The organism is Aeromonas aquatilis (genome assembly GCF_054052405.1).
Genome location: NZ_JBSTYP010000034.1, coordinates 1 through 50743 on the forward strand (window position 1 = coordinate 1; position 50743 = coordinate 50743).

A 50743-nucleotide genomic window follows, 5' to 3' on the forward strand; every position below is an offset into this window, starting at 1 on the left:
AAATGTCTCGGATTCAGGCAGCCTGTCAAGGTATTCGAAGAGTACCGTCAGGCGGCATAGGCGAGTGTCGCACTTCGAAGTTGAATTCGCGTATCACTTCTACTAATAAGGGAGGGATTAACACAACAATGAGCGTAATATATAATTTAAAATAAGTATTATTATTAACTATAATAGAATGGAATTATGGGATTTACCACGTTAAAGGGATGCTGTAAAGCCTTAAGCCGTGCACTGTTTCGCCTGATAGCCGACCGAGCACTACCGCAGGAGGAAACGTCCACGAGACCACACATCGTCGTACCGCGTTGGGATGCCAAACTGGGCGATGCCATCGTCTCTTCCTTCTTTCTACGTGAAGCTGCCAGGATGAATATGCGGGTTACGGTAATTACCGTCGCAGAGTTGGTACCGCTTCATCAGCAAGTTTTTGGCGTTGATCGGGTGGTGGTCACTTCCGCTGATCCTAGCGTTGGAGAACTTATCCGCCTGGTGCGACAACTGGGACCGGTCGATACCGTAGTCCATCTGGTAGGTCGATTACAGCCCGCAGAAATTCTGTTTATTCGCCTGCTACGCCCTACCCGCCTCTATTCACTTGATGACGGCTTGCACTGCGTAAATCGTAAATTGGGGAAAGTAACAGCAGGCCTGAACGTTGTGGAACGCTACTGCAACGTGTTGCAAGACCTTGGAGCACAGACGGTAAATAGCGACTATGTTGTCCCCATTCCAGCTGGACTCCCCGCACCTGACGCGGCGGCGCAAATCCTGTTTAACCCCTGGGCCAGCCGCGAGGATAAATCACTTTCCATGAATTGCGCCACGGCGACACTGCTCGCGATAGCAGCCGCGTTCCCCGCTCACCGGATAGGCATTCTTTATGGACCGGCTAGCCGAGAACAGGCGGGGCGGCTAGAGGCCGCCGTTGCCTGCGCCAACGTCATGCGCGTGGCCAATATCACCACCCCGGCCGATGTAAGCGGCTATCTTTGCCGTGCACAGGTAGTAATTAGTGTCGATACGGCCATTGTGCATCTGGCCGTGGGCCTGAAAAAGCGACTGATTGCTATCTATCCCGATACTCCCGGCGTAGCGAATCCTTGGCTCCCCCCTACTTCTGCGCTAACGACAGTGATTTACAGCCTACAAGTTGCTTCAACTGCAGTTAGGGGTAAGAAAAATATGAACAATTTCTCGCTACCGCTGTTGCTGGACGCCTTGCGGGAACGAGTGGTGCCCACCTCACACCGTGCAGATCGCTTGTCTCTGCAGGCTCAAGTCGTACCCGGCCTTGGTGTTGCAACCGGAACGCTGGCCCGCCAACTGCCGCTGATTGCTCAGGATTTCCCCGAGGTCGCTGGCTGCTTTCCAGGCACACTGAACCTTAAGCTTGAGCTACCACTGGAGGTAACCCGCCCAGACCATCGCACCCCACCGCTGGCCTGGACTCCGAGCGGTAGAACCCGGGAAGTGTTTGATCTGCTGCGGATAGAGCTGGAATTTGCTCATCTGCCCGCCCCGGTTAAGGCTTGGCTTTATGTTGCCCATCGCTCACCTCACCGCGCCACACCAGCCCTGCACGAGGTGATCGCACCACTGCTGGCGATCGGTGACGTTCACCAGTGTCGCATCCATTTGCCCAGTGGCGCGGTGGGTGTAGTGGCAGACGTGCATCAGGCGAGCTCGTCCATCAGCCGTTCACTTTCAGCCAGCCAGTAGCTCACATCAGGCTCAATATGTAGAAACAGGCGCGCCAGTAGCGACCCATTTGCCAGAAACTCGTCTACCGACTCTATACGGTTTGTCGTGCGTCTGAAGTAGGTGTTGTACAGCTTCAGCAGCACAACTGGCCGCAGCAGAAAACTATCGACAGCCAGATCGGTGCGATGCATCACCTCGCAGCTAGTAAAGTTGTACAGCGGGCGGTAGCCCGGATCGATGCACTCCCCGCTGATGTTTATCACCTGCTCTGGTGCTTGCGGCACCAGATCCTTTATACAGCCTGGATTACCCCAAGCGTGCCTCTCTCTCGCAAGGCCAATCGCCAGCGCCCGCGCCAGCAATGGGTTACCCGGCTGAGAACCGAATATACACTCGCTGTGCCAGTGCAGCTTTGTAGTCAGTCCATCAGGAAACAAGCTGTCGGTGGGGTCGCCAAGCATTAGCGTATCTGCATCCAGCCAGACGCCTCCATGCTGCTGCACCCAGGCCATGCGAATAAAGTCACTTTTGGCGACAATCTCTTCAATACCTGTGGCAAGGGTAAAGGACAGCGGTTCGAAGGCCCAGCACTTGTCTACTATCGCTGGGTCAATCGAGTTCTCCAGCATTCGCGGCGTCAATAGCAGGAAGCGGTCGCCAAGCGCCCTTCGCATTGACACCAGCGCCAGCGCGACGTAAGGGGCCATCGTTTGGCCTGGAGCATTTTCCCAATAGCTGACGTAGCGAGGCATATGGGTGAAGGCGGAGCTCATTGCACACCTCCGCTGCCGACGGCCAGCAGGCCCTTCTGCGCCAGATAGCCCCTCAGCAATTGTAGCGAAGGACGGCACGCCGGTTGACGTAAAAACTCGTTCCCCAGCGCCGAACGATAGAGCTTAAGCCACACCAGGTCGGGGACGCAGGGCAGGAAATCTGCCAACGCTTGGCGATTCTCCTCCCCAAACAGCAGACGCAGCATACGCAAAATGGGCTGGTAACCGCTGGCCGAAAGCACATAGGCTACGTTGTCATCCAGTGCTCCGGTAATCGCCATCCCGTTCAGGCGGTCTTCAACCGCAGCGTCGCCCAGCGCTACCTGGGGATCGATGGCCACCGGGTAGATCGCGCGAAACGACTTCGCTCCACTTAGCAGCGAATGGTAAAGCACCTTATCCGCCGTAGCGCCGGTCACTAGCACGTCATCCCCAAAAATGACGTGAACTCCACTCCAGCGATAAAAATTTTCCGCCGGGATCACGTGATCCTGCACCAAATTAACCCGGTCCCGTTCCTGCTGGCTGAGACTGGCGTAGTTTTCGCATGGAGGGGCAATGCGCGGCAGCTTCACGTTGACGATGGTGGGTAACTCCATATGCGCCAGTTTCACGTTGATCTCCTCGACCACGATTTCATACAGCACGTTGGCGGTAGAGGGTACATTGCGCCAGCCGGTAGTCATCATCGCCACGTTATCGTCCTTCTCTTTCGCTTCAATAAATAAGCGCAGCCAAGGGGAGTCGGCTCTGTCCAGCTCAGCACTCAGATACTCGACAATCCGTTGGGCAAGCCAAGCAATATCCTCCACTCCGCCGAACTTGGCACGGCTGTAAATAGCGGCGAGTTGTGCGGCGTCCTCACCACTGGACATCTCGACAAAGCGGCCAGTTTCCTGCTGCGTCAGATGGTACAGCGCATGGCCGCCGAGAGTGGCGACGTAATCAGACATGGTGATTAGGCCGTCGGCCAGCAGCTCCGCGGCAAAAGGACGCAGACCAGATTTTACATCGGCAGGGTCTATCGCCTTTTGCGCCAAGCGAAATTTTTCCAAGCGCACCGTCGGCGCCAAAACCGTCCCGGTCCGGATAAGCGAGTCAGCGAAAATTAAGGCATTCAAGGGAAATTCCTATTTTTTTGTTTTGGTATTGATGTGATGGCCGCAAGTAAATCATCCAGCGCAATATCGGTTCGTTGCCGATGGCGGAAGTAGCTTAAGTGTTGCAGCCCCAACGGAGACAGCGTTTGCATTAGTTCGGGTATTCCTGCCCCAGCATCGCGCGGGTCATGTGAATCGGAACCAATGGTAAACGGTACGTTGAGAGCAATAAGCTGTGCCAGCAGGGTACGCGATGGATAGGACCACCGGCCGTCGACCTCCAGCCCAGACATCGGGTCCAACATGGTTTTTCGCAGGCCCGAGGCGTTAAGCTCCCATGCAATGCAGCTATGTGCCAGCGTTCCGAGCAGTGGCTCGAAATAGCGCAGGAATTGCGCCTCTGGGATACCGCGAAGAAGACTGTCCGCATGGCCCACCGCGTCGAACAACCCGCTTTCCAGCAGACCCTGCAGGCTGTCGAAATAACGCCGCAGAAACGTTTCCCCGGCCAGCCTCGGCAGCTCCCAGACCTTGACCATTGGCTCATGATCAAGGGTGACGTAATGAATCGAACCGATGGCAAAATCAAGCGGATAGCGCGCCAGCAGCGCGCGGGTGTAGTTCTCGGTTCCCGGCATATAATCCAGCTCCAGCCCGCTAAACAGGGTAATTTCCCCGCGATATGCCTGCCGTGCGTTATCGATATCGGTAAAGTACTGTTCGAGCTCAGCCTCCAGCAACCGGTTGCCACTATCAACCATAAAGGGTGCATGATCGGTAATGGTCAGAACGGTCACCCCTGCCGCGATGGAGGCGCAAACCAGCTCATCGACGCTGCCGACCGCATGCTTGGAATAGAAGGTATGGCTGTGGCTATCGATCATGCAGTCTCCCACTGTTCAAGCAGCCCGGGATGCTTAGCTAGCTCTTTGACCAGCCAATAAGGATTATTCGCTCTGGCAACGCTACTGGGCAGATGTTCGAATCCCTCCAGACGTGCCAACAGTGCAGTAAGTGGTTGGGTATAGAGCGTTCTGGCCAACGGGTCCTGTCGCAGCCAGGCGGCGATCTGTGACCAGCTCAACTTATCGAAATTAATATTACCCAACCGCCGAGTTTCAATACCGTAGAGGTAGACACTGCCATCAGGTTTCACAGTAACATCCATACCGTTTTCCTGCGGCTGTTGGTTTAGACTGCCGAAGGTAAAGCGCTTGTTGACCTTGGATTCAATGGCGGCAACGTACCCGGCAAGATCAAGATAACCCGGTGGCGTTCCCGGCGTGGGGTGGACAAGATTTTTATAATCGATGGGGAAGTGCTCTTCGCCGACCACCAACGTATCCTCCAGTACGCTGCACGCCTCAATACTGGCCTCAATGCCCCATGCAGCCAACTCATCCAGCAGGTAACGGCGGGTAAATTCACGATCAATATCAATTGAACGAAACGAAAAGCTGAGCCCCTCCGGGCGACTGCGACGCAGATAATCAAGACTCAAGCCGTGCGCGCGCCACTTAATTTTATCAATATGGTGGCTATCCGAACTGAGGCGGATATTGCAGCTATCACCATTTTGCAGCACGATCCGGTTAGTTTCTTCGTAAAAATCGATCATTTTTTCGTGGCGCAAAAAACCGCTTGTAATAAATTCAAAGTGCCTGCCACCGTTCGAAAGTGCGAGGATTTCGTGAAACGTTTTAATATTATTTAGCGGTTCCCCTTCTCCGCTGACCGAAATACGCTTTACCGCCTGGTCATTTATTAACCGCGCGAGATTTTCCCGCGCCTGCATGGAGAGAACCATGCTTTTTCCGCTTTGATGCTTGTCGGCGTACATGCAAAACGTGCAACCAATACCGCAGATCTGTGTAATATCTATATAAAGCAGATGACCCTGTAATTTCATTGTTATTTACTCATTAAAGGCGCCGCAAGGTGAAGGAAGGGCGAATACGTCACAATACACATAAAGAATACCTCTGTAGCGGGTTTAGCTGAAAGAACTAAAATTTTCAGTTTCATTGTAGGGACTGTCGACTGAAGTGAATCGCCCCCAGTTCCCTAAATAGCTGATCCGAATAGTGCTACATCCTGGCTGTGCCATAACCGTTTCCAGGGAAAGGGGTAACGTTGTCCATGAAGTGTTTCACGCGAGCCAGCAGATTGGCCATTCCTCGGCATTGGTGATTTGAATCGCCCCCACCCATTCTTTTCCAACCAGGCGAAACTGCGCTCTACTGCCTAAGGCTGCGGTTTCACTTTGAAACTGTGCAGCTCACTGCGTTTGGCTATTTACACACTAATCCGGCGTTGTTAATGGAATGGTCGCCCCCTCTCAAACCGGCATCACCTGTGCCAAAGTGGACGATGAATCGTCACTATGAGCGGAGCGGCCATCATGAACGTTAGGACAATTGGCATCGATTTGGCAAAAGAGGTTTTCCAGGTCCACGGGGTGGACGAGCACGGCAAGCGGTTGTTCAATAAGCAACTCAAGCGTTCACAAATGACCTCCTTTTTTGCCAATGTCCCACCCTGTTTGATCGGCATGGAGGCCTGTGCCTCTGCCCACTTTTGGGCCAACAAGCTGAGCGCATTGGGTCATAGCGTCAAACTGATGGCTCCCCAGTTCGTCAAACCCTATGTCAAAACCAACAAACATGATGCTGCTGATGCAGAAGCTATCTGCGAAGCCGTCACTCGACCCAACATGCGGTTCGTGCCTATCAAGACCCCTGAACAGCAAGCCGTGCTGGCACTTCATCGGAGCCGTCAGGGATTCATCAAGCAGCGGACTGCACAAGCCAATCAAATCCGGGGTCTATTGGCTGAATTTGGCATCATCGTGCCCCGAGGGATCCATCAACTACAGCAACGGTTACCTGAGATTCTGGAGGATGCCGATAACTCGTTACCCAGCCTGTTTCGCGTGCAATTGAGTTTGCTACAGAAACATATGGAGTACTTATTTGATGTTGTGGCTACGCTCGACAAGCAGATTGAGCAGTGCCATCAGCAAAATGCGCTATGCCAGCGTATCGGTAAGATCCCTGGCATCGGCCCTATCACCGCCAGTGCGCTGATTGCGACTATCGGCAACGCCAACAATTTCGAGAATGGCAGACAACTTGCGGCCTGGCTTGGCTTGGTGCCACGCCAGCATTCCAGTGGTGGTAAGCAAGTACTGCTCGGGATCAGCAAACGAGGCGATACCTATTTGCGGACTTTGCTTATCCATGGCGCCAGGGCGGTGTTGCAGTCAGTCAAACGTAAACAGGATACTGTATCGGGCTGGGCCAGTCGGCTATTGGCGCGCCGAAATAACAACATTGCCTCGGTAGCATTGGCCAACAAGAATGCGCGGATTGTGTGGGCGCTATTGGCCAAAGACCAGGAGTACTGTGCGCCAGTGATGAGCACTTAAGCTTCTGAGCCAGTAAGACAGGAAAAACACCACCGATTGCTCAGGCAAGCATGAAGTGATGGCAGGACAGGTCAGACCGTGATGGGGAAAACCCGATTTAGTCAAGGCTCTTGAAAGAGCGCGTTGTTGATAGAGGCCTCCATCAGCGTATTCCATCAGGGACAGAGGTGTTTCACATCACCTCAAAACAGTCCGGATCTATGGCTGCAATCGATGACCCGTAAAACCACCACAACATAGTTAGCTTGGCAAATGGGGCGACCATCTATGACCAATTCAGAGGTTAGGGAGCCTGTCCCCAAGTTGTTTTCATTGTTTAATTGGCCTGCTGCCGAACAGGCATACCAAGCCCTATCATCTTGTTCATGACCTTCACGCCAGCCAGCGCCTCACCCACTTGCGCGTTGTAGTTTCTCAGACTCAGTTTCGAGCCAATGAGCTGTTTGAAGCGGTACATCACCGTCTCGGCCTTCGAGCGCTGATGGTAATCACAGGCCTGTTTCCACTGCTCCAGTTCACCCGCCTTGAGCGCCTTCACCGCTTCGTTGCGCGGATGCCCTTCTTCCCACAGGGCGGCGTTTTTTCTGGGCGGGATGGTTGCCCTGGCCCCTTTCTTCTTCAGCAGAGCATGACACTCTTTGGTGTCATAGGCGCCATCGGCGCTGACCTGCTCTATCTTACGCCGCAACGGATTGAGCAAGGTCGGCAAGACTTCGTTATCGCCAACCGTTTCGAGGCTGACCTCGGCGGCGACGATGGCATGAGTTGCCGCATCCACCGCCAGGTGAAGCTTGCGCCAGACACGCCGCTTCTCCTTGCCGTGCTTGCGGATTTTCCACTCGCCCTCGCCGTAGACCTTGAGCCCCGTAGCATCAATCACCAGATGGCTCACCGGACCCTGACTGGGCAAGCGGTACTGGATGTTGACCTGCTTGGTCCTTTTGCTGATGCAGCTGTAGTCCGGTGACTGCAATGGAACTGCCATCAACGTGAACAACGAGTTGATGAACCCCTCCAGGGCGCGCAGCGGGAGGCTGAACAACCCCTTGAGCATCAGCGCCGTCTCGATAGCGCTATCGCTGTAGTGAAAACCTCGCCCCCGGCGGCCATGGTGGGTCTGGCAATGCCATTGCATGATGGCTTGTTCATCCATCCAGACGGTGAGCGAGCCACGCTGTACCAAGGCGTGGTTGTACTGTTTCCAGTTGCTGATCTTATGCTTGGACTTGCCCATCTGATGCTCTCGGTCGGCTGATTCGAGAGATCAGATCACCAAGAGGCTGGATAGTTCCCAGATTTGAGCAACAAGGCCCACTAATCCCACTTTTCCCAGTTTAAAGAGCATCAACCTTAGGCCTTGTTTTGTTGCAACTGATCAAACTTGGCATGTACCCGGTTAGGGTAAAGATCGGTGTAGATCTGCCAGAGGATGTTGATGTTTCTGTGGCCGGTGACCTGGGCAACCTCATCGATGACAAAGCCTGCCTCAAACAGGCGGCAGGCCCCTTCGCGGCGCAGATCGTGCCAGCGCAGATCATCGATACCAAGCTCTGTTCTGACCCGCTGGAAACCGGCGGTGACGCTCTTGCCGTTATAGGGGAAGATGCGCTCATCGGTTCTGGGCTGCCGCTTGAGGATCTCCCAGGCTTCCCCGAGCAGGGGAACCAGCATGTGGTTGCCAATCTTTTTTCTCGGGTCTTTGCGGTCTTCAACCAACACAGCCCGGTTCTTCTCATCCACGCCAGACCACTTGATCTTGCACACCTCGCTTATCCGCATGCAGCTCAGGATGGCAAAGTTGAGGAGAGCTGTGTAGGGGATCTTGGCCATGCCATGACTCTGCCGCTTTTCCAGCCCCCCGATGATCCGCTCGAGTTCATCGCTTACCGGACGGCGAGTGCGCTTCTGGGCTTTTCCCACCAGTTTCAGGTTATTGAGGGTCTTACGGGCTTCAAGGATGAGCTTGTTGTCGACCGGAATATTGAAGACGGGGTTGGCGGCGGCAAATACGGAACCGAGATAGCTGATGTCGTGAGCTATGGTGGCAGGAGAGGCCCCTGCATCCCGCCTAGCCTGACAGTGGTCGACCAGATCCTTGATAGTGAGCTGATCGGCATTGAGCGCCGCAATATCGCAATCGGCAACCAAGTCGAGGCAATAGGCCTTGGTTCTACCTATGGTAGGGCTAATAGCTGGATGTAAACGGTACAGAGCTATCAACTCCCGGATGCTGGGGACGGGTTGCACAAGGCCAGGCAAACCATCGCGTTCAATCATTGTCACCATCTGCATCCCCCAGCTCTTGGCGTCGCTCTGCCTGCCAAAGGTACGGGATTCCCGGTATACTACCTCTTCGCCTTTATGTTCCCTGACGGTGCAGCGATAGCGTAATTCGCCTTTGCTGGTCTTACGTTTTTCTATTGTGTAACCGGCCATAGATACCTCGTGGAGTACACCTGCCCCATGAAATGGTGGGGCAGATATGGGGCAAGTTCAATCAACAAATGTCTGGAAACACCCGTAAATGACTCAGAAACAAATCAGTGAAAACCCCATGAAATCAGGCGCTGAGGCCACATCTGGCAAGCCTGCCCACCACCAGACATTTTCGATTGCCCCCATGCTGGACTGGACTGATCGGCATTGCCGTTACTTTCATCGACTGATGAGTCGCCAGACCTTGCTCTATACCGAAATGGTGACCACTGGCGCCATCATCCACGGCAAGGGTGATTATCTGGGTTACAGCGAGCAGGAGCACCCCATCTCCCTGCAGCTGGGTGGTAGCAATCCGGCCGATCTGGCGCGCTGTGCCAAGCTGGCCGAGGAGCGCGGCTATGACGAGGTAAACATCAACGTCGGCTGCCCCTCCGATCGGGTGCAAAACGGCCGTTTTGGTGCCTGTCTGATGGGGGAGCCCGCGCTGGTGGCGGACTGTGTCAAGGCGATGCGCGATGTGGTCGATATTCCGGTGACGGTGAAGACCCGTATCGGTATCGACGATCAGGACTCCTACGAATTTCTGCAGGCCTTTATCGAACAGGTGCGCGATGCCGGTTGCGATACCTTTATCGTCCATGCCCGCAAGGCGTGGCTGAGTGGCCTGAGCCCCAAGGAGAACCGCGAGATCCCGCCCCTCGATTATCCCCGCGTCTATCGGGTCAAGCAGGATTACCCGGAGCTGACCATTGCCCTCAACGGCGGCGTCACCTCCATGGAGCAGACTCTGGAGCACCTGCAACACGTGGACGGCGTCATGATGGGGCGTGAAGCCTATCAGAACCCCTACATTCTGGCGCAGGTGGACAATCTGGTGTTCGGCCAGAACAACGCTGTGCCGAGCCGCCACGAGGTGGTGCGGATGATGCTGCCCTATATCGAGCAGGAGCTGGCCAAGGGCAACTACCTCTCCCACATGACCCGCCACATGCTGGGGTTGTTCCAGAATATGCAGGGGGCCCGCGCCTGGCGTCGTCACCTGAGTGAGAACGCCTGCAAACCGGGAGCGGATATTCAGGTGGTGCTGGATGCCATGGCCAAGGTGCCGGAGTTTGCCAGTAGCGAGGCGGCCGAATAAGCCAGTTGTGCCAAGGCAAGAGCAACAAAAAGCGCGTCAGTTGACGCGCTTTTTTGATCGCTGTCGCTTCAATATCTGAACTGGTTGATCAGCCGCGAGAGATCCTGCAGCCGCTCTACCAGCAGGGTGATGCCATCTAGCGCCTGCCTGCTGTTGTCGGCGGTGTGGCTGGCCAGCTGGTGGATCTGGTGTACCCCTTCATCGAGCGTCGCCGTGACGTCGGCCTGCTGACTCACCGCCTGGGCGATCTCGTCGCTGGTGCGGGTTACCTGCCCCAGCATCCGGTTGATCTGGGTTAGCACGTCGGCGGTGGTGCCCGCGTGCTGCTGGCAGCGTACCGAGGTCTGCGCCCCTTGTGTCATCCCGTCCGACAGCTGTCGTGTAGTCTGTTGCAGCGCCTGGATCATCTCGTGGATCTCGCTGGTCGAGGCACGGGTCTTCTGGGCCAGCGCCCTCACTTCATCCGCCACCACGGCAAAACCGCGCCCCTGTTCGCCCGCTCGGGCGGCCTCGATGGCCGCATTGAGGGCGAGCAGGTTGGTCTGGTCGGCGATTTGACTTATCACCTCCAGAATACCGCTGATCTTCTGGCTGTCGCTGGTGAGCTGGGCCAACACGGCGTGGTTGGCATCCAGCTCCTGATGGAGTTGGTTGACGGCGGAGCGGGTGGTTGCCAATGCTTGCAGCCCCTCGTCGGAGACCTGCTGTACCTCTATGACCAGATTGCTCGCTTCATGGGCACTGTGGGCCACATCGCGAATGGAGTGGCTCAGCTCGGTGATGGCGGTCGCCAGCTGCTCGCTGTGGGCGCGCTGCTGCTGCAGGTGGGTATCGATGGCCTGGATATTGCCCCGGTCATCTTCGGCTGCCTGCAGGATCTGCTGGTTGGTGTCGGCGCTGCGCCCGACCACGGCCTTGAGTTCGGCCTGCTTCATCCGCAGGGCCAGTTCGACGGCCGCCAGAGTGTCGCGCCGTCGGGTGTAGAGCACCTGACAGAGGCGGGTTCCCTTGTCTTGATCGGCAAGGGTGAGCAGATGAGCCAGCCGCTGTTGCAAACGCCAGCCGTGGGTTGCCTGTGCCAACAGCAACAAGGCGGTGGGCAGCAGCCAGAACAGGTTGCCGGTGGCAAAGGTTGCAAGAGTGGTGAGCAAGGCAGAAACGGAGAGCCAGAGGGTCACCTGACCAGGTTCAATGTGAAACCGGCTCAGCCAGGGAAGCGCCTTGCCGCTGCGCAGCAGGCCATAAAGCTGCTCAGCCCAGGCCACATCGCTGGCGGCGGGTTTGGTGCGCACCGACTGGAACTCGACGATCTCCTTCTGCGCATTGAGGATCGGGGTGACGTAAGCGTTTACCCAATAGAACTGACCGCTTTTAGCGCGGTTCTTGACCAGCCCCATCCAGCTTTTGCCCTGTCGCAGCCGCTGCCACATATCGGCGAAGGCCGCCTTGGGCATGTCGGGGTGACGCACCAGATTGTGAGGCTCCCCTTCCATCTCGGCAGCACTGTACCCTGCCACATCACAGAAGTGCTGGTTGGTATAGGTAATATGACTGGCGGGATCCGTGGTCGAGATGAGTGCAATGTTGTCGGGGAACTGTATCTCCCCCTCCTGATGGCGCTTGGTCATGTATCCTTCCTGAAAAACCCAACCAATTGATAAATATGTTTTTATTGTCGTTCTCAGTTAATTATTCTAAGGCTCTTCAGTGACCCGAACTTGGCTTGGGTCAATTAATCAGCACTACGAAGGTATGAAGTGAGGGGGCGCAGCTGGTGCGAAAGCGTGAATGTCTCTGGCTCCGGGTTTAAAACGCGCTGTACCCTCTTGATCTTGGCAGACTGGCGATCGTTGAAAAGTTGCTACTGGTACAACATCCTGCCGACACACATTCGTTGGCATGTTGATTCGTTATTGGCCTGTACCGCTGTCTCCATAACCTGGGAAGCAGTAACAGATAACTCCTGTTAAACCGATGGGCAGAGGGGGCGCCAACTGGCAGGGCAGTATTCTATGCCTGAAATGTGAACATTAAGTGGATAAACAGGAGGGCCGCCTGCAGGCGGCCCTCTTCGGTTTCAGCGTTGACTGCCAGTTCAGTGTTTGACGAGATAGAGCTGGCGGCTGTAGGCCACATCTTCCGGGTTGTTGATGGGGTAGCCCTTGAGCCATGGCTTGATGAGACGAGCATTGGTGTACTGGTAGATGGGGGCGATGGGGGCTTGATCCAGCAAGATCGCCTCCGCCTCGCCAAACAGCTTGCTGCGGCTGGCGGCATCCTGAGTGCTGGCCGCCTCTGCCAGTAGCTGGTCATAACGGGTATTGGCAAAGCCAGCCATATTGCCGCTGTGACGAGAGCCCCACAGGCCAAGGAACGCTGAAGGGTCGTTGTAATCGGCGACCCAGGAGGAGCGGATCACTTCAAACTGACCGCTCTGGCGGCTGTCGAGATAGGTTTTCCACTCCTGATTGGTCAGCTCGACCTCGGCGCCCAGCTTCTGCTTCCACATGCTGGCAATCGCCAATGCCATCTTCTTGTGAATTTCCGCGGTGTTGTAGAGCAGGGTCAGCTTGAGCGGCTTGTCCGGGCCGTAACCGGCCTCCTTGAGCAGGGCCTTGGCCTTGCTGTCCAGCGCTGGCTGGCTGCTGGTGGAGAGCAGGTTGGCGGCCGGGGTAAAGCTGGCGGTCACATCCGGAGTGAAGTGATAAGCCGGTTTCTCGCCGGTGCCGAGCACCTTGTCGGCGATCAGGGCGCGATCGATGGTGTAGGAGAGCGCCTTGCGCACCCGCACATCGTCGAGCGGTGCCTGTTTGGTATTGAAGGCGTAGTAGTAGGTGCCGAGCTGATCCGGGGTGTAGACCTCATTCGGGATCTGCTGCTTCAGCTTGTCGTACTGCTCCTTGGGGAAGGATTCGGTGATATGCAGATCTCCCGCCAGATAGCGGTTGGTGGCCGCGCTCTCCTGATTGATCGGCATGAAGATCACCTTGGTCAATACGGTATGGGCCCGATCCCAGTAATAAGGGTTGGGGGTCAGCTCCAGCTTCTCGTTGACCACCCGGTTGTTCAGCACAAAGGCACCGTTGCCGACCAGTTTGCCGGGTTGGGTCCACAGGTTGCCGTACTGCTCGATGCTGGCCTGATGGAGCGGTGACAGGCTGGGGTGGCTCAGCAGGTTCAGGAAGTAGGGCACCGGTTGGGAGAGGGTCACCTGCAGGGTGTGGTCATCGAGGGCCTTGACCCCCAGCTCGCTGGCAGGCAATTTGCCTGCGACTATCTCGTCCACCTTGTCGAAGCGGGCCAGCTGGGCAAACCAGGCGAAGGTGGCCGCCTCTTTCGGATTGACCAGCTTGCGCCAGCCGTAGACGAAGTCGCCGGCCTTGACCGGATCGCCGTTGGACCAGCGCGCATCCGGGCGCAGATGGAAGGTAAAGAACTGGTTGCCCTTGTTCTCCCAGCTGACCGCCACCCCGGCAACCGGTTTGCCATCCGGCCCCTGGGTCAGCAGCCCCTCGAACAGATCCCGCAGTACCTGCAACTCCGGCAGGCCGACCAGCTTGAGCGGGCTCAAGCTCGCAGGTTCATCCTTGAGGTGGCGAACGACAATCTGCTCAGCGGCGAGTTGTGTTCCGGCGGGAATATCGGCAGCCTGGACAGCAGCACAGCCCAGCAGGGCCAGCAAGGGGGTCCATCCTTTCATGGGTCGGATCCTTCAAATAGTGTGAAGCGGGGAGAAAACTCGGCGAGAAAATATCGCCGACAGATGGGAAATCATGATATCCCGTTTGCTGGTCTGACCGCCAGCATTCGACTCTCACTCCCAATCGGAGTAGAAGAGCGTTCCCGGCGTCTGTGCAGTTCAATGTGGTGAGGAGTGTCAAACGATGAAAGCATGGTTAGTGCTGGCCTGTGTGTTGAGCCAGGGTGCCTGGGCGTTGGCCCCGTGCCAGAGCGACACGGCGGTGGGCAACTGGTGCGAGATCGGCATCGATGCCTTGCACCCGACTCAGGGGGGCGTCGGCCAGGTCCAGGTTGATGAGACTCAGGCTACATTGGCGGGCATGAGCGCAAAGCAGCTCGACAAGTTAATGAAAAAGAAAGAGATCCCCGTGGTGATTGCGCCGGATGGTAGCTACTGGCTGGTGGACCGCCACCATCTCACCAAGGCGTTGTGGCAGCAGGGCGTCAAGGATGCCCGGGTCAAGGTGATTGGCCGCCTGCAGGATAAAGCCAACTTCTGGAGCCAGATGCAGAACAACCACTGGGCCTGGCTCAAGGATGAGAAGGGGCAGCCGCTGACCCCGGAGCAGTTACCGACCAGTATCGACAAGCTGCCTGATTACCCTTATCGCACCCTGGCCGGATTGCTGCAGGATGCGGGCTACTTCAGCAAGGACAAGCAGGTCTATTTCGTCGAGTTTGCCTGGGCCAGCTGGCTCGGCAAGCAGATGCAATGGATGCCGGTGGACAGCGCCAATCTGGCGGCCCGGCTGCAACAGGCCAAACGGCTCGCCTGCGGCAGCGATGCCAAGGATCTGCCCGGTTATCCCGGCAAGCAGTGCAGCCTCAACCAGTCCAAAAGCGCGCAATGAGTGGATGTGCGATGCCGGCACCCTGAGCATGCCGGAGATAAAAGAGGGCGACCCCGGGTCGCCCTTCTGCTGTCAGCTTGTTACTGCTGGTTGGCGGTGGTCACTCATAGCGCTCCGCCCAGCGGGCAGCCGCCTGCTCAAGCAGGGCGACCTCACCTTGCTGGATCAGCGGTAGCAGATCGTTGACCTGTTGATCCGGCCAATCCCACCAGGCGAGGGCCTGTAGCCGGGCAATCTCGTTCTCGGTAAAGCGCATCCGCACTATGGCCGCTGGCGTGCCTGCCACCATGGCGTAGGGCGGCACATCTTTGGTGACCAGCGCCCGGGCGGCGATGATGGCGCCATCGCCGATGGTGACGCCGGGCATGATCATCGCCTCCATGCCGATCCAGACATCGTTGCCGATGCGGGTATCGCCGGCAGGGCGGTAGCTGCGCTTGAGTGCCTCCATATCCAAGAACGGATAGGTGCTGATGAAGGCCGTGTTGTGGGTGTGGTTGCCCCCCATGATGATCTTTACCCCGGCGGCAATTTGCACATAGTCGCCGATATGGAGCCGGTCGATATGCCAGAGCGGCTCCCAGCCGGTTTCCGAGCTACGGCTGAAGGGATCGCCATGGAGGTAGCGCACCGCCACCTCTTCGAAGGGGCCATCCCAGGCACCCGAATAGTAGCTGTGCTGCCCCTTGAGGCAGATATTGGGGTTGGTCACCGTCAGGTGCAGGTATTCGACCTGCGACCAGTGTTGGCAGGGGTTCATGTTGGTACTCCTTTGCTTAATGGATCGGATGGGTTGCGTTCGCTTGAGCGCAGCTAATAGATCCAGACCAGCATGCGGGGCACGCAGAGCAGGGAGCAGCCCAGCATCTGCGGGAGGCGTGGTCGCATTGTGGTGTGCTCCAAAGAAGGGGGTAAGGGCGCGATCATAAGGTCGGGCGCCGGGTTTGCCAAGGTTGCGCAGAGATCCTGCACTAATCCTCTGGTTGATATTTATTCTCAATTAGCCATGATAACACTCCCACCATAACGGACTCGGGAGAGCGAGATGACACCGCAAAGTTGGCAACGATACATGCTGGAGGCGGAGCGTGCCTGGCAGGCCGGTTCGCTGGGGGCGGCGATCTGCTTTTATCAGCAGGCGCTGGGGGATGTTTACGAGATGACCCAGGTCGAGTTGACCGAGCTGGCCACCATGCGGGTCGCTACCTGTCACCGGCTGGCCGACTTCTGGCGGGCGATGGATGAGCCGACTTACGAACTGCGCTACCTGAAGCTCGCCTCCGAACTGGTCACGGCACTGGTGCCGCAGTGCCCGAACCGGGAGTGCGAGGTACTGATCAGCGAGCTGGGTTGCTGCCGCGGCGCCCTGCTCGCCTTTCTCAAGCGCCACCCCAATCCTGAAATTGCCCGGCTGATCCAGTTGCAGGACAAGGTACAGGGTTGCGAGCTGATCGGCCGTTTTCGCCTCAACTAACTGGCGTTGAGCGGCAGCTCAGCCCCGCCGTTTGAGTTTCTGGGCGATGCTCTGTTGCGCCTCTTCCCCCTGCAGTGCCTGAGCGAAGGCGCGCGCCTCCAGATCGATGACAAAGTGCACCGCCTGTTTGAGCTCCTGCTTGAGCAGCGCCTTGCTCTTTTGCAGCGCTCTGGGCGGTTTGGCCGCCAGCTTCAGTCCCTGCTCGCGGGCAAAGGGGATCAATCCATCGGCCGCCACCACCTTGTTGGCCAGCCCGAGCCGCAGCGCCTCCTCTGCATCAATCGCCTCGGCCAGCAGCAACAGCTCGGCCGCCTTGAGGTGTCCCACCAGACGCGGCAGCAGCAGGCTGGAGGCGAACTCCGGCACCAGTCCCAACTCGACGAAAGGAAGCTGCAAGCGGGCGTTATCCCCCAGATAGACCAGATCGCAGTGCAGCAGAATGGTGGTGCCAATCCCCACCGCCGGGCCTGCAACGGCGGCGATCACAGGTTTGGGGAAATCCGCCAGAGTGTGGAGGAACTGCAGTATGGGGTCGTCGGGCTCCAGCGAGCTCTTGCCCATAAAGTCGGCCAGATCATTGCCCGCGGTAAAGCAATCTTGCTGCCCCTGCAACAGCAGGACATGTACCTCCTCATCGGCTGCCGCCTCTCGTAGCGCTGCCACCAGTTGCTTATAGAGCTCGGTATTGAGGGCGTTGCGCTTGTCGGGGCGGTTGAGGGTCAGGGTGAGCAAGCCATCCTGCTGCTCAGCGATGAGAATGGGGGCCATGTCTAAATCCTTGTTATTGAAAGGTGCAAAAAAGGTTGCTGCTGGGGTAACCTTGGCGCCGTTTAACAACATCATAAAAGGATTTCAACCATGTTTAAACGTGCGTTTTATTCTCTGCTGGTTTTGGGTATGACGGCGCCTGCACTGGCCAAGGTCGAGGCTGTCGATGGCTATGTGCGCCTGTTGCCGCCGGGCTCCCCCAACACTGCCGCCTTTATGGTGCTGAAGAATGACGCCGACCAGCCGGTCAAGCTGGTGGCGGCGGCTTCTGCTGCTGCGGGGCGTGCCGAGCTGCACACTCACCTGCACGAAAATGGCGTGATGAAGATGCGCCAGGTCGAGAATATCGAGATTCCGGCCAAGGGCGAAGCGGTGCTGAAACCGGGCAGCCTGCACATCATGCTGTTCGAGGTGGGCACGCTCTCCGAGCAGACTCCTTTCCCGCTCACGCTCACCATGGATGATGGCCAGAAGCTGGATCTATCACTGCCGGTGAAGCCGATTGAGCCGATGGCAGAGATGAAGCATATGAAGCACTGACATTTGTCGTCGCTTGTTCAGCATTCGCGCTGGGTATTTTGGCTGCACCGAGTAAAATAGTGCTCTTTTCCATGTATGCAAGAGGAAGTGACGTAATGAAAAAGACGCTGATTGCCGGTTTTGTACTGGCACTGTGCAGCCAGAGTGCCATGGCCGCTGACGACTGGCGTTTTGCCGCCGGTGCCGACGTATGGGCCGCCAAGGGCAGTGGTCAGGCTTATGGCACCAGTGCTGATGGCAGCTATGACGACAGCTACAACTGGAACGGCTATCTGCAACTGGAACACGGCATCATCTTCCTGCCGAACGCCAAGTTTGAAGTCTCCGATTTCAGCACCTCCGGCGGCAATTTCAAAAACGATCTGACCGCCTACGATCTGAGCCTCTACTACCGTCTGTTCAACAACGATCTGTTCAAGATCGATCTGGGTATGACCGGTCGTCACTACGATGGCGAGCAGGTCTACGTCGGTCGCAAGGGTTATGACGAAGATACCCTGATGGCCTATGCCGGCAGTGAAGTGAAGATCCCGGGCACCGGCATCGCCTTCTTCGGCGATCTGCGTACCCACGATGCGGACAACTATGACTACCGTCTGGGTGGTTCCTACAAGTTCTCCTCCATGCCGATCAAGCTGCGTGCCGGCTGGCGTGAAGCCAAGGTCGACTTCGCCAATATCGACCAGTCTGTCGATGGCTGGTTCATGGGCGGCGAATTCACTTTCTAATCTGACGTTGTCTGACAACGGGGGTGATATTCTTCGCCAACATCTATCAGAGCGTTCTGTCGATGGCTGGTTCATGGGCGGTGAATTCACTTTCTAATCTGACGTTGTCTGACAACGGGGGTGAAATTCTTCGCCAACATCTATCAGAGCATTCTGTCGATGGCTGGTTAATGGGCGGCGAGTTCACTTTCTAATCTGACCGTCAACTGACGACGAGGAGCGATAATGGGCCACATCGTAGTGACAGGTGCCGGTTCCGGTCTTGGCCGGGCGCTGACCATCGGACTGGTTGAGCGGGGCCATCAGGTCTCCATGATGGGGCGCCGTTATCAGCGACTGCAGGAGCAGGAACAACTGCTCGGCAGCACGGTGATCGGTATCGCTGCCGATCTGGCGCACCATGAAGAGGTCGACGTCGCCTTCGCCGCTGCGGTGGAGTGGGGTGGCCTGCCCGACATGGTGATCCACTGCGCCGGGGTGGGCGAGTTTGGCCCGGTCGGTGTCTACACCGCCGAGCAGATCCGCCGGGTGGTGGAGAGCAATCTTATCTCCACCATTCTGGTGGCCCAGCAGACGGTGCGGCTCATCGGCGAAAAGGGCGGGGTGCTGGCCAATGTGCTCTCCTCCGCCGCGCAGGTGGGCAAGGCCAACGAGAGCCTCTATTGCGCCTCCAAATGGGGGATGCGCGGCTTTCTCGAATCCTTGCGCGCCGAGCTGAAAGGCTCGCCACTGCGGCTGGTCAACCTCTACCCGAGCGGGATCCGCAGCGAATTCTGGGATAACTCGGATCACGTGGACCCGAGTGGCTTCATGACCCCGGAAGATGCGGCGGCCTATATGCTCGACGCGCTGGAAGCCAGAAGCAGCTGCCACGTGACCGACCTCTTTATCGGTCGCAATCCCTGAGGCGAAGCCCGCCATCCGGTTGCCGTCGTCAGAACATACAGAAACAAAAAGCGCGCCAAACGGCGCGCTTTTCTATTCAGGTAAGGGGGCGGAATTAACGGCCCAGCTTGGCCTTGAGCATGGCGATGATGTCGCTGATGGCCACTTCCTGCTTCTCGCCGGTGCGGCGGCACTTGTACTCCACCACGCCGTTGTCCAGACCGCGATCGCCGATGACGATGGCGTGCGGGATGCCCAGCAGCTCCATGTCGGCGAACATCACGCCCGGGCGCTCTTTACGGTCGTCGAACAGCACGTCCACACCGGCCGCTTTCAGCTCGGCGTAGAACTGCTGTGCCTGCTCGGCCACGCGCTCGGATTTGTGCATGTTCATCGGCACGATGGCCACTTCGAACGGAGCGATGGCGTCCGGCCAGATGATGCCGTACTGGTCGTTGTTCTGCTCGATGGCGGCAGCAACCAGACGGGAAACCCCGATACCGTAGCAACCCATCTCCATGGTGACGGACTTGCCAGCTTCGTTCAGCACGCTCGCCTTCATCGCTTCGGAGTACTTGGTACCCAGCTGGAAGATGTGGCCCACTTCGATACCACGCTTGAGCAGCAGCTTGCCCTGGCCGCACGGGCTCGGGTCGCCTTCTACTACGTTGCGCAGGTCGGCAACTTCGTAAGCGGTGATGTCGCGATCCCAGTTGGCGCCGGTCAGGTGGAAGCCGGTCTCGTTGGCGCCGCAGACGAAGTCCGCCAGATGGGCGGCGCTGCGATCGACGATGATGCGACCGGCAAAGCCGACCGGGCCGATGGAGCCTGCATCGCAACCGGCGGCAGCTTTAATCTGCTCGTCGTTGGCGAAGGTCAGCGGGTTGGCCACGCCAGCCAGTTTCTCGGCCTTGATCTCGTTCAGCTCGTGGTCGCCACGCAGTACCAGCGCGATGACGGCCTGCTTGCCGTGCTCATCTTCCTCTGCCAGTACCAGCAGGGTCTTGGCGATGGCGGTCGGTGCCACGTTCAGGAAAGCGGCCACTTCGTCGATGGTGTGGACGTTCGGGGTGGCAACCTTGGTCAGGGCTGCGGTGGCGGCAGCGCGCTCACCAGCCGGTGCCAGCGCTTCGGCCATCTCGATGTTGGCGGCGTAATCGGATGTGTCGGAGAAGGCGATCAAGTCTTCACCGCTCTCGGCCAGCACCTGGAATTCGTGGGAACCGGTACCACCGATGGAGCCGGTATCGGCCTGCACCGGACGGAAGTTCAGGCCCATGCGGGTGAACGCCTTGCAGTAGGCGGCGTGCATCTTCTCGTAGGTATCGACCAGAGACTCTTTGTCGATGTGGAAGGAGTAGGCATCCTTCATCAGGAATTCGCGGCCGCGCATCACGCCGAAACGGGGGCGCACTTCGTCGCGGAACTTGGTCTGGATCTGGTAGAGGTTGAGCGGCAGCTGCTTGTAGCTGTTCACTTCGTAACGTACCAGCGCAGTGATCACCTCTTCGTGGGTCGGGCCCAGCACGAAGGGGCGGTTGTGACGGTCGGTCAGACGGCACAGCTCGGGACCGTAGTCATCCCAGCGGCCGGACTCCTGCCACAGCTCGGCGGGTTGTACCACCGGCATGGAGACTTCGACGGCACCAGCATTGTTCATCTCTTCGCGAACAATGTTCTCGATTTTCTTCAGCACCCGCAGACCGGTTGGCAACCAGGCATACATGCCGGAGGCCAGTTTACGGATCATCCCGGCGCGCAGCATCAGCTGGTGGCTGACAACTTCAGCGTCGGAGGGGGTTTCCTTGAGAGTGGAAAGCAGATATTGGCTGGTACGCATCGCGGTAGACCTTAGCTAGAACGGGCGCGGGGCCCAGGATAATTTCAAGGGCGGAATTTTAACAGGCTGGGCGTTGCGGCCCAAGGGCTAAATTTGCCGCAACCCGAAAGGTGGCAACGCCCGGCAGATGACCAAGGGCAATGACCATTGCAACAAGCAGGCTTTTTATGCCTGCAATTTGGCCGGATCTCCGCTAAACTCTGCCACCTTTTCTCGATGGGCATGGCTCTGCCGCGTTCATCACCCCCCATTTTTAGTACTTTTGGAGCCGCTCATGCCGTTAGTGGGACATCAACACCAGATCGAGATCCTGGAACTGACCGACAAAGGAGATGGCAAAGGACGCCTGTTCGATCGCCCCCTGTTTGTCGAAGGTCTGCTGCCCGGTGAGCAGGCGCTGGTGGAGCTGACCGAGGTCAAGCCGAACTACCTGCACGGCAAGGTCGCCGAGCTGCTCCAGCCCTCCGCCGATCGGATTACCGATTTCTGCCCCAACACCGAATGCGGTGGCTGTCAGGTACGCCCGCTGGCCTATCCGGCCCAGCTCAAGCTCAAGCAGGCACTGGTGCAGAGCGCACTGGAGCTGGTCGGGCTGGGTGACACCCCGGTCAAGGATATCCTTGGCATGGAGAGCCCGTTCGCCTATCGCAACAAGGCGCAGTACGCGGTGCGTGGTTGTGACGCCGGTGCCGAGATCGGTTTTTATCGCAAGCACTCCCACGATCTCATCACTGCCGATGATTGCGCGGTGCAGGACTCGCTGCACGTGGAGCTCAACGCCCGGGTGCGCAACTGGATGCGCGAGCACAACATTGCGGCCTATGACGAGGTGAACCACACCGGCTGCGTGCGCAACCTGATGACCCGCAAGGGCTTCAAGAGCGGCGAGCTGATGGTAGTGCTGGTCACTTTGGGTGAGGAGCTGCCGTTCGAAGCCGAGCTGTTGGCAGCCCTGAGCGATCTGCCAGTCACCACCCTGGTGCAGAACATCAACGATGAGCGCACCAACCGCATTCTGGGCGCGACCAACCGGGTGCTGTTGGGCGAAGGGGTGATCCGCGACAAGATCCACGAACTCGAGTTCGAGATCTCGCCGCTCTCCTTCTTCCAGAACAACCCGACCCAGACCGATGTGCTCTACTCCAGCGCCCTCGAGTATGCCGAACTGACCGGCAACGAGACGGTGTTCGACATCTATTGTGGTATCGGCACCATCTCCCTGTTCCTGGCTGGCAAGGCCGCCAAGGTGGTGGGGATCGAGTCGGTGGAGAGCGCTATCAGCGATGCCCGCCGCAACGCCGCCCTCAACGGCATCGAGCACACCGAATTCCACGTCGGCAAGGCGGAGCAGCTGATGCCCGAGCTGCACGCAGAGGGCGTGACCGCTGACGTGGTGGTAATGGATCCGCCCCGCAAAGGCTGTGACAAGGCGGTGCTGCAGACCCTGGTCGCCATGGCGCCCCGTCGTCTGGTCTATGTCTCCTGCAATCCGCAGACCCTGGCCCGCGACCTCGCCTGGTTGGTCAAGCAGGGCTTCGTGCTGGACGAAGTGCAACCGGTCGATATGTTCCCGCACTCCATGCACGTCGAAGCGGTTGCCCGCCTGAGCCTGCCCGCCAAGGCATAAGTCTCCCCCGACTATTGCCCATAAAAAAACGACGCCAGCTGGCGTCGTTTTTTCTATCTGATGCTCGTAGGTTGATGTGCTCAACCCTGCTTGCGCACCTCGGCGGCGATCTGGTCGAGCAGCTGTTGCCAGCCCTGACCCAGTTCGCTGACCAGTGCGTTGTAGCCATCGGCTGGCAGTACCCGCTCCTGACGGAAGGGGGCATCGCGCAGCACTGTGCCATCTTCCGCCAACAGGCGCCAGCGACCGCTCAGCACGGCGCTGCCGTCATGACGCCCCTGAAAGCGCTCCACCAGAATGGTCAGCACCGGCCCCTTGCGGCCGCCATCCTGCCGCACCACCCAGCCCGGCAGGCGGGTGGAGAGGCCATTGAGGGTGAGCTGGTTGAGTTGATCGTCCAGCGCACCGGCCCAGCGATGGTACTCGGTGAAGTGGAGCTCTTGTCCTTCCAGCTGATAGACCAGACTGATCCGGTCGAGCTGGCTGGCCAGCGCCACCGGGCGCAGCACCAGCTGGTGCTGCGGTTTGGCCGGGGCCGTTACGGGTTGCTGGTTGTCGGCATCGAGCGAGTAGTAGTGCAGGTTTGGCTGGCTGCCGCAACCCGCCAGCAGGCCCAGCAGGGCCAGCGTCAGGATCTCTTTTTTCATTGTTTGCCTCGCTTGGGCTCAGGGTCCGATGGATGCGCGCGATCGAAGATCAGCGAGCTGGGCTGCTCGTTGAGGGAGTGCACCAGCGGCTGCAGTTCGCGCATCAACTGATTGAGGGTTTGCACCGACTGACGCAGATCCTGATTGGTCTGCGACTGGGCGTCATAGGCCTGCAAGGTCTCCTGCAACTGCTTGAGGCTCTCGTTGAGGGAGGCGGGCAACTGCTGGGTGGCATCCTTGGCGGTGAGCTTGTTCAGGTTGGCGCTGACTGCACTGATGTTCTTCAGGGTGCCATCCAGGGTGGTGAGTGACCCGTTGACCTTGGTCAGGGTGGTCGCCATGTCCATGTCGACAAACTTGTCGAGGATGAGGTTCACCTTGCGTTCGATCTGATCCAGCCCGCCCTGCACGGTGGGGAAGACCTGATAACCGGCCAGTTTGGTCGGCTCGAAACGGGGGACATCAGGATAGAAGTTGAGATCGATGATCTTGCCACCGGTCAGCAGGCTTGCTGTCTTGAGGCTGGCACGGAGCCCCTCCTTGAACTGCTTGCCGAACAGGGCCCGCCACTGATCTTTTTCCGCTTTGGCGTAGCGGTGGGAGAGGCGTTGTACCTCGATGCGTGCCAGTACCGGGATCTGGCGGCTCTGGAAGATGCGAACCCCCTTCTCCTCGACCATATAGGGTGCCGAGATAACGGTACCCACGCGGATGCCACGGTACTGTACTGCGGCGCCGGGATGGAGACCGGCCACGTTATCTTCGAACAGGAAGACGTAGTCGATGAACTGATCCAGGCTACCGGCCAGCACGCTCTCCTCATCCTGGAACAGGGTAAACTCCTCGTTCGATTTGACGGGTTCACCAGGTGACCAACCGGCAGGCAGCCCCATGGTGATCCCCCCATCGAGCAGGCTCTCCAGCGAGTCCATCTTCACCTTCATCCCCTCGCTGCTCATGGAGACCTCAAAGCCCGGGGTCAGCCAGAAGCGGGAGTTGCTGCTCACCAAAATGTCGTAAGGGGCGTTGATGAAGATTTGATACTGCATCTCGCTCTTCTCGGGCAGGAACTTCGCCTCTTCTACCTGGCCGATGGTGAAGCCCTGATAGCTGATGGGCGAGCCAGCCCCCAGCGCACGAGCGTCGCTGCTGGTGAGGGAGAGACGCAGCCCTTTGGCATCGAGGGATGCCAACGGCGGCTTGTCCAGCATGGTGTACTGATCCCGCGCCCGACCTTTCTTGCCAGGGGCAAGCTCGATGTAGGCGCCGGAGAGCAGGGTGCTCAGACCCGATACCCCTTCACGACCCACTCTGGGCTTGACCACCCAGAACTGGCTGTCACCGCGCAGCATGCCGGAGGCAGCACTGGTCAGCCTGCCTTTGAGCACGGCGTGGCTGTAGTCAGCGCTCAGCTCGACCGTTTCGATGCGGCCGACATCCACGTCGCGAGAGCGGATCACTGTCTTGCCTGCGACTATGCCCTCGGCGGTGGCGACGGTCAGGGTGAAACTGGGACCTTGTGAGTACCAATGTTGAAACAGCATCCAGATACCGATGAACAGCGCCAGCAGCGGCACCATCCAGATTGCGGCGGCCGAGCTCATAAAGTCAGAGCCCGGTTTCCACCTTGTTTTACGCTCACTCACGTTCGCGTTCTCCTTGTTGTAAATCCCAGATAAGGCGAGAGTCGAAACTCATGGCGGCGACCATGGTGATCAGCACCACGCCTGCAAAGGCGACGGCCGCAGGGCCGGGGTAGATGGTCATCAAGTTGTCGAGCCGGATCAGGCCCGCCAGAATGGCCACCACGAAGACGTCGATCATCGACCAGCGCCCGACAAATTCAGTCATGCGATAAAGTTTGAGCTTGCCAAGGGGGGAGGTGACATTGCCGTGCTGCACCATATAGCAGAGCCAGAACAGTGCCAGGATCTTCACCAGGGGAACGACCACACTGGCGAAAAAGATCACGGCGGCAATCGGGTAGGAGCCCAGTGACCAGAGCAGCACCACCCCGCCCAAAATGGTGGATGGGGTGCTATCCCCCAGCATCACTGTGTCCATAATGGGGTAGAGGTTGGCCGGGATGTAGAGGATGGCGGAGGTAAACAGTAGCGCCCAGGTGCGGTTCAGACCACCCGGCTTGCGGGCATGCAGCTTGCCGCCGCAGCGGGAGCAGCTGTGGTTACCCATCTCGCTCAGGGCACCACAGATATGGCAGCCCACCAGACCGGATTCCAGCGCGCACGCGTCCGGGTCGATCTCCCGCGCCTCGGTAGGGCCGAACAGCCGCTGCCACAGCCACATCTGATCCAGCGAGGAGATCATCTTGATGAGCAGCACCGTGTAACCGACGAAAGCCCAGAATGACAGCCCCATCTTGATGTCGGCCATTCCCATCAGCTTGACCAGCGAGATGAGCACCCCCACCAGAAAGACATCCACCATCAGCCAGGGTTTGATCCGACAGAGCAGACGGCCGAGGGATCGCAAGGCGTGGTTGTGCAGATCTTTATCGACCCGCCACAGCACCAGCATGATGGAGCCCATATAAACCAGCGGCAGGCCGATCAGGGTCAGGCTCAATATCGCGCCGAGAAACAGATAGCCCTCATCCACCAGGGTGGTGATGCTCTGCAAAAAGGTCATCTCCTGGCCCACCCCTTTGGCGGAGAAGGACATGAAGGTAAAGGCATTGGCGAGCACGAACATGATGAGCGCAGCAAACCCGTAGGAGATGGGACGCAGCTCCTGCTGTGGCAGGTGGCGACTCAGGGTGTGTCCGCAACGGGGGCAGCAGCTGGCCTGTCCCACCTCGAGCGGTGTGGCCGGGATCAGCAGGTCACACTCTTCGCAGGCTGTGGCATCATGGACATAGGTGGTGTGGTGTTGGTGTGAAACCGGATGCAAGATAAAACCCCAGATAAGGCCCGTGGTGGAGCCAGAGCTGACGATTATCGCAGTTGTACCGGCCAGCGACCAGCCCCCGGAGGCCGCTATTGCTGGCGGGAGTGAGAATGACTTTGACAAGCCAGTGCCCATTTAGCACAATCAAACGCCACTTTTTTTCCGCGGGACAATAATTTATGACAACTGAATCCCCCAGCTACTCCACGATTGAGCAAGCCTTCTCCCTCGGGAACGGGCAAGATTCTGCCCTCAACTGGTTGCGCAAGAACCGCAGTCAGGTCGCTATTTTTCTGGTGAGCGGCATCAAGCTGGAAGGCACCATCAGCGGGTTCGACCAGTACAGCGTGCTGCTGACCGATGCTCATGGTAACCAGCAGCTGGTCTACAAGGCCAAGATCTCCACCATCGCCATGCACACTGGCCGTCCGCAGGTGAATATCCAGCGTGCTCGCAAGCCGCGTGTCTCCATGGCGCCGCGCCCCCACGGTGCGCCGGGTCGTTATGACGACAATCAGGGCGGCGGCAACAACGAGTAATCGTCTGCCCCGCACTCCCCGTTGGCGCGCTCTGCGTCAGCGGCTGACGGAACCAGCTCTCATTTTCATTCATGTCCCGTATGAGAGCCGGTTCCGGTTATCGCCCCTTGCAGGGCGATATTTTTTCCGCACTACGCTGTTATGCCGACCGGTTGACCCTCTTTGACCATGCAGGTCTGCATACCCGCCGCTTCTCCGGCCTGTACCCCGATACCGGTATCTTCAAACACCAGACAGGCTGACGGTTCGACCCCCAGCTTGCTGGCGACCAGCAGGAAGGTGTCCGGATTGGGCTTGTGCAGCTCCACATCGTCTGCGGTGACCACCACGGAGAAGTAGCGATCCAGCCCGGTGTTGCGCAGCACCGCCTCGGCATTTATGCGCGGCGAGCCGGTGCCGATCCCCATCGGGATGACGCCATGATAGCGCTCGACCAGCGCCTGCATGGCTGGAAAGACGTTCGCCTTGTGCAGGTTGGCCACATAGTGGGCGGTCTTGCAGCGGGTGACTTCGAGCGGATCGAGGGGGATCTGCTGCTCCTGTGCCACCAGCAGGGCTATCTTGCGGCTCGGCATGCCACCCAGTTCATAGAACCAGTCGGCATCGAAGCGAAAGCCAAACTCACGGGCGGTATGTTCCCAGGCGGCGAGGTGCAGCGGCATGGAGTCGACCAGGGTGCCATCAAGGTCAAAGACCAGGCCTTGGAATCCGGAAAGCGTCATGGTGCGGGTCAGTCTCTGAAAAAAGGGAGCCCATTCTAGCCAGTGGTTCTCTGCCTCGCCATCACCTAGCTGGTGAGAAACGCTTGCCCCCACATTTGTGACTGAAAATAGACGGGGGTGAGCTGGGCCGGATCGAGCTGATATTTGGGGGCAAGCTGTTCCAGCAGGGCCCAGTTGCCCTGTTCATAGGTGCTGACCAGCTGAAATAGATGAAAGAGTGGCCCTTCATGCAGTTCGATGGCGCGCTGCACGCTCTTGGGCAGGTGGGCCATCAGCGGTTCCGACAGCAGGGAGCCATCGAGCACCAGTCCCACCAGAAAGGCCCAGCTTGCCTCCGCTTTACCGAGGGCGGTGAGGGCAATCAACTCGCAGAAGCGGCCGCGGGCGATGGCCATCCGGGTGCAGGCCTCCGGCATGTGCTGGCTCACCCGGGCCAGACCGTTGATCAGCACGAACTTGCGGATCTCCTGCTCCCCCAGATAGGAGAGGGCGCGGGGTACCGAGGTGATGGGTGCGGCATGATCGAAGCCGGGGGCGTTGACGTAGGTGAGCAGCAGGCCGGGCAGCCAGGCATCCTGCTCCAGCAGGCGGGCTACCTGGGCGAAGGAGAACTCTTCGTGGCAGATGAGCTGGAGGATCTGCTGTACCAGCGCCATATCGGGCTGGTTCGCCCGCTGATTGACCAGCTCCGGACGGGCGAGAAAGCCGCCGGCAAAGAAGTCGACCCCCGCCTCCCGCAGCGGGAGAAAATCCGCCCAGGTCTCGATGTTCAGCGCCATCCGCTTGTGCTCGGTGGGCTGGCAGATCCCCTCTTCCCCCATCCAGTACACTAGCAAGCGGCTGGCGCCGAGCCAGCGTGGATCCCGGTTGGCGCCATGCACCGCCAGTCTGCGCCGGCTGTCGCGCCACTGCTCCAGCACCGGGAACGAGCTGGGTTGGCGTTCGCTGGAGGCTTCAACCAGCGGAATCGCGTCCTGATCCAGCAGCAGGGGACGCTGTTCATCGAGTTGCTCGTGGGTCAAGGGCACCAGATATTGACGCCCCTGCGCCAGCAGGCGGCAATGTTGCGCCAGTGAAGGCCATTCGGCCGGTGAGCTGAGCTGATAGTCGATGCCGTAGGCCACCAGAGCCAGGCGACGATTGAAGATAGGGTAGCGACGCAACAGCATGGGATCACCGATAGGCCAGAGTGCGTGCCCTCCCTTGTGACTTGGCGTGGTAGAGCGCCTGGTCAGCCTGTTCGGTCAGGGTCTGCCATGCTCCGTCCTGGGAGGGAACCAGATAGCTAAAGCCTATGCTAACCGTAATGAAATCAGCAACCCGCGAGGCGGGATGGGGCATTTTCACGCGGGCAAGACCATCGTGGATCCGCCCGGCCAGCTGTTCGGCCTCACCGGGTTGGGGGGCGCAGAGCAGAATGACGAACTCCTCCCCGCCGTAACGGGCGACCAGATTGGTGCAGCGCCGCTCAGCATCCCGCAGCACATGGGCCACCTGTTGCAGGCAGAGATCCCCCTTGGCATGGCCGAAGTGGTCGTTGTAGGCCTTGAACTCGTCCACATCGATCATCAATACCGCCAGCAGGTTCTGGGTGCGTCTTGCCCACTCCCACTCCCGCTGCATGGTGATGTCCCACTGGCGCCGGTTGGCGATGCCGGTGAGGGGATCTTCCAGCGACAGCAGGGAGAGGCGGTGATTGGCCTCCTCCAGCGCACGGTTGGTCTCGGCCAGTTGCATGGTGCGCTCGGCGACCCGGGCCTCCAGCTGGCGGTTGAGGGTTTCCAGCTGCTCCTGAGTACGCTGGCGGATCAGCAGTTGTGACAGAATGGCGGCGTACTGTTTGAAGATCTCGCTCTGATAGGCTTTGAGCGGACGGTGCCAGAGCAGGTTGTCGGCGGCGATCCAGCCGATGGGGGTGGTGCCATCCCATAGCGATACCATGGCGTTCCAGCCACGGCCCACCTGCTGCTTCTCGTAGTAGAGGGGGGTATCTTCCATCACCAGTACGTAATCCTTGCGCCTGAGCGCCTCTTGCACAGTGGGGTGATCCGGAATGGGGCTGATGAAGTTGTGTTCATCCATCAGCTCGCCCTCTTCGCTGGTGCCCCAAGTGCCGCGCATGGTTTTGCCATCGGGTTCGATCAGGAAGATGGCAACCCGATCGAACTGCAGCTCCTTGCGGGCCAGCAGCACGGCATCCCGCAGCAGATCGTTCTCGCTGCGACTGCGGGAGAGGGTGACGCTGACCATGTGCAGCGCCTGCAACATGGTGAGGAAGGATCCTTGCAGTGCTTGACTCTGTACCAGATCGGTCTGGGTATGGAGCCGCTGGTCCCGCTCCTGATTGACCTGGCTGGAGAGCAGGTGATTGCTGAGCTCGGCCGTCAGATAGTGGATAAGGAGCTGGATACCCTGACGCTGGTGGGAGGAGAGGCGATCGATGCGGCGGCGGGCCTCCAGATAGATGACCCCTTCCAACTTCATGTGACGCTTGAGAGGGAAACAGGCGCGTAACTGCGGCTGGGCGGGCTCCACATTTTCGCCGGGATCCGGCGGTGGCTGGAGCTGCTCGATCACCAGTTGTCCCTTCTCCATCGCCTTGTCGATCAGGTGGTGGGGCAGGGTCAGTTGACCGAGATGGGCGAGATCAAGCGTGGTCAGCCCCTGATCGAGCTGAAAACTGTAGAGCTGCGGTTCGGGGGCTTTTAGCCAGAGGTAGAGGCGTTCGGCATCGGTCTTTTCACGGATGGTGGCGAGGCTCACTTCGCATAACTGAGCGAAGTTGGTGAAGTGTTCCGGGTCCCATTCCTGCATACCAATATCCCTTGGATTGTGCCCAAACGAGTATAGACATATTTCTCCTTGACTAATATGTCAGAAAGGAGAAGCAGCGCACATAACGGTTGCTTTCAGCCCTGCTGGTGGAAACATTCACTGCGTTTTTTGTCAATCGTGGCGAGAACTGTGTGCCGTGGTGGGCTGTATGGCAGCTTGTAGGGCAGGGTGTCGGGCAAAAAAAGAGCCAGCGCAATGGCGGGCTCTCGGGCAGATCAGATGATTCTGCGCGGCTTATTCTGCCTTGGGGGCAGTCTCAGCGGGTGTTTCACAGCTATCGGCTGGCGCACTCTCGGTCGCCGGGGCTTCCGGTGCTGGGCCTGGCACCAGCTCCACCGCCGGCTTGGCGATAAGGGAGCGTGTCTCTTCCACCGCTTCGGTCAGCTTCACCTCGATGATCTGGCCGAGCTCGTAGACCACTTCGGTCTTGTCCAGATAGACGCGGCCGTTGTCCCAGTTGCACTCCAGTCGATCCTTGTTGTCGAGAATATGGCGGGCAGGCATGAAGACCACAGCGCCGTTCTCCTGCAGACGCAGCTTGAGACCGGCACGCATCACGTCGATGATCTCGGCGTTGAACACTTGATCGGTGCCAGCGGCGGCTTTCAGGTAGCGAACATAGAGCCAGTCGCCGATGTCACGCTCCACCATGCGGTGCAGACGGCGGCAGGCGGTCAGATGCTCGGTGAGCTCCTGACTCGGGCGCTCGCCCGGGGTCTTGCCGGCGATGACCGCTTTGAGCAGACGATGGTTGACCATATCGCCGTACTTGCGAATAGGTGAAGTCCAGGTGGCGTAGGCATCCAGACCCAGACCGTAGTGGGCGCCCGGCTCGGAGGACATCAGCGCATAGCTCTGGAAACGGCGGATTTTGCCATCCAGCCAGCGGGTGTCGAGGTTGTCGATCCAGCGGCGCAGGGCGCAGAAGCCGGAGAGGCTGGCGATCTCGTCGCGCTCGAACGGGGCTTCGGCGCTTTTCAGCAGGTCGATGGCGCCGTCGAGGGACTCTTCGTCAAAGCCGGTGTGAACGTTGAAGATGCCGTAACCGACGCTCTTGCCCAGTACGCGACCGGCGCAGATGTTGGCGGCGATCATCGACTCTTCCACCATGCGGTTGGCGATGCGGCGCGGCTCGACGTGGATGGCCAGCACTTCGCCATTCTCGCCCAGCTCGAAGTCGTAGTCGGGACGATCCGGGAATACCAGCGCATGCTCGGTGCGCCACGCGATGCGCGCCTCGGTCATCGCCTTCATCAGCGGCAGCTGGGCCAGTACGCCTGCGTCGATGGACAGCTCTTTGCCATGCTCGGCCCAGTCGGAGACGTCGTCATAGTTGAGGCGGGCGTGGGAGCAGATGCGGGCGGCGAAGAACTCGGTCTCCTCCATCAGCAGACCATCTTCGGCGATGAGCAGACGGGCGCACAGGGTGTTGCGCTCCTCACCCTCTTTCAGGGAGCAGAGCTCGTCGGAGAGGGTGCGCGGGATCATAGGCACGTTGCGGCCCGGCATGTAGACGGTGAAGGCGCGCTGGGCGGCTTCCTTGTCCAGCTCGCTCCCTTCGGCCACATAGGCGGTCGGGTCAGCGATGGCGACCAGCAGCTCCCAGCCGTTGTCCAGCTTGGTGATGGCCAGCGCATCGTCCATGTCCTTGGTCTTGGCACCGTCGATGGTGAAGAAGGGCACCTTGGTCAGGTCACGACGGGGCAGCTCTTCCTCTTCGATGACCTTCCACTCCGGCAAGTCAGCCGGTTCGATCTGGGCCAGATTGTGGCGCGCCAGCACCACCCACCAGGGCACGTTGTGATCTTCCTGGGCGGCGATTTTCTGGGTGATCTCGGCGGAGAAGTTGCCGTCAACCAGCGCATGGCGCTTGAGGGTGGCCACCACCCAGTCACCTTCCTTGAACTCTTTCTCATCCAGACCCTTCTTGACGCGGGCCTTGATGGCATCCTTGATCAGCGGATGGTCGGCCACCACGTTGAGGCGGTCACGGAACATCTTGACCCGGGCCACGAAGCGGGTGACGGACTGCTCCAGCAGGGTATCCGGCTCGGCCACTTCCTTCTCTTTTTCGGTGCGGATCAGGGCGCTCACCCGGTCACCGTGCATCACCTTCTTCATGTAGGGAGGCGGCACGAAATAGCTGGTCTTCTCATCGACTTCCAGAAAGCCGAAGCCCCGGTCCGAGGCGCGGATAACACCCTCTTTCTTCGGGATGTTTTCGCGGATTTGTTGCTTGAGCTGGGCCAGCAGCGGATTGTCTTGGAACATAAGTGAGGAACCTGAAGTGAAAACCTGGGTGGAGACCTGATGAAGGATCGCCCAGCACTATACGTTTTTAGCCCTGCAAAGCCAAGGTGAATGGCCTGCTCAACGTGGTTTCAACTGCGATCTGGCATGATCGATGAGACGTTGGGAGAGCTGCTTGTGTACCCCCTTTTCCAGTACCCAGCGGTGCCAGTAGAGGCGTTCCGTCAGGACGTGGTCGGGACTGAGGTTGAGTAGTGACCCGCCAGCCAGCTGGCCTCTTATCTGCAATTCGGGAATGAGACAGTAGGCCAACCCCTGCTCGGCCATGGCGACGAAGGCCTCTGACGAGTGGACCGTATGGCAGGGATAACCGCCAGGCTCCAGCCCGAAGCGTTCTCTCATAAAGCTCACATGCATGTCATCGCGCTGATCGAACGCTACCGCCGGTGCCTTGGCCAGCGCATCGCGGGTCAGGCCATGAGGGAAGTGGCGGGCTACGAAGGCGGGGCTGGCGGTAAGCAGATAGTTCATCTCACCGAGCTCGTCGACGCAGCAACCCGCCAGTGGCTGGGGGCTCAGGCTGACGGCGCCGAAGGCCTGACCCTCGCGGACCTTGTCGAGGGTGCGGCTCTCGTCATCGACCAGCAGGTTGAGTTCGATGGGGTGCTGCTTCAACAAGGGGGCAATGGCGGGCAAAAACCAGGTGGCCAGGCTGTCGGCGTTCACTGCGATGCTGATCCGGATTGGCCCTTGCGGTTGGTCGGGGGTCAGCTCCCCCGCCAGTTCGAGCTCGAGCTGATGTACCTGCCGATAGTGGGCCAACAGTTTCTGGCCGAGTGGCGTAGCCAGCAGCGGTTGGCTGCGAATGAGCAGCGGCTCGGCAAACTGTTGCTCCAACTGCTTGATCCGCTGGGAGATGGCCGACTGGGTGATATGGAGCGACTTGGCCGCCCGATCGAAGTTCTGTTCCTGCAGTACCGCATCCAGCGCCCGCAGCAGTTTGTAGTCCAGCTCTTTCATCTTCTCCCCCTCCCGGTGCATCAGGGCTGACTCTACGTCAGTCGGGTCGCGACAACAATGGTGGGCGAGACGGGGGCGGCGCTGTGATTTTTGACAGTAGTGGTCAGGCCACTGAGGGAGGATACTGCCGGGTGATGCAGGGGGCAGCCCTGCGGGATCATAGCGATCTGTTTATCTTATCCCGGGTCTGTTTTCCCGGGATTTTTTATATCTGGGCCGCCAACTCGTGTGAGCGATAGGTGGCGGTTTGATAGTGCCCGATGAGCGGTTGCGAGACCGCCAGGGCAAATCGCTCATCTAGATAAAAGCGCAGACCGACACCTTTGACCGCGCCGAGCCCCACCGCTTGGCGATGGCCCAGACGAGCCATTGGTATTCCGAGGCGACGGAAAATGCGCTCTGCGGGCAGGCTGGCTACACCAACCAGCTCTTTGATGCCGTTGGCTGTGGCAAAGGCATAGACTTCGCGAAGGAGTACGCAGGTCAGCTCGCTTACACCATTAGTCATGCGCGGCGCGCGGGGCGCATCGATAGCCAGACGGGTGAGTTCCCAGACATCGGGAGTGCGTGGTGCGCTTTCACCGGCAAGGGCGGTGGGAAAGATAGTGGGCAGCATATAGGCACTGGCACAACTGAGCAGGCGGATGCAGGCGCAGACTCCTTGTTCATCTTCGACCAATACCCAGTGGGTGTCTGGCGTGTCAAAGCTGTCGCGTTCCAAACCGTGATAAGACTCGACATCCCAGCCTAGCCGGTCGGAAAAGACGCGATTTCGAAATTGATAGAGTTCGTTCTCTACGGCGTTTCGTGGGTGATCTCTCAATTTTCCTTTGAAAACCAACATTTTGAACTCTCTCTCTGCCTGTTCGCCGCTATAATCAGAAGCTTGGCCAGGGGGGCTAGCATATGAAACAAGAGCAACTGTTTGAGTATCTGGAGCATTTCACTTCGGTGACGGATGGTGACCGTCTTGCCGGATTGATTGGTCGCTTCACGGTCGATATGGGTTATGACTATTACGGCTTTACCCTGATCATTCCGATGTCGATGCAAAGACCCAAAGTGGTGCTGTTTAATCAGTGCCCTGTCTCCTGGGTACAGACCTACACCGATAACAACATGCTGGCGTGCGACCCTGTGATTCAGCTGGCACGCAAGCAGACGCTGCCCATCTACTGGAACCGACTTGATGAGCGGGCCAGTTTTCTGCAAGAGGGGGCCATGGACGTGATGAGACTGGCCGCCGAGTTCGGATTGCGCAATGGCATCTCCTTCCCTCTGCACGGCGCAGCCGGGGAGAACGGGATCCTCTCCTTCATCACCTCCGAGCGGGCTTCGAGCGATCTGTTGCTGGAGTCCTCGCCAATCCTCTCCTGGATGGCCAATTACATCTTCGAGGCTGCGATCCGGGTTGTGCGCCTGAGGGATTCGGATCAACAAGCCGCCCTGACGGATCGCGAGACCGAATGCCTGTTCTGGGCCAGTGAGGGGAAGACCTCTAGCGAGATCGCCTGCATCCTCGGGATCACGGAGCGCACGGTCAATTACCACCTCAATCAGGTCACCCGTAAAACCGGCTCCATGAACCGCTATCAGGCCATTGCCAAGGGGGTTAGCAGTGGTATTTTGTTGCCGAATCTTGAGCATGTAGTTGTCACCAACTTCCCCAAGCTGATGCAATAGAACCTGTTGATTCTCATGGCTGAGCGGCGGACTCTCAATTGTCAGATCCTGCTATTGACTACTAGCTTCGGATGGGGCTTGTGTTGCTGATGTGACTCCGGCTTATTAGCAAAATAAATCAATCAGTAAATCAATGAATTTCTAAGAGGGAACCGCCATCGCTATAGTGCCGCTCATTCATCACTTTGAACGGTACTCTCCATGATGCTCACAGCGACGCTGCAAGGCTTCACCATTGGCCTGGCCATGATCATCCCCATCGGCGCCCAGAATGCCTTTGTGCTGAGCCGGGGCATCCATCGCAATCACCATCTGCTGAGTGCCACGCTTTGCAGCTTCTGCGATCTCGCCCTGATTGCCATCGGCGTATTTGGCGGCGCCAATCTGCTGGCCACCAGCCCCCTTGGCATGTCGCTGCTCACCTGGGGTGGTGTACTGTTCCTCGGCTGGTTTGGTGGTCGTTCCCTGCTCAGTGCCTGGCGAGGTAAAGGGGAGGGGCTTGCCGATTCTGCCCGGCAGATGGGGGCCAAAAGCGTGCTGGCGATGACGCTGGGGGTTACGCTGCTCAACCCGCACGTCTATCTCGATACCCTGATGCTACTCGGCTCCCTTGGCAGCCAGGTGAGCGACTCCCAGCGTCCGGCCTTTGCTGCGGGGGCCATGCTGGCCTCGCTGGTGTGGTTCTACTCGCTGGCGTTGGGTGCTGCGGCACTGGCACCCTGGTTGGCCCGGGGTCGGGTGCAGCGGGGGATCGATCTGCTGGTGGGTATCATCATGTTGAGTCTTGCGATGAAACTCGCTTGCGGAGGGTAATACGACCGGTGGGTGCAATGGGGCGAGCATCAATCAGGATATTGATGGGTGTCCATTCTTGTTGGACCAAGACCGGCACCACGCCTTGGGGAGCGAAACACCAGTCCATCACGACGGACTGGTGCTGTTGATCCCTGCGAGGGGCTATACCCGGAACTGGGAGAGCAGGCGCTGTTGCAGCAGGCTGGCCTGATGGAGCGAGGAGGCGAGCTGCAGGCACTCCTGTGCCTCCTGTTCGCCAGTTCTGGCTTGCAGACTGATGCCGGAGACCTTGTCGGAGGAGTGGCTCAGGGGGTGTGACAATTGCCCGGTGGCATCGGCCACCTGCTGCACCATGTCGGCCAGCTGGTCGATGGCGCCTTCCACCTTGAACAGGATCTGCTTGGTGTTCTCGGAGTCCTGCATGCCGGACTCCACCGTCTTGAGGTTGCGCTGCATCATCAGGTAGGCGGTCTCGGTCTGCTGCTGGATGCTGCTGATCACCTGGCTGATCTCGGCGCTTGATGTCGCGGTGCGATTAGCCAGGGTGCGCACCTCGTCCGCGACCACTGCAAAGCCACGCCCCATCTCCCCCGCGCGGGCCGCTTCGATGGCCGCATTGAGTGCCAGCAGGTTGGTCTGCTCCGAGATACCGCTGATGGTGGAGATGATCTGGCCAATCTGACCTGCCTGCTCCTTGAGGGAGTTGATGGCGATGGCACACTCGCTCACCTCTTGTACCACCCGTTGCATGCCCGCGCTGGCGGAGGCGACATACTGGCTGCTCTCGGTGGTCAGCTGGCGCACCTCGTTGGCATTGTGGGCCGCCATACTGCAGTTGTCCGAGATACCGGTGGCGACTTGCACCATCTGTTCACTGTCGTGGTGCAGTGCCTGGGCGTGTTCGGCAGTCTGGCGACTGCTCTGGCTGATTGCCTCCACCCGGTTGACCGAGGTGTGGACGTGTTCGCTGATATGCTGGTTGTTGTCCATGGTGGATCTGATCATCTTCTGCAATTTCTCGATGAAGCGATCCACGCTGTTGGCCAGCGAGCCTATCTCGTCATCCCGTTGCAGGTTGATGCGGGCGTTGAGGTCCCCCTCGCCGGCGGCGATATCCTGCATTCGTTTGTCCACTTGCAGCAGCGGGGTTACCAGTTTGCGGGTCAGCCAGAAGCCGCAGAGGGTGACCATGATCAGGCTCAGCAACAGGCCACCCAGCAGCAGGGTTCGGATCTGGCTGATAATGCCGTTGAGCTGGGCCACCTGATCCTCGACGGTGGCATCGCCGCTCTCCTCGATGGCAACCAGCTGTTGTCGCAGCTCATCGGCACTGGCTTTATAGATGGCCTGCTGGGCCTGATAGCTGCCGAGCGCATTGACCCACTGTCCCATCAGTTGCTGATGCCGGGCCAACAGGGCGCGATACTCTGTCGACAGTGTCTTGCCGGCAAATTCCCCGGTTCCCTCGATATCGAACAGCCCGGTGCCGAGCATGCTGTCGACCGCTTCGTGGTAGAAATCGGTCGCCTCTTTCAGCTCGGCCTTGATCGCCTCTGTGACTCCTTGTCTGTTCATCTTTTCCAGCGCATAGAGTTGGCGCAAAAAGCCGATGTTGGACTCCATCCCCCCATCGGCCGCTTCCCAGCGAGTGGAGAGGCCGCTGCTCCAGCTGATGGTCTGGTCGGGGGATTGGGTCAGCGCCTCGACTGCCCCATCGCCAATCACCTCCAGCTGGGTCGAGAGGCGAGCCATCAGATCGGCGTTGTGATGCAGGGCCTGATCCACCTCGGTATAGGCGTGATAGAGCGCCAGCAGCTTCTCTTGTTGCTGTTGATAGTCCTGCTTGTGCTGTTCCATGGTGGCAAGGGCTGCACCATCAATGAGCTGCCCCTGGCTGACCCGGGCCAGCGCGTCATCGGTTGCCGCCTTGGCAGCATCGAGTTCAGCGCGATTGAGCGGGGTGCCGTTTTGCATCTTCTGAATCTGTAGCTGTTGGTTGCCCAGCTCTATGGAGCCCTCCATGGCACCGTCGGCGGTCTGCCAGGCGGCGCCCAGTACATAGGAGAGCAGATTGGCTAGCCGCTGGCTGCCATACCAGCCAACGACCCCCATGCCCAGCGTGCAGCCGAGCAAGATGGCAAGACCCAGCTTGGCGGTGGTAACAATTTTCATGTGATGGCCTTCCTTGGTATCGACATTGGCACCAGTTTAGGTTCCGAACGGGTTTAGTGTAGTGGTTTATCCCCCGCTCGGGGGCCGGTGCAGCGCTGAAACATCCCGTGCACTGGCTGCACCCGATCAAGCATGGTGGAAAATCGGGTAAAAAGCCTCTCTCACCACAAGGGTGTTGCCGCCCTATGCTGGATACTTATCCAGTTATTCTTTATGCTATGAGCCAATTTACGAATAGTTGTATTGGTGAGGAGAGAGTCGTGATTGGTCGCTTGAGAGGCATTGTCATTGAAAAGCAGCCCCCCGAGGTCTTGCTGGAGGTGGGCGGGGTCGGCTACGAGGTGCAGATGCCGATGAGCTGCTTCTATGATTTGCCGGAGATCGGCAAGGAGGCGGCTATCCATACTCACTTCGTGGTGCGCGAAGATGCCCAGCTGCTCTATGGTTTCAACCACAAGCAGGAGCGGGCGCTGTTCCGCGAGCTGATCAAGACCAACGGGGTCGGTCCCAAGCTGGCGCTGGCCATTCTCTCCGGCATGACAGCTACCCAGTTCGTGCTGAGTGTCGAACGCGAAGAGATAAGTTCCCTGGTCAAACTGCCGGGTGTCGGCAAGAAGACCGCCGAGCGGCTGGTAGTGGAGATGAAAGATCGGCTCAAGGGCTGGGTCAGCCACGATCTCTTCTCTCCGGCCATGGTCACCTTGCCAGCCAGTGAGCCCGAATTGCGTGCGCCGGATGTGACCGAAGAGGCGGCCAGTGCGCTGGTGGCCCTCGGTTACAAGCCGCAGCAGGCGAGCCAGATTGTCAGCAAGATCGCCAAAGAGGGGATGTCGGTGGAAGATATCATCCGTGAATCCCTGCGTAGCCTGGTATGAGGTAGTTGATGATTGAAGCAGACCGCCTCATCTCGGCCAGTGCCGCCCGTGAGGATGACATTATTGACCGGGCTATCCGCCCCAAGACGCTGGCTGATTACACCGGTCAGGATACCGTCTGCGAACAGATGGAGATCTTTATCGAAGCGGCCCGTCAGCGGGGAGAAGCGCTCGATCACCTGCTGATCTTCGGTCCGCCGGGTCTGGGCAAGACCACCCTCGCCAACATCGTCGCCAACGAGATGGGGGTCAATATCAAGACCACCTCTGGCCCGGTGCTGGAGAAAGCGGGGGATCTGGCGGCGCTGCTCACCAACCTTGAACCGAACGATGTGCTGTTCATCGATGAGATCCATCGCCTCAGCCCTGTGGTGGAGGAGGTGCTCTATCCGGCGATGGAGGATTACCAGCTCGACATCATGATCGGGGAGGGACCCGCAGCTCGCTCCATCAAGCTGGATCTGCCTCCCTTCACCCTGATTGGCGCCACCACTCGGGCTGGTTCACTCACCAGCCCGCTGCGGGATCGCTTCGGTATCGTCCAGCGGCTGGAGTTCTACAACGTCAAGGATCTGACCGATATCGTCTCCCGCAGTGCCCGTTGTCTGGGGCTAGACATGACGGAAGATGGAGCCATTGAGGTCGCCCGTCGCTCTCGCGGTACGCCGCGGATTGCTAACCGTTTGTTAAGGCGGGTGCGCGATTTTGCCCAGGTGAAATCCGATGGCCGGATCGACGGCCCCATTGCAGCCCGCGCCATGGACATGCTGGATGTCGATAACGAAGGTTTTGACTTCATGGACCGCAAGTTATTGTTGGCTGTGATAGACAAGTTTATGGGGGGCCCGGTGGGTCTCGATAATCTGGCCGCCGCGATCGGGGAAGAGAAAGATACTATCGAAGATGTGCTGGAGCCTTATCTGATCCAGCAGGGGTATCTGCAACGTACACCCAGAGGACGGATTGCGACCACACGAGCCTACGCTCATTTCGGTCTTCAGCGACCAGATGAGAAGTAAAAACAGTCGTTTGAACATGAAACCGCCGTCAAAGGCGGTTTTTTATTATCCGGACAAAAAAAAAGCCCACGGCGGATGCGGTGGGCAAAGACAATTCAGGATGGATGTTCACAGACAGTGAGTGCGTCTGGACACAGACCGGAAAATAAACAGGTGAGCCGTCGCGAGCTCTCAGAGTCGGTTCAGTTGATAGAGCTGAACAAAGGAAAGCTTGTAGTAACGGATGGTTTTAGCAACAAACTTTTTCATCTTCGATTCCAATAGACAGGTTCAAATTGATCGTCGAATACGTACCGTGAACCCGGATTAACCGGCCTGTATCCAAGGGTATGCCCTCACTGCGAGGCGCATTGTAGGAGTTCGAATCGACCCCGGCAAACAAGAAAAATTGCAATCTTCAAATTAGTTTATCTAATGTTTTGATTGATGAAATTGGTTCGCATGAGTATGCATTCTTTGCAGTTTTAAATTGAGTTTTCGAATCAGATCTCCTGACCCGGGTAACATGGGAAAAGGCGCGTCATCCACGCTTTTCAAATTAAACGTGGTGGTGGGATGTTAAATTTTTAAATTGATTTAAATCAATGTTTTACGATTTGCCATGTTTTGTGATCCGGCTCGCGTCAATAATCGTGAAATAGATTAAAAATGCCTTTCAAAGCCATGTATTGCGGGTCCTTTTACATTGATTTCAATCAAATAAAGGTGATATAAAAACCCGGTCATCATGGGCGAGAATAAATTTAGGCTGATTGTTTTGGAATTGTTAAACATTAGCTTTGTTTGTGTTCTCGTATTGCCTTGTTGTTAATGCTCGTGGTTACTGAACGCGTTTTGTTGTGACACGTCCCAGCAAGGCTCATTCGATAACCTCCAACGGAAGCTTTGTCCTTAAAACTTAAAATAGCCGTGCCAATAATCGGTGAGGAAACATCATGATTGCTGAGCATGTGGTAGACCTATCGCGGTTCCAGTTCGCTGCGACGGCCCTTTATCACTTTTTGTTTGTACCCCTGACGCTGGGAATGGCCTTTCTCCTGGCGATCATGGAATCCGTCTATGTGATGACCAACAACACCATCTACCGGGACATGACCAAATTCTGGGGTAAGTTGTTTGGTATCAACTTTGCCTTGGGGGTCACCACAGGCCTGGCCATGGAGTTCCAGTTCGGGACGAACTGGGCTTACTACTCCCATTATGTCGGCGATATCTTCGGGGCCCCGCTGGCCATCGAGGGGCTGATGGCCTTCTTCCTGGAGTCCACCTTCGTCGGTATGTTCTTCTTTGGTTGGGATCGTCTGAGCAAGCATCAGCATCTGGCTGCCACCTGGTTGATGGCGCTGGGTACCAACCTCTCCGCCCTCTGGATCCTGGTCGCCAACGGCTGGATGCAGAACCCGGTCGGTGCCGAGTTCAACTTCGAATCCATGCGGATGGAGATGATGAGCTTCGCTGACGTGGTGCTCAACCCGGTTGCTCAGGTCAAGTTCGTCCACACTGTGGCGGCTGGTTATACCTGTGGCGCCATGTTTGTGCTGGGTATCTCCTCCTACTACCTGCTGAAGAATCGTGATGTGGCGTTTGCCCGTCGCTCCTTTGCCATTGCCGCTGCGTTCGGTATGGCTTCCATCGTGTCCGTGCTGATCCTCGGTGACGAATCCGGTTACGAGACCGGTGAAGTGCAGAAGGTGAAACTGGCCGCTATCGAAGCCGAGTGGGAAACTGAGCCTGCTCCGGCCGCCTTTACCCTGTTCGGTATTCCGAATCAGGAAGAGATGCGCACCGACTACGCCATCAAGATCCCCTATGCACTGGGCATTATCGCGACCCGTTCTCTGGACGGTCAGGTAACCGGTCTGAAGGATCTGAAGAGCGAGCACGAACTGCGCGTCCGCAACGGTATGACCGCTTACGACCTGCTGACCAAGCTGCAATCCGGTGACAAGTCTGACGAGACCCGCGCTCGCTTCGACGAAGTGAAGCAGGATCTGGGCTACGGTCTGCTGCTCAAGCGTTACACCAGCAATGTGACCGACGCTACCGACGAGCAGATCAAGGCCGCTGTGGATGACTCCATCCCGCAGGTACTGCCGCTGTTCTTCGCCTTCCGCATCATGGTTGCCGTCGGCATGCTGATGCTGGTGCTGATTGGTATGGCCTTCTATGACAGTGCCCGTCACCAGATCGGCAAGCGCAAGTGGCTGCTCAAGGGTCTGCTGTGGGGTATCCCGCTGCCGTGGATCGCTATTGAAGCTGGCTGGTTTGTTGCTGAATATGGTCGCCAACCGTGGACCATTGCAGAGGTGTTGCCGACTTCCCTCTCTGCATCCAACCTGCCTGCAGCCGAGATCTGGTTCTCTCTGATCGGTATCTGCCTGTTCTATACCGTACTTCTGGTTATCGAGATGTACCTGATGTTCAAGTATGCCCGTCTTGGCCCCAGCAGCCTGAAGACTGGCAAGTATCACTTTGAACAGATCAAGGCATAAGGAGAGCGACCATGTTTGATTACGAAACTCTGCGTGTCATCTGGTGGGCTCTGGTCGGCGTACTGCTGATCGGTTTTGCCATCACTGACGGCTTCGACATGGGGGTTGGCGCACTGCTCCCGTTCGTTGGTAAGAAAGATGTCGAGCGCCGCGTGATGCTCAACACCATGGGACCGCACTGGGAAGGTAACCAGGTTTGGCTGGTCACTGCCGGTGGCGCCTTGTTCGCCGCTTGGCCGATGGTGTATGCCGCGACCTTCTCCGGCTTCTACATCGCCATGATCCTGACGCTGATGGCGCTGTTCCTGCGTCCGGTCGGTTTCAAGTACCGCTCCCTGCGTGCTGATGCAAAATGGCGCAGCAACTGGGATTGGGCCTTGTTCGCCGGTAGCGCCGTACCGCCCATCGTCTTTGGCGTGGCCTTTGGCAACCTGCTGCAAGGCGTTCCGTTCGAGTTTAACCAGTTCATGATGTTGACCTATCACGGCAACTTCTTTGGTCTGCTTAACCCGTTCGGCATTCTGGCTGGTCTGGTGAGCCTGTTCATGCTGCTCACCCAGGGCGCAACCTGGTTGATGATGAAGACCGACGGTGAAGTGCTGGCGCGTTCCCGCACTGCCGCCATGATCTGCTCACTGGTGACCCTGGTGCTGTTTGCTGCCGCGGGTTGGTGGGTAAGCGGTATGGAAGGTTATGTCATCGTCAAGGCTGCCGCGACTGACGCAGTATCCAACCCGATGAACAAGGAAGTTGTCCTGCAGGCTGGTGCCTGGATGAACAACTACACCCTCTATCCGTGGATGGTGGCTGCCCCTGTACTGGGTCTGGCCATGAGCCTGCTGACTGCGCTGTTTGCCCGCATGAACATCGGCTGGCTGGCGTTTACCAGCTCCTCGCTGGCGATTGCCGGGGTCATCCTCACTGCCGGTTTCTCCATGTTCCCGTTCGTGATGCCCTCAAGCCTTGAGCCGTCACTGAGCCTGACCATGTGGGATGCTACCGCCTCTTTCAACACCTTGCAGGTGATGACTGTGGCTGCAGCGATCTTCGTACCGATTGTGCTGGGTTACACCATCTGGACTTACATCAAGATGTTTGGCCGGGTAACCAACAAGCACATCGAAGATAACCAACAATCTCTCTATTAAGAGGTGCGCTGACAATGTGGTATTTCACCTGGATCCTGGGACTGTTGCTGGCCTGTGCATTTGGCATCATCAATGCGCTGTGGCTGGAACACACCGAGAACATGGATCGTCAGATCGATGAAAACAAGTGATCGACTCGCCAGGCTGGCCGCTCCACTGGAGCGGCAGCCGTGGCAGGGGTTGATGTTACTCGCGGCGGCCTTGTTGGCCGTCGCTATTTTACAGGCCCCCAATCTGATCGCGGCCAACACCAGCGAGCATGGTCTCTGGCTTGCTCCCTGGCTGATGTGGGCCGTCTGTTGTGGTGTACTTAACGGCCTTGGCTTTCATCTGAAAAGCCTGCCCGGACGAGTACTGTTCAACCCCTGGCTCGCCTGGCCCAGTTTGTTGTATGGCCTCTGGCTGACACATTCATATTTCCTTTCATAAAAAACGGGGGGAGGCAGGATTTCCCTGTCTCCCCCTGCTTCTTTCCTATTCAGCCCTGCGCTATGATAGCCCCCCATCTGACTGTCGAATGGATCACAGATTGTTATGGGGGAAGTCTTTGAGTTTCCGGTGCGTGTCTACTACGAGGACACCGACGCCGGGGGCATCGTCTACAACGCCAATTATCTCAAGTTTATGGAACGTGCTCGCACCGAGTTTCTTCGTGCCAAAGGGGTCGAACAGGACGTCTTGCTGCAGGAGGGATATGCCTTCGTGGTGAGCCGAACTGAGATCGATTTCCGCTCGGCGGCCCGTTTTAATGAACTATTGAATGTATTAACGCAAGTGATTGAAGTGAAACGCGCATCCCTGCGCTTTTCGCAGCAGATCCTGGCGGCTGATGGACGACTGATCACCCAGGCCATGGTACAGATAGCCTGTGTCAGTCATCCGCAAATGAAACCTGTCGCTATACCTGAAAAAATCAAGGGAGTGCTGTTAAGTGCACGCTGAAATTTCGTTTATTGGCCTGTTTTGGCAAGCCAGCCTGTTGGTAAAACTGGTCATGATGACCCTGATGAGCATGTCTATTGTCTCGTGGGCGCTGATTATCCAGCGTTCAAAGGCGATCAAGGCGGCCAATCTCGCATCGGAACAGTTTGAAGATCGCTTCTGGTCAGGGGTCGATCTCAATCGCCTCTATCAGGAGTCCTCTTCTCGCCGCGATGATATCGAAGGCATGGAAGATATCTTCTACTCCGGCTTCAAGGAGTATGCCCGCTTGCTCAAGGCCGGTGCCCGTGGTCAGGATGCGGTGATGGATGGTACCTACCGCGCCATGCGTGTTTCCCTCTCCCGCGCGGTGGATGAGCTGGAATCCAACCTGCCGGTGCTGGCGACCATCGGCTCCATCAGCCCCTATATCGGTCTGTTTGGTACCGTATGGGGGATCATGAACGCCTTTATCGCCCTGGGTCAGGTGCAGCAGGCCACCCTGCAGATGGTGGCACCGGGTATCGCGGAAGCGCTGATCGCGACCGCCATGGGGCTGTTTGCCGCTATCCCGGCGGTTATCTTCTACAACCGCTTCTCCAACAAGGTCGAGCGGCTGGAGAACGCCTACGCCAACTTCATGGACGAGTTCACCACCATTCTGAACCGTCAAATTGCACAGCAGCAGGGTGATCAGTAATGCAAACCTATCAGCGGATCCGGCGCAAGAAGGTGGCCGAGATCAACGTGGTTCCCTATATCGACGTCATGCTGGTGCTGCTTATCATCTTTATGGCGGTCACGCCGGTGATCACGCAAGGGGTCAAGGTGGATCTGCCACAGGCTGAGTCCGAGCAGTTGCCGGAAGATGCCAAGCCGCCCTTCATCGTCAGCGTCAATACCGAAGGCGAGTATGTCATCAAGGCGGGCGAAGCCGATGACGAGCCGGTGCCAAGCGGCACGCCAGAGGCGATGCAGCAATACATCACCGAAAAAGCCATGGGCTATCTGGCGATCAACCAGAATGCCCCCGTGGTGGTCGCGGGTGACAAGGCCGTGCGCTACGAAGAGGTGATCCTGTTGATGGTGGCCCTCAAGAAAGCGGGTGTGCCTCAGGTTGGCCTGATGACAGATCCGGTGAACTAACGGAGATGGATGTGAAGCGTGGTATTTCCGGTTATCTCATCGCGTCGTTTCTGCTGCACCTGATCATCGGCATCATCCTGTTTGTCGGGCTCGATTTCAGCAAACCGAAACGACCCGAATCGAAGGGGCAGATCGTCAATGCCGTCATGCTCGATGAGAACTTCCTCAACGAACAGGCCAAGCAGATCCAGCAGCAGAAATCTCAGCCCAAGCCTCAAAAGGTAGAGAAAGAGAAGGATAAGGAAGACACGGATCTCGCCAAGCGCGAGCTGGCTCAGAAACAGGAGCAGCTTCGCATCGCCGAGACCAAGCGCAAGCAGGCCGAAGAGGCGACTCGCAAGGCCGAGGCCGAGAAGCAGAAGAAGGTTGCCGAGCAGAAGCAGGCGGAAGAGAAGGCCCAAAAAGCCGAGGAAGCCCGCAAGCTGGAAGAGCAGAAGACCAAGAAGGCCGAAGCCGAGCGTAAAGCGGCGGAAGCCGAGAGCAAGGCGTTGGCGCTGAAGAAGAAAAAGGAACAAGAGAAGAAAGAGGCCGAAGAGAAAGCCAAGGCGGCAGAAGCCAAGGCCAAGAAAGCGGAAGCTGACAAGAAGGCCAAAGCCGAAGCCGAGAAGAAAGCCAAGGCAGAAGCAGAGAAAAAAGCCAAAGCCGAGGCCGAGAAGAAGGCCAAGGAAGAGGCTGAGAAAAAGGCAAAAGCTGACGCAGAGAAGAAAGCCAAGGCAGAGGCCGACAAGCAGGCCAAGATCGCGGCTGAGCGCAAGCGTAAAGCAGCAGAGCAGGCCAAGCTGCAAAAAGAGATGGAAGAGATGATGCAGCAGCAGCTGTCGGCTGAGGCCAATGCCCGCAGTCAGGCGGCATCGGCGGCAGCCCAGGGCGAAGTCGACAAATATGCGGCGCTCATCAAGGCCACTGTTGAGCGGTATATGATTTTGGATCCCACCATGCGGGGCAAAACATGTACTATCGGCGTACGTCTTGCGAGCAGTGGCTTTGTCATATCGGTAGATAACGGCCAGGGTGACCCGGCGGTCTGTCGTTCCGGTAAGGCGGCTGTTCTGAAAGCCAATCAACTGCCTGTGCCCAAGGACCCTGCGGCATTCGAGATGTTGAAGGAATTTAACCTGAAGTTAGAACCGAGTATCTAAGCGTGATAAAACGAGGTTGCTAGCCTCCGGTTGGTAACCTCTCGCCGAGATAAGGAATTTAACCTCTCATCTATATTGGAACCGAGTATTTAAGCCATGATCAGAAAAGTATTTTTTGCTTTGGTTGGCTGTTTGTTGCTGGGCCAGAGTGCTCAGGCGGCCCTGGACATCGTCATCACCGGCGGTATTGATAGCGCACGCCCCATCGCCGTTGCCCCCTTCAAGTGGGAAGGTAACGGGCAGTTGCCGCAGGACATCGCGGAAGTGGTCTCCAACGACCTGATGCGCAGTGGCAAGTTCAAGCCGCTGGCCCGTGGCCAGATGCCGCAGACCCCGAGCAGCAGCAGCGAGATCAACTTCGCTCCCTGGGCCTCCCAAGGGGTTGAAGCCGTGGTGGTGGGTTCCATTTCGGCAGTCGGTGATGGCACTTACAAGATCAACTTCGAGCTGGTCGATGTGCTGAAAGGCCAGCTGGCCAAGGCACAAGGTGGCGAGAGCAACGGTTACATCCTGGATAGCCGCATGGCGACCATCCCGGGTGCCCAGATGCGCCAGTTTGCCCACCGTATCTCCGACATCGTCTATGAGCGTCTGACTGGCGAGCGCGGTGCCTTCCTGACCCGCCTGGCATACGTCTCCGTCCAGCAGGGAACCCAGTTCCCGTACCAGCTGCGGATCGCCGACTACGACGGTTACAACGAGAAGACCTTGCTGCGCTCCCGTGAGCCGCTGATGTCCCCAGCCTGGTCGCCGGATGGCAGCAAGCTGGCCTACGTGAGTTTCGAGAACCAGAAATCCGAAATCTACGTGCAGGATATCTACACCCAGCAACGCAGCCTGATCACCAGTTTCCGCGGTATCAACGGGGCGCCGGAGTGGTCTCCGGATGGTCGTCGTCTGGCTATCGTTCTCTCCAAAGATGGTTCACCGAACCTCTATGTGGTTGATGTCGCTAGCAAGCAGCTGACCCGCGTCACAACCAGCCGTGTGATCGACACCGAACCCTCCTGGATGCCGGATGGGCAAAATTTGTTGTTCACCTCTGAACGTGGTGGCAAACCCCAGATTTATAGCGTAAATTTGGCGACTGGTATGACTCGCCGGATGACTTGGGAAGGTGAATCCAACCAGGGTGCATCCATCACTCCTGATGGCAAAATCATGGTGATGGTGACCCGTGTTCAGGGACAGTATCGTATTGCCCGTCAGGACATGGAAAACAATGCCCTGTTGGTCCTTACCCAGAGTGCTCTGGATGAGTCGCCAAGTGTGGCTCCCAATGGCAGCATGATCATTTATGCCACCATCTATCAGGGTCGTAAGAGTCTCGCATTGGTGTCGACTGATGGTCGCTTCAAGGCTGTGCTTCCGACCAGTAGCGGTGAAATTCGTGCACCAGCTTGGTCGCCCTTCTTGAATTGATAAAAATTCGATTGTTTTTTGTTTTGTTATAAAGGTTTAAGGAAATAGCATGCAACTCAATAAACTGCTCAAGGGTTTGGCCATCGCACTGCCACTGTTCACCCTGGCCGCTTGTAGCTCTTCTTCTGATTCCGACGCCGCTGGCGCTGAATCAGGTATGACCGACGGCATGGGCGGTGTACAAACCGGCGGCGCCAACGGCATGTTGTCCCCGGAAGAGCAGATGCGTCAGAAGTTCGAAGCACTGCAGCGTGACAACGTGATCTACTTCCCGTTCGACGGTTACGATATCCAGGGTCAGTACGCTGATCTGCTGGATGCCCACGCCAGCTACCTGCGCGAGCGCCCGAGCGTGAAAGTCCTGATCGAAGGTCACGCCGATGAGCGCGGTACTCCGGAGTACAACATCGCCCTGGGCGAGCGTCGTGCCAAGGCTGTTGCCAAGTATCTGCAAACCCTGGGTGTGCAGGCCGAGCAGCTCTCTATCGTCAGCTATGGCGAAGAGAAGCCGCTGGACATGTCCCACACCGAGGATGCCTTTGCCAAAAACCGCCGCGCGGTTCTGGTTTACTAAGGTTTAAACCGAACGAAGTTCGTTTATATGCAAGCGGCCATTTCGATGGCCGTTTTATTTGCACTAAACGCCAAGGTTTGATCCGAATGAAATCTGTCTATGCGAGCGACGATGGCGCTGGCCGTTTTATCTGTACTAAACGCTAAGGTTTGATCCGAATGAAATCTGTGTACAAGCAAGCTGGTGTTGCGCTGGCCGTATTGGTTGCTCTGAATGCGCAAGCTGCGGCACCGGTCAGCGATCTGGGCGGTGACTCAAGTGGTGGGGTTGTCCTTAGCGGCAACAACGGCGCCATCGTGCCCACCGGTAGCCTGGAAGATCGGGTTGCCCTGCTGGAGCGCACCCTCAATGCCCGTCTGAGACTGCAAGCTGAATTGCAGCAGCAGGTCGACTCCCTGCAAGGGGAGGTTTCCGAGCTGCGTGGTCAGCTGGAGCAGCAGACCTACCAGATGGAACAGTCGCAAGAGCGCCAGCGTCAGCTCTATCAGGAGCTCGACAAGGTTGCCAGCAGCCAGCAAGCTGCGCCGGCCGCCCCGGCCCCTGCTGCTGCCGCTACACCGGCTGCTGCCGCCAATTACTCAACCAATCAGGATGAGAATCAGGCCTACGACGCAGCGGTCAACATGGTGCTCAAAGAGAAGAACTACGACAAAGCCATTCCGGCTTTCCAGGGCTTCATCAAGCAGTACCCCAATTCGGGCTATGTTCCCAATGCACACTACTGGCTCGGCCAGTTGCTGTTTAACAAGGGTGACAGAGCCGGTGCCTCGGCCCAGTTTTCGACCGTGGCCAACAAATACAGCAAATCCCCCAAGCGAGCCGATGCGCTGCTGAAGCTGGGTATGCTGGCGCAGCTGGATGGCAAGAAGGCGGAAGCCAAATCCTTCTATGAGCAGGTGATCAAGGGTTATCCCAACACTTCGCCGGCCCAGTTGGCCAAACAGAGTCTGGCCAAGCTGTAACATTGCTGTATGTCACTGTTTTCGTAACGCTACTGTAAAAACAGCCTGCATTTGTACGCACAGTGAGCAAACGGATTTAAATTACGAATTTTCTGTTGCACCGGAAATTTAAATCCGTAATATAGGCCGCCGTCAGAGCCGAAGCAGTAATGCAGTCGGAACTGGTCGTGGTGAGGGTCGTTAGCTCAGTCGGTAGAGCAGTTGACTTTTAATCAATTGGTCGCTGGTTCGAATCCAGCACGACCCACCATCATTTCAGAATCCCAGGTCGTTTAGCTCAGCTGGGAGAGCACCTCCCTTACAAGGAGGGGGTCACTGGTTCGATCCCAGTAACGACCACCAGTTTGTAAAAAAATGATTTAGATGGGTCGTTAGCTCAGTCGGTAGAGCAGTTGACTTTTAATCAATTGGTCGCTGGTTCGAATCCAGCACGACCCACC

The 50743-nt window shown here is 57.9% G+C and carries 46 protein-coding genes and 3 tRNA genes; 28 read left to right on the forward strand and 21 right to left on the reverse strand.

Annotated features, from left to right (window positions below; all coding sequences use genetic code 11):
• The first annotated feature begins 186 nt into the window (after window positions 1-186).
• Entirely contained in the window at window positions 187-1722 is a 1536-nt protein-coding gene (locus tag ACW5W8_RS14430) for a glycosyltransferase family 9 protein (RefSeq protein WP_498628424.1), read from the forward strand.
• Here the strand turns inward: ACW5W8_RS14430 and ACW5W8_RS14435 are convergent.
• Genes ACW5W8_RS14435 through ACW5W8_RS14450 form a run of 4 tightly spaced genes read right to left on the reverse strand, consistent with a single transcriptional unit; the run spans window position 1677 to window position 5486 of the window.
• Window positions 1677-2477, reverse strand: a complete 801-nt coding sequence (locus ACW5W8_RS14435; protein ID WP_498628425.1) for a glycosyltransferase — start codon at window positions 2475-2477, stop codon at window positions 1677-1679. The two genes, ACW5W8_RS14430 and ACW5W8_RS14435, sit on opposite strands and share 46 nt — an antisense overlap.
• The gene (locus tag ACW5W8_RS14440) at window positions 2474-3598 is read right to left on the reverse strand and encodes a hypothetical protein (RefSeq protein ID WP_498628426.1); all 1125 of its coding nucleotides are present in this window, start codon (window positions 3596-3598) and stop codon (window positions 2474-2476) included. Before ACW5W8_RS14440 ends, ACW5W8_RS14435 begins: the two co-directional genes overlap by 4 nt.
• A complete protein-coding gene (locus ACW5W8_RS14445; protein ID WP_498628427.1) occupies window positions 3595-4461 on the reverse strand; it encodes a histidinol-phosphatase in 867 nt (288 codons plus the stop codon). The genes ACW5W8_RS14440 and ACW5W8_RS14445 overlap by 4 nt, the downstream gene beginning before the upstream one ends.
• Window positions 4458-5486, reverse strand: coding sequence for a radical SAM family protein (locus tag ACW5W8_RS14450; RefSeq protein WP_498628428.1), 1029 nt, complete (start codon window positions 5484-5486; stop codon window positions 4458-4460). The genes ACW5W8_RS14445 and ACW5W8_RS14450 overlap by 4 nt, the downstream gene beginning before the upstream one ends.
• A 492-nt stretch (window positions 5487-5978) precedes the next feature.
• On the opposite strand from ACW5W8_RS14450, the gene ACW5W8_RS14455 reads away from it, so the two are divergent.
• On the forward strand, window positions 5979-7004 hold the full coding sequence (locus ACW5W8_RS14455; protein ID WP_498628429.1) for an IS110 family RNA-guided transposase: 1026 nt from the start codon (window positions 5979-5981) through the stop codon (window positions 7002-7004).
• Between the two features lie 316 nt (window positions 7005-7320).
• Here the strand turns inward: ACW5W8_RS14455 and ACW5W8_RS14460 are convergent, their stop codons facing one another.
• Both ACW5W8_RS14460 and ACW5W8_RS14465 read right to left on the reverse strand, forming a co-directional pair.
• Window positions 7321-8238, reverse strand: coding sequence for an IS5 family transposase (locus tag ACW5W8_RS14460; protein ID WP_498628430.1), 918 nt, complete (start codon window positions 8236-8238; stop codon window positions 7321-7323).
• A gap of 116 nt (window positions 8239-8354) precedes the next feature.
• Window positions 8355-9440, reverse strand: a complete 1086-nt coding sequence (locus ACW5W8_RS14465; protein WP_498628431.1) for a tyrosine-type recombinase/integrase — start codon at window positions 9438-9440, stop codon at window positions 8355-8357.
• Window positions 9441-9558: 118 nt separating this feature from the next.
• Between ACW5W8_RS14465 and dusA the strand changes: the two genes are divergently transcribed.
• On the forward strand, window positions 9559-10581 hold the full coding sequence (dusA, locus tag ACW5W8_RS14470) for a tRNA dihydrouridine(20/20a) synthase DusA (protein ID WP_498628457.1): 1023 nt from the start codon (window positions 9559-9561) through the stop codon (window positions 10579-10581).
• 68 nt (window positions 10582-10649) lie between these two features.
• Here dusA and ACW5W8_RS14475 read toward each other — a convergent pair whose 3' ends face one another.
• Both ACW5W8_RS14475 and ACW5W8_RS14480 read right to left on the reverse strand, forming a co-directional pair.
• Window positions 10650-12209 (reverse strand): methyl-accepting chemotaxis protein, encoded by a 1560-nt coding sequence (locus ACW5W8_RS14475; protein WP_498628432.1) that lies wholly within the window; start codon window positions 12207-12209, stop codon window positions 10650-10652.
• A 467-nt stretch (window positions 12210-12676) separates the two neighbouring features.
• On the reverse strand, window positions 12677-14281 hold the full coding sequence (locus ACW5W8_RS14480) for a peptide ABC transporter substrate-binding protein (RefSeq protein WP_498628433.1): 1605 nt from the start codon (window positions 14279-14281) through the stop codon (window positions 12677-12679).
• Between the two features lie 184 nt (window positions 14282-14465).
• Between ACW5W8_RS14480 and ACW5W8_RS14485 the strand changes: the two genes are divergently transcribed.
• Window positions 14466-15173 (forward strand): ParB-like protein, encoded by a 708-nt coding sequence (locus tag ACW5W8_RS14485; RefSeq protein ID WP_498628434.1) that lies wholly within the window; start codon window positions 14466-14468, stop codon window positions 15171-15173.
• A gap of 100 nt (window positions 15174-15273) precedes the next feature.
• On the opposite strand, the gene ACW5W8_RS14490 is transcribed toward ACW5W8_RS14485, so the two are convergent.
• Complete coding sequence (locus ACW5W8_RS14490; RefSeq protein ID WP_498628435.1) at window positions 15274-15933, reverse strand: CatB-related O-acetyltransferase; 660 nt, start codon at window positions 15931-15933, stop codon at window positions 15274-15276.
• 285 nt (window positions 15934-16218) lie between these two features.
• On the opposite strand from ACW5W8_RS14490, the gene ACW5W8_RS14495 reads away from it, so the two are divergent.
• The gene (locus tag ACW5W8_RS14495; protein WP_411625338.1) at window positions 16219-16647 is read left to right on the forward strand and encodes a DUF2753 family protein; all 429 of its coding nucleotides are present in this window, start codon (window positions 16219-16221) and stop codon (window positions 16645-16647) included.
• An 18-nt stretch (window positions 16648-16665) separates the two neighbouring features.
• On the opposite strand, the gene ACW5W8_RS14500 is transcribed toward ACW5W8_RS14495, so the two are convergent.
• Window positions 16666-17415 (reverse strand): enoyl-CoA hydratase-related protein, encoded by a 750-nt coding sequence (locus tag ACW5W8_RS14500; RefSeq protein WP_498628436.1) that lies wholly within the window; start codon window positions 17413-17415, stop codon window positions 16666-16668.
• A 90-nt stretch (window positions 17416-17505) separates the two neighbouring features.
• Between ACW5W8_RS14500 and ACW5W8_RS14505 the strand changes: the two genes are divergently transcribed.
• From ACW5W8_RS14505 to ACW5W8_RS14515, 3 genes are all read left to right on the forward strand, one after another.
• Window positions 17506-17955, forward strand: a complete 450-nt coding sequence (locus ACW5W8_RS14505) for a copper chaperone PCu(A)C (RefSeq protein ID WP_005335782.1) — start codon at window positions 17506-17508, stop codon at window positions 17953-17955.
• A 95-nt stretch (window positions 17956-18050) separates the two neighbouring features.
• Window positions 18051-18683, forward strand: a complete 633-nt coding sequence (locus ACW5W8_RS14510) for a TIGR04219 family outer membrane beta-barrel protein (RefSeq protein WP_106844095.1) — start codon at window positions 18051-18053, stop codon at window positions 18681-18683.
• Window positions 18684-18908: 225 nt separating this feature from the next.
• Window positions 18909-19589: an SDR family oxidoreductase gene (locus ACW5W8_RS14515; protein WP_498628437.1), complete on the forward strand. Its 681-nt coding sequence runs from the start codon at window positions 18909-18911 to the stop codon at window positions 19587-19589.
• Window positions 19590-19683: 94 nt separating this feature from the next.
• Here ACW5W8_RS14515 and ACW5W8_RS14520 read toward each other — a convergent pair whose 3' ends face one another.
• Window positions 19684-21408 carry a proline--tRNA ligase gene (locus ACW5W8_RS14520; protein WP_498628438.1) on the reverse strand — a complete coding sequence of 575 codons (1725 nt, stop codon included), beginning with the start codon at window positions 21406-21408 and terminating at the stop codon, window positions 19684-19686.
• A 274-nt stretch (window positions 21409-21682) separates the two neighbouring features.
• Between ACW5W8_RS14520 and rlmD the strand changes: the two genes are divergently transcribed.
• Window positions 21683-23035, forward strand: a complete 1353-nt coding sequence (gene rlmD / locus ACW5W8_RS14525) for a 23S rRNA (uracil(1939)-C(5))-methyltransferase RlmD (protein WP_498628439.1) — start codon at window positions 21683-21685, stop codon at window positions 23033-23035.
• A gap of 80 nt (window positions 23036-23115) precedes the next feature.
• Here the strand turns inward: rlmD and ACW5W8_RS14530 are convergent, their stop codons facing one another.
• The 3 genes from ACW5W8_RS14530 to ACW5W8_RS14540 are packed head-to-tail and all read right to left on the reverse strand — an operon-like array spanning window position 23116 to window position 26592.
• Complete coding sequence (locus tag ACW5W8_RS14530; protein WP_498628440.1) at window positions 23116-23682, reverse strand: PqiC family protein; 567 nt, start codon at window positions 23680-23682, stop codon at window positions 23116-23118.
• A complete protein-coding gene (gene pqiB, locus ACW5W8_RS14535) occupies window positions 23679-25328 on the reverse strand; it encodes an intermembrane transport protein PqiB (protein ID WP_498628441.1) in 1650 nt (549 codons plus the stop codon). The genes ACW5W8_RS14530 and pqiB overlap by 4 nt, the downstream gene beginning before the upstream one ends.
• Window positions 25321-26592 (reverse strand): PqiA/YebS family transporter subunit, encoded by a 1272-nt coding sequence (locus tag ACW5W8_RS14540; RefSeq protein ID WP_498628442.1) that lies wholly within the window; start codon window positions 26590-26592, stop codon window positions 25321-25323. Before ACW5W8_RS14540 ends, pqiB begins: the two co-directional genes overlap by 8 nt.
• Window positions 26593-26768: 176 nt before the next feature.
• Here ACW5W8_RS14540 and hfq point away from each other — a divergent pair, with 176 nt between their 5' ends.
• Entirely contained in the window at window positions 26769-27128 is a 360-nt protein-coding gene (gene hfq, locus ACW5W8_RS14545) for an RNA chaperone Hfq (RefSeq protein WP_005335772.1), read from the forward strand.
• Window positions 27129-27259: 131 nt separating this feature from the next.
• On the opposite strand, the gene ACW5W8_RS14550 is transcribed toward hfq, so the two are convergent.
• The 6 genes from ACW5W8_RS14550 to ACW5W8_RS14575 all read right to left on the reverse strand — a co-directional run bounded on the left by ACW5W8_RS14550 (window position 27260) and on the right by ACW5W8_RS14575 (window position 34799).
• Window positions 27260-27850, reverse strand: a complete 591-nt coding sequence (locus tag ACW5W8_RS14550; RefSeq protein ID WP_498628443.1) for an HAD family hydrolase — start codon at window positions 27848-27850, stop codon at window positions 27260-27262.
• Window positions 27851-27915: 65 nt separating this feature from the next.
• On the reverse strand, window positions 27916-29019 hold the full coding sequence (locus ACW5W8_RS14555) for an EAL and HDOD domain-containing protein (RefSeq protein WP_498628444.1): 1104 nt from the start codon (window positions 29017-29019) through the stop codon (window positions 27916-27918).
• Window positions 29020-29023: 4 nt separating this feature from the next.
• A complete protein-coding gene (locus ACW5W8_RS14560; protein WP_498628445.1) occupies window positions 29024-30664 on the reverse strand; it encodes a sensor domain-containing diguanylate cyclase in 1641 nt (546 codons plus the stop codon).
• 255 nt (window positions 30665-30919) lie between these two features.
• Window positions 30920-32956: an exoribonuclease II gene (locus ACW5W8_RS14565; RefSeq protein ID WP_498628446.1), complete on the reverse strand. Its 2037-nt coding sequence runs from the start codon at window positions 32954-32956 to the stop codon at window positions 30920-30922.
• Between the two features lie 99 nt (window positions 32957-33055).
• Window positions 33056-33955, reverse strand: coding sequence for a LysR family transcriptional regulator ArgP (locus ACW5W8_RS14570; protein ID WP_498628447.1), 900 nt, complete (start codon window positions 33953-33955; stop codon window positions 33056-33058).
• A 205-nt stretch (window positions 33956-34160) separates the two neighbouring features.
• Complete coding sequence (locus ACW5W8_RS14575; RefSeq protein WP_498628448.1) at window positions 34161-34799, reverse strand: acyl-homoserine-lactone synthase; 639 nt, start codon at window positions 34797-34799, stop codon at window positions 34161-34163.
• Between the two features lie 62 nt (window positions 34800-34861).
• Here ACW5W8_RS14575 and ACW5W8_RS14580 point away from each other — a divergent pair, with 62 nt between their 5' ends.
• Complete coding sequence (locus ACW5W8_RS14580) at window positions 34862-35638, forward strand: helix-turn-helix transcriptional regulator (RefSeq protein WP_498628449.1); 777 nt, start codon at window positions 34862-34864, stop codon at window positions 35636-35638.
• A gap of 204 nt (window positions 35639-35842) precedes the next feature.
• Complete coding sequence (gene lysE / locus ACW5W8_RS14585; protein ID WP_498628458.1) at window positions 35843-36451, forward strand: L-lysine exporter; 609 nt, start codon at window positions 35843-35845, stop codon at window positions 36449-36451.
• Between the two features lie 144 nt (window positions 36452-36595).
• Here the strand turns inward: lysE and ACW5W8_RS14590 are convergent, their stop codons facing one another.
• Window positions 36596-38605 (reverse strand): methyl-accepting chemotaxis protein, encoded by a 2010-nt coding sequence (locus ACW5W8_RS14590; RefSeq protein WP_498628450.1) that lies wholly within the window; start codon window positions 38603-38605, stop codon window positions 36596-36598.
• Between the two features lie 260 nt (window positions 38606-38865).
• Here ACW5W8_RS14590 and ruvA point away from each other — a divergent pair, with 260 nt between their 5' ends.
• The 16 genes from ruvA (at window position 38866) to ACW5W8_RS14670 (ending at window position 50741) form a co-directional block, all read left to right on the forward strand.
• Window positions 38866-39480: a Holliday junction branch migration protein RuvA gene (ruvA, locus tag ACW5W8_RS14595; protein WP_498628451.1), complete on the forward strand. Its 615-nt coding sequence runs from the start codon at window positions 38866-38868 to the stop codon at window positions 39478-39480.
• Window positions 39481-39488: 8 nt separating this feature from the next.
• Window positions 39489-40499 (forward strand): Holliday junction branch migration DNA helicase RuvB, encoded by a 1011-nt coding sequence (gene ruvB / locus ACW5W8_RS14600; protein WP_498628452.1) that lies wholly within the window; start codon window positions 39489-39491, stop codon window positions 40497-40499.
• A gap of 935 nt (window positions 40500-41434) precedes the next feature.
• Complete coding sequence (locus tag ACW5W8_RS14605) at window positions 41435-42991, forward strand: cytochrome ubiquinol oxidase subunit I (RefSeq protein WP_005335743.1); 1557 nt, start codon at window positions 41435-41437, stop codon at window positions 42989-42991.
• An 11-nt stretch (window positions 42992-43002) separates the two neighbouring features.
• Window positions 43003-44139, forward strand: a complete 1137-nt coding sequence (gene cydB, locus ACW5W8_RS14610; protein WP_005362985.1) for a cytochrome d ubiquinol oxidase subunit II — start codon at window positions 43003-43005, stop codon at window positions 44137-44139.
• Window positions 44140-44153: 14 nt separating this feature from the next.
• On the forward strand, window positions 44154-44270 hold the full coding sequence (gene cydX / locus ACW5W8_RS14615; protein WP_005304933.1) for a cytochrome bd-I oxidase subunit CydX: 117 nt from the start codon (window positions 44154-44156) through the stop codon (window positions 44268-44270).
• On the forward strand, window positions 44257-44568 hold the full coding sequence (locus ACW5W8_RS14620) for a cyd operon YbgE family protein (RefSeq protein WP_041202810.1): 312 nt from the start codon (window positions 44257-44259) through the stop codon (window positions 44566-44568). Before cydX ends, ACW5W8_RS14620 begins: the two co-directional genes overlap by 14 nt.
• Before the next feature lie 105 nt (window positions 44569-44673).
• On the forward strand, window positions 44674-45081 hold the full coding sequence (gene ybgC / locus ACW5W8_RS14625) for a tol-pal system-associated acyl-CoA thioesterase (RefSeq protein WP_498628453.1): 408 nt from the start codon (window positions 44674-44676) through the stop codon (window positions 45079-45081).
• Window positions 45071-45760, forward strand: a complete 690-nt coding sequence (tolQ, locus tag ACW5W8_RS14630) for a protein TolQ (RefSeq protein ID WP_042063600.1) — start codon at window positions 45071-45073, stop codon at window positions 45758-45760. Before ybgC ends, tolQ begins: the two co-directional genes overlap by 11 nt.
• A complete protein-coding gene (gene tolR / locus ACW5W8_RS14635; protein WP_005354757.1) occupies window positions 45760-46206 on the forward strand; it encodes a protein TolR in 447 nt (148 codons plus the stop codon). Before tolQ ends, tolR begins: the two co-directional genes overlap by 1 nt.
• Window positions 46207-46211: 5 nt before the next feature.
• Complete coding sequence (gene tolA / locus ACW5W8_RS14640; RefSeq protein ID WP_498628454.1) at window positions 46212-47345, forward strand: cell envelope integrity protein TolA; 1134 nt, start codon at window positions 46212-46214, stop codon at window positions 47343-47345.
• Window positions 47346-47441: 96 nt separating this feature from the next.
• Entirely contained in the window at window positions 47442-48767 is a 1326-nt protein-coding gene (gene tolB / locus ACW5W8_RS14645; RefSeq protein ID WP_498628455.1) for a Tol-Pal system beta propeller repeat protein TolB, read from the forward strand.
• Window positions 48768-48816: 49 nt separating this feature from the next.
• Window positions 48817-49341 carry a peptidoglycan-associated lipoprotein Pal gene (gene pal, locus ACW5W8_RS14650; RefSeq protein ID WP_005304908.1) on the forward strand — a complete coding sequence of 175 codons (525 nt, stop codon included), beginning with the start codon at window positions 48817-48819 and terminating at the stop codon, window positions 49339-49341.
• A gap of 158 nt (window positions 49342-49499) precedes the next feature.
• Window positions 49500-50303: a tol-pal system protein YbgF gene (gene ybgF, locus ACW5W8_RS14655; RefSeq protein ID WP_498628456.1), complete on the forward strand. Its 804-nt coding sequence runs from the start codon at window positions 49500-49502 to the stop codon at window positions 50301-50303.
• 174 nt (window positions 50304-50477) lie between these two features.
• A tRNA-Lys gene (locus tag ACW5W8_RS14660) sits at window positions 50478-50553 on the forward strand.
• A 16-nt stretch (window positions 50554-50569) separates the two neighbouring features.
• Window positions 50570-50645, forward strand: a tRNA-Val gene (locus tag ACW5W8_RS14665).
• 23 nt (window positions 50646-50668) lie between these two features.
• Window positions 50669-50741: transfer RNA gene (locus tag ACW5W8_RS14670), tRNA-Lys, on the forward strand.
• Window positions 50742-50743 lie beyond the last annotated feature (2 nt).

Excerpts from the sequence above, each read along its gene's own strand:
- ACW5W8_RS14430 (WP_498628424.1), top strand. The coding sequence starts at position 187 with ATGGGATTTACCACGTTAAAGGGATGCTGTAAAGCCTTAAGCCGTGCA.
- ACW5W8_RS14435 (WP_498628425.1), bottom strand. The coding sequence starts at position 2,477 with ATGAGCTCCGCCTTCACCCATATGCCTCGCTACGTCAGCTATTGGGAA.
- ACW5W8_RS14445 (WP_498628427.1), bottom strand. The coding sequence starts at position 4,461 with ATGATCGATAGCCACAGCCATACCTTCTATTCCAAGCATGCGGTCGGC.
- ACW5W8_RS14450 (WP_498628428.1), bottom strand. The coding sequence starts at position 5,486 with ATGAAATTACAGGGTCATCTGCTTTATATAGATATTACACAGATCTGC.
- ACW5W8_RS14455 (WP_498628429.1), top strand. The coding sequence starts at position 5,979 with ATGAACGTTAGGACAATTGGCATCGATTTGGCAAAAGAGGTTTTCCAG.
- ACW5W8_RS14460 (WP_498628430.1), bottom strand. The coding sequence starts at position 8,238 with ATGGGCAAGTCCAAGCATAAGATCAGCAACTGGAAACAGTACAACCAC.
- ACW5W8_RS14465 (WP_498628431.1), bottom strand. The coding sequence starts at position 9,440 with ATGGCCGGTTACACAATAGAAAAACGTAAGACCAGCAAAGGCGAATTA.
- dusA (WP_498628457.1), top strand. The coding sequence starts at position 9,559 with ATGAAATCAGGCGCTGAGGCCACATCTGGCAAGCCTGCCCACCACCAG.
- ACW5W8_RS14475 (WP_498628432.1), bottom strand. The coding sequence starts at position 12,209 with ATGACCAAGCGCCATCAGGAGGGGGAGATACAGTTCCCCGACAACATT.
- ACW5W8_RS14480 (WP_498628433.1), bottom strand. The coding sequence starts at position 14,281 with ATGAAAGGATGGACCCCCTTGCTGGCCCTGCTGGGCTGTGCTGCTGTC.
- ACW5W8_RS14485 (WP_498628434.1), top strand. The coding sequence starts at position 14,466 with ATGAAAGCATGGTTAGTGCTGGCCTGTGTGTTGAGCCAGGGTGCCTGG.
- ACW5W8_RS14490 (WP_498628435.1), bottom strand. The coding sequence starts at position 15,933 with ATGAACCCCTGCCAACACTGGTCGCAGGTCGAATACCTGCACCTGACG.
- ACW5W8_RS14495 (WP_411625338.1), top strand. The coding sequence starts at position 16,219 with ATGACACCGCAAAGTTGGCAACGATACATGCTGGAGGCGGAGCGTGCC.
- ACW5W8_RS14500 (WP_498628436.1), bottom strand. The coding sequence starts at position 17,415 with ATGGCCCCCATTCTCATCGCTGAGCAGCAGGATGGCTTGCTCACCCTG.
- ACW5W8_RS14505 (WP_005335782.1), top strand. The coding sequence starts at position 17,506 with ATGTTTAAACGTGCGTTTTATTCTCTGCTGGTTTTGGGTATGACGGCG.
- ACW5W8_RS14510 (WP_106844095.1), top strand. The coding sequence starts at position 18,051 with ATGAAAAAGACGCTGATTGCCGGTTTTGTACTGGCACTGTGCAGCCAG.
- ACW5W8_RS14515 (WP_498628437.1), top strand. The coding sequence starts at position 18,909 with ATGGGCCACATCGTAGTGACAGGTGCCGGTTCCGGTCTTGGCCGGGCG.
- ACW5W8_RS14520 (WP_498628438.1), bottom strand. The coding sequence starts at position 21,408 with ATGCGTACCAGCCAATATCTGCTTTCCACTCTCAAGGAAACCCCCTCC.
- rlmD (WP_498628439.1), top strand. The coding sequence starts at position 21,683 with ATGCCGTTAGTGGGACATCAACACCAGATCGAGATCCTGGAACTGACC.
- ACW5W8_RS14530 (WP_498628440.1), bottom strand. The coding sequence starts at position 23,682 with ATGAAAAAAGAGATCCTGACGCTGGCCCTGCTGGGCCTGCTGGCGGGT.
- hfq (WP_005335772.1), top strand. The coding sequence starts at position 26,769 with ATGACAACTGAATCCCCCAGCTACTCCACGATTGAGCAAGCCTTCTCC.
- ACW5W8_RS14550 (WP_498628443.1), bottom strand. The coding sequence starts at position 27,850 with ATGACGCTTTCCGGATTCCAAGGCCTGGTCTTTGACCTTGATGGCACC.
- ACW5W8_RS14555 (WP_498628444.1), bottom strand. The coding sequence starts at position 29,019 with ATGCTGTTGCGTCGCTACCCTATCTTCAATCGTCGCCTGGCTCTGGTG.
- ACW5W8_RS14560 (WP_498628445.1), bottom strand. The coding sequence starts at position 30,664 with ATGCAGGAATGGGACCCGGAACACTTCACCAACTTCGCTCAGTTATGC.
- ACW5W8_RS14565 (WP_498628446.1), bottom strand. The coding sequence starts at position 32,956 with ATGTTCCAAGACAATCCGCTGCTGGCCCAGCTCAAGCAACAAATCCGC.
- ACW5W8_RS14570 (WP_498628447.1), bottom strand. The coding sequence starts at position 33,955 with ATGAAAGAGCTGGACTACAAACTGCTGCGGGCGCTGGATGCGGTACTG.
- ACW5W8_RS14575 (WP_498628448.1), bottom strand. The coding sequence starts at position 34,799 with ATGTTGGTTTTCAAAGGAAAATTGAGAGATCACCCACGAAACGCCGTA.
- ACW5W8_RS14580 (WP_498628449.1), top strand. The coding sequence starts at position 34,862 with ATGAAACAAGAGCAACTGTTTGAGTATCTGGAGCATTTCACTTCGGTG.
- lysE (WP_498628458.1), top strand. The coding sequence starts at position 35,843 with ATGCTCACAGCGACGCTGCAAGGCTTCACCATTGGCCTGGCCATGATC.
- ACW5W8_RS14590 (WP_498628450.1), bottom strand. The coding sequence starts at position 38,605 with ATGAAAATTGTTACCACCGCCAAGCTGGGTCTTGCCATCTTGCTCGGC.
- ruvB (WP_498628452.1), top strand. The coding sequence starts at position 39,489 with ATGATTGAAGCAGACCGCCTCATCTCGGCCAGTGCCGCCCGTGAGGAT.
- ACW5W8_RS14605 (WP_005335743.1), top strand. The coding sequence starts at position 41,435 with ATGATTGCTGAGCATGTGGTAGACCTATCGCGGTTCCAGTTCGCTGCG.
- cydB (WP_005362985.1), top strand. The coding sequence starts at position 43,003 with ATGTTTGATTACGAAACTCTGCGTGTCATCTGGTGGGCTCTGGTCGGC.
- cydX (WP_005304933.1), top strand. The coding sequence starts at position 44,154 with ATGTGGTATTTCACCTGGATCCTGGGACTGTTGCTGGCCTGTGCATTT.
- ACW5W8_RS14620 (WP_041202810.1), top strand. The coding sequence starts at position 44,257 with ATGAAAACAAGTGATCGACTCGCCAGGCTGGCCGCTCCACTGGAGCGG.
- ybgC (WP_498628453.1), top strand. The coding sequence starts at position 44,674 with ATGGGGGAAGTCTTTGAGTTTCCGGTGCGTGTCTACTACGAGGACACC.
- tolR (WP_005354757.1), top strand. The coding sequence starts at position 45,760 with ATGCAAACCTATCAGCGGATCCGGCGCAAGAAGGTGGCCGAGATCAAC.
- tolA (WP_498628454.1), top strand. The coding sequence starts at position 46,212 with ATGGATGTGAAGCGTGGTATTTCCGGTTATCTCATCGCGTCGTTTCTG.
- tolB (WP_498628455.1), top strand. The coding sequence starts at position 47,442 with ATGATCAGAAAAGTATTTTTTGCTTTGGTTGGCTGTTTGTTGCTGGGC.
- pal (WP_005304908.1), top strand. The coding sequence starts at position 48,817 with ATGCAACTCAATAAACTGCTCAAGGGTTTGGCCATCGCACTGCCACTG.
- ybgF (WP_498628456.1), top strand. The coding sequence starts at position 49,500 with ATGAAATCTGTGTACAAGCAAGCTGGTGTTGCGCTGGCCGTATTGGTT.